Source organism: uncultured Mucilaginibacter sp., assembly GCF_913773635.1.
Taxonomy (GTDB): Bacteria; Bacteroidota; Bacteroidia; order Sphingobacteriales; family Sphingobacteriaceae; genus Mucilaginibacter.
Genome location: NZ_CAJYGQ010000008.1, coordinates 287683 through 343085, shown reverse-complemented (window position 1 = coordinate 343085; position 55403 = coordinate 287683). Strand labels below are relative to the sequence as shown.

At 42.3% G+C, this 55403-nt stretch carries 45 protein-coding genes, 1 tRNA gene and 1 pseudogene (1 of these 47 running past the window's edge); 21 read left to right on the top strand and 26 right to left on the bottom strand.

The genetic code is table 11. From position 1 onward, the window contains the following. The 4 genes and pseudogenes from QZ407_RS11175 to QZ407_RS11160 all read left to right on the top strand — a co-directional run. Positions 1–329: pseudogene (locus tag QZ407_RS11175) on the top strand (SDR family NAD-dependent epimerase/dehydratase); the annotation flags it as partial. 25 nt (positions 330–354) lie between these two features. Next, positions 355–1377, top strand: coding sequence for a UDP-glucose 4-epimerase GalE (gene galE, locus QZ407_RS11170; protein WP_295770940.1), 1023 nt, complete (start codon positions 355–357; stop codon positions 1375–1377). Between the two features lie 6 nt (positions 1378–1383). Further along, positions 1384–2436 carry a dTDP-glucose 4,6-dehydratase gene (rfbB, locus tag QZ407_RS11165; protein ID WP_295770938.1) on the top strand — a complete coding sequence of 351 codons (1053 nt, stop codon included), beginning with the start codon at positions 1384–1386 and terminating at the stop codon, positions 2434–2436. A gap of 101 nt (positions 2437–2537) precedes the next feature. Then, a complete protein-coding gene (locus QZ407_RS11160) occupies positions 2538–3335 on the top strand; it encodes a M90 family metallopeptidase (RefSeq protein WP_295770936.1) in 798 nt (265 codons plus the stop codon). 38 nt (positions 3336–3373) lie between these two features. Here the strand turns inward: QZ407_RS11160 and QZ407_RS11155 are convergent, their stop codons facing one another. Continuing rightward, a complete protein-coding gene (locus QZ407_RS11155) occupies positions 3374–5200 on the bottom strand; it encodes an FAD-dependent oxidoreductase (RefSeq protein ID WP_295770934.1) in 1827 nt (608 codons plus the stop codon). 147 nt (positions 5201–5347) lie between these two features. Here QZ407_RS11155 and QZ407_RS11150 point away from each other — a divergent pair, with 147 nt between their 5' ends. Beyond that, complete coding sequence (locus QZ407_RS11150) at positions 5348–5887, top strand: YfiT family bacillithiol transferase (protein ID WP_295770933.1); 540 nt, start codon at positions 5348–5350, stop codon at positions 5885–5887. 80 nt (positions 5888–5967) lie between these two features. On the opposite strand, the gene QZ407_RS11145 is transcribed toward QZ407_RS11150, so the two are convergent. From QZ407_RS11145 to QZ407_RS11110, 8 genes are all read right to left on the bottom strand, one after another. Then, positions 5968–6771 (bottom strand): hypothetical protein, encoded by an 804-nt coding sequence (locus QZ407_RS11145; RefSeq protein WP_295770931.1) that lies wholly within the window; start codon positions 6769–6771, stop codon positions 5968–5970. 13 nt (positions 6772–6784) lie between these two features. Next, positions 6785–7282 carry a heavy metal-associated domain-containing protein gene (locus QZ407_RS11140; RefSeq protein WP_295770929.1) on the bottom strand — a complete coding sequence of 166 codons (498 nt, stop codon included), beginning with the start codon at positions 7280–7282 and terminating at the stop codon, positions 6785–6787. Positions 7283–7372: 90 nt separating this feature from the next. Continuing rightward, complete coding sequence (locus QZ407_RS11135) at positions 7373–7780, bottom strand: hypothetical protein (RefSeq protein WP_295770927.1); 408 nt, start codon at positions 7778–7780, stop codon at positions 7373–7375. Positions 7781–7841: 61 nt separating this feature from the next. After that, positions 7842–8702: an N-acetylglucosamine kinase gene (locus QZ407_RS11130; protein ID WP_295770925.1), complete on the bottom strand. Its 861-nt coding sequence runs from the start codon at positions 8700–8702 to the stop codon at positions 7842–7844. Next, positions 8699–9082 (bottom strand): response regulator, encoded by a 384-nt coding sequence (locus QZ407_RS11125; protein ID WP_157542933.1) that lies wholly within the window; start codon positions 9080–9082, stop codon positions 8699–8701. Before QZ407_RS11125 ends, QZ407_RS11130 begins: the two co-directional genes overlap by 4 nt. 50 nt (positions 9083–9132) lie before the next feature. Beyond that, positions 9133–10467 carry a TolC family protein gene (locus QZ407_RS11120; RefSeq protein WP_295770922.1) on the bottom strand — a complete coding sequence of 445 codons (1335 nt, stop codon included), beginning with the start codon at positions 10465–10467 and terminating at the stop codon, positions 9133–9135. Between the two features lie 8 nt (positions 10468–10475). Then, complete coding sequence (locus tag QZ407_RS11115; RefSeq protein ID WP_295770920.1) at positions 10476–13595, bottom strand: efflux RND transporter permease subunit; 3120 nt, start codon at positions 13593–13595, stop codon at positions 10476–10478. A gap of 28 nt (positions 13596–13623) precedes the next feature. Continuing rightward, positions 13624–14721, bottom strand: coding sequence for an efflux RND transporter periplasmic adaptor subunit (locus QZ407_RS11110; RefSeq protein ID WP_295770918.1), 1098 nt, complete (start codon positions 14719–14721; stop codon positions 13624–13626). A 279-nt stretch (positions 14722–15000) separates the two neighbouring features. Between QZ407_RS11110 and QZ407_RS11105 the strand changes: the two genes are divergently transcribed. From QZ407_RS11105 to QZ407_RS11085, 5 genes are all read left to right on the top strand, one after another. Then, the gene (locus tag QZ407_RS11105) at positions 15001–16761 is read left to right on the top strand and encodes a PDZ domain-containing protein (RefSeq protein WP_295770915.1); all 1761 of its coding nucleotides are present in this window, start codon (positions 15001–15003) and stop codon (positions 16759–16761) included. Positions 16762–16833: 72 nt separating this feature from the next. Beyond that, positions 16834–17016, top strand: coding sequence for a hypothetical protein (locus QZ407_RS11100; protein ID WP_295770914.1), 183 nt, complete (start codon positions 16834–16836; stop codon positions 17014–17016). Positions 17017–17961: 945 nt separating this feature from the next. Beyond that, positions 17962–18396 (top strand): S24 family peptidase, encoded by a 435-nt coding sequence (locus tag QZ407_RS11095; RefSeq protein ID WP_295770912.1) that lies wholly within the window; start codon positions 17962–17964, stop codon positions 18394–18396. Beyond that, entirely contained in the window at positions 18380–19633 is a 1254-nt protein-coding gene (locus QZ407_RS11090; RefSeq protein WP_295770910.1) for a Y-family DNA polymerase, read from the top strand. Before QZ407_RS11095 ends, QZ407_RS11090 begins: the two co-directional genes overlap by 17 nt. Positions 19634–19722: 89 nt before the next feature. Then, positions 19723–20331, top strand: a complete 609-nt coding sequence (locus QZ407_RS11085; RefSeq protein ID WP_295770908.1) for an SOS response-associated peptidase family protein — start codon at positions 19723–19725, stop codon at positions 20329–20331. Between the two features lie 18 nt (positions 20332–20349). On the opposite strand, the gene QZ407_RS11080 is transcribed toward QZ407_RS11085, so the two are convergent. Together QZ407_RS11080 and QZ407_RS11075 are read right to left on the bottom strand one after the other, a co-directional pair. Next, positions 20350–20784: a DoxX family protein gene (locus QZ407_RS11080; protein WP_295770906.1), complete on the bottom strand. Its 435-nt coding sequence runs from the start codon at positions 20782–20784 to the stop codon at positions 20350–20352. A gap of 38 nt (positions 20785–20822) precedes the next feature. Further along, a complete protein-coding gene (locus QZ407_RS11075; protein ID WP_295770904.1) occupies positions 20823–21242 on the bottom strand; it encodes a VOC family protein in 420 nt (139 codons plus the stop codon). A gap of 169 nt (positions 21243–21411) precedes the next feature. On the opposite strand from QZ407_RS11075, the gene QZ407_RS11070 reads away from it, so the two are divergent. After that, positions 21412–22389, top strand: coding sequence for a helix-turn-helix domain-containing protein (locus tag QZ407_RS11070; RefSeq protein WP_295770902.1), 978 nt, complete (start codon positions 21412–21414; stop codon positions 22387–22389). Between the two features lie 27 nt (positions 22390–22416). On the opposite strand, the gene QZ407_RS11065 is transcribed toward QZ407_RS11070, so the two are convergent. From QZ407_RS11065 to QZ407_RS11055, 3 genes are all read right to left on the bottom strand, one after another. Beyond that, positions 22417–24414, bottom strand: coding sequence for an ATP-binding protein (locus QZ407_RS11065; RefSeq protein WP_295770899.1), 1998 nt, complete (start codon positions 24412–24414; stop codon positions 22417–22419). 104 nt (positions 24415–24518) lie between these two features. Continuing rightward, positions 24519–25340 carry a phosphatase PAP2 family protein gene (locus QZ407_RS11060; RefSeq protein WP_295770897.1) on the bottom strand — a complete coding sequence of 274 codons (822 nt, stop codon included), beginning with the start codon at positions 25338–25340 and terminating at the stop codon, positions 24519–24521. Between the two features lie 215 nt (positions 25341–25555). After that, entirely contained in the window at positions 25556–25792 is a 237-nt protein-coding gene (locus QZ407_RS11055) for a hypothetical protein (RefSeq protein WP_295770895.1), read from the bottom strand. 209 nt (positions 25793–26001) lie between these two features. On the opposite strand from QZ407_RS11055, the gene QZ407_RS11050 reads away from it, so the two are divergent. From QZ407_RS11050 to QZ407_RS11040, 3 genes are all read left to right on the top strand, one after another. After that, positions 26002–27285, top strand: a complete 1284-nt coding sequence (locus QZ407_RS11050) for a BamA/TamA family outer membrane protein (RefSeq protein ID WP_295770892.1) — start codon at positions 26002–26004, stop codon at positions 27283–27285. Positions 27286–27350: 65 nt separating this feature from the next. Then, positions 27351–27914: an alkylphosphonate utilization protein gene (locus QZ407_RS11045; protein ID WP_295770889.1), complete on the top strand. Its 564-nt coding sequence runs from the start codon at positions 27351–27353 to the stop codon at positions 27912–27914. A gap of 76 nt (positions 27915–27990) precedes the next feature. Further along, positions 27991–28878, top strand: coding sequence for a dienelactone hydrolase family protein (locus QZ407_RS11040; protein ID WP_295770886.1), 888 nt, complete (start codon positions 27991–27993; stop codon positions 28876–28878). Positions 28879–29101: 223 nt separating this feature from the next. On the opposite strand, the gene QZ407_RS11035 is transcribed toward QZ407_RS11040, so the two are convergent. After that, positions 29102–30196 (bottom strand): endo-1,4-beta-xylanase, encoded by a 1095-nt coding sequence (locus QZ407_RS11035; protein ID WP_295770884.1) that lies wholly within the window; start codon positions 30194–30196, stop codon positions 29102–29104. 235 nt (positions 30197–30431) lie between these two features. Here QZ407_RS11035 and QZ407_RS11030 point away from each other — a divergent pair, with 235 nt between their 5' ends. Then, positions 30432–31547, top strand: a complete 1116-nt coding sequence (locus QZ407_RS11030) for a glycoside hydrolase family 43 protein (RefSeq protein WP_295770882.1) — start codon at positions 30432–30434, stop codon at positions 31545–31547. A gap of 50 nt (positions 31548–31597) precedes the next feature. Here the strand turns inward: QZ407_RS11030 and QZ407_RS11025 are convergent, their stop codons facing one another. The 3 genes from QZ407_RS11025 to tsaD are packed head-to-tail and all read right to left on the bottom strand — an operon-like array spanning position 31598 to position 33674. Further along, positions 31598–32488: an alpha/beta hydrolase gene (locus QZ407_RS11025; protein ID WP_295770879.1), complete on the bottom strand. Its 891-nt coding sequence runs from the start codon at positions 32486–32488 to the stop codon at positions 31598–31600. A 3-nt stretch (positions 32489–32491) separates the two neighbouring features. Next, on the bottom strand, positions 32492–32662 hold the full coding sequence (locus QZ407_RS11020) for a hypothetical protein (protein ID WP_157542911.1): 171 nt from the start codon (positions 32660–32662) through the stop codon (positions 32492–32494). Positions 32663–32672: 10 nt separating this feature from the next. Next, positions 32673–33674 (bottom strand): tRNA (adenosine(37)-N6)-threonylcarbamoyltransferase complex transferase subunit TsaD, encoded by a 1002-nt coding sequence (gene tsaD, locus QZ407_RS11015; RefSeq protein WP_295770874.1) that lies wholly within the window; start codon positions 33672–33674, stop codon positions 32673–32675. Between the two features lie 72 nt (positions 33675–33746). On the opposite strand from tsaD, the gene QZ407_RS11010 reads away from it, so the two are divergent. Further along, positions 33747–38186, top strand: a complete 4440-nt coding sequence (locus QZ407_RS11010) for a translocation/assembly module TamB domain-containing protein (protein WP_295770871.1) — start codon at positions 33747–33749, stop codon at positions 38184–38186. Between the two features lie 67 nt (positions 38187–38253). On the opposite strand, the gene QZ407_RS11005 is transcribed toward QZ407_RS11010, so the two are convergent. The 3 genes from QZ407_RS11005 to QZ407_RS10995 all read right to left on the bottom strand — a co-directional run bounded on the left by QZ407_RS11005 (position 38254) and on the right by QZ407_RS10995 (position 41482). After that, a complete protein-coding gene (locus QZ407_RS11005; protein WP_295770869.1) occupies positions 38254–39459 on the bottom strand; it encodes a bifunctional 3,4-dihydroxy-2-butanone-4-phosphate synthase/GTP cyclohydrolase II in 1206 nt (401 codons plus the stop codon). Positions 39460–39571: 112 nt separating this feature from the next. Continuing rightward, on the bottom strand, positions 39572–40990 hold the full coding sequence (locus tag QZ407_RS11000) for an LptF/LptG family permease (RefSeq protein WP_295770866.1): 1419 nt from the start codon (positions 40988–40990) through the stop codon (positions 39572–39574). Positions 40991–41101: 111 nt separating this feature from the next. Next, positions 41102–41482, bottom strand: coding sequence for an START-like domain-containing protein (locus tag QZ407_RS10995; protein WP_295770864.1), 381 nt, complete (start codon positions 41480–41482; stop codon positions 41102–41104). 137 nt (positions 41483–41619) lie between these two features. Between QZ407_RS10995 and QZ407_RS10990 the strand changes: the two genes are divergently transcribed. Both QZ407_RS10990 and QZ407_RS10985 read left to right on the top strand, forming a co-directional pair. Next, positions 41620–41693, top strand: a tRNA-Met gene (locus QZ407_RS10990). Positions 41694–41836: 143 nt separating this feature from the next. Continuing rightward, a complete protein-coding gene (locus tag QZ407_RS10985) occupies positions 41837–42295 on the top strand; it encodes a hypothetical protein (protein WP_295770862.1) in 459 nt (152 codons plus the stop codon). Positions 42296–42574: 279 nt separating this feature from the next. On the opposite strand, the gene purD is transcribed toward QZ407_RS10985, so the two are convergent. Then, the gene (gene purD, locus QZ407_RS10980; protein WP_295770860.1) at positions 42575–43849 is read right to left on the bottom strand and encodes a phosphoribosylamine--glycine ligase; all 1275 of its coding nucleotides are present in this window, start codon (positions 43847–43849) and stop codon (positions 42575–42577) included. A gap of 295 nt (positions 43850–44144) precedes the next feature. Here purD and secA point away from each other — a divergent pair, with 295 nt between their 5' ends. From secA to QZ407_RS10965, 3 genes are all read left to right on the top strand, one after another. After that, the gene (gene secA / locus QZ407_RS10975; RefSeq protein ID WP_295770858.1) at positions 44145–47441 is read left to right on the top strand and encodes a preprotein translocase subunit SecA; all 3297 of its coding nucleotides are present in this window, start codon (positions 44145–44147) and stop codon (positions 47439–47441) included. Positions 47442–47560: 119 nt separating this feature from the next. Further along, positions 47561–48055, top strand: a complete 495-nt coding sequence (locus QZ407_RS10970) for an SPOR domain-containing protein (RefSeq protein ID WP_295770856.1) — start codon at positions 47561–47563, stop codon at positions 48053–48055. After that, entirely contained in the window at positions 48052–49236 is a 1185-nt protein-coding gene (locus QZ407_RS10965; protein ID WP_295770853.1) for a M20 family metallopeptidase, read from the top strand. Before QZ407_RS10970 ends, QZ407_RS10965 begins: the two co-directional genes overlap by 4 nt. Before the next feature lie 227 nt (positions 49237–49463). Here QZ407_RS10965 and QZ407_RS10960 read toward each other — a convergent pair whose 3' ends face one another. The 4 genes from QZ407_RS10960 to QZ407_RS10945 all read right to left on the bottom strand — a co-directional run. Continuing rightward, positions 49464–52724 (bottom strand): S41 family peptidase, encoded by a 3261-nt coding sequence (locus QZ407_RS10960; RefSeq protein ID WP_295770850.1) that lies wholly within the window; start codon positions 52722–52724, stop codon positions 49464–49466. A 135-nt stretch (positions 52725–52859) separates the two neighbouring features. Then, positions 52860–53612: a glucose 1-dehydrogenase gene (locus QZ407_RS10955; RefSeq protein WP_157542900.1), complete on the bottom strand. Its 753-nt coding sequence runs from the start codon at positions 53610–53612 to the stop codon at positions 52860–52862. 193 nt (positions 53613–53805) lie between these two features. Next, positions 53806–55242 carry an asparagine--tRNA ligase gene (gene asnS, locus QZ407_RS10950; protein ID WP_295770844.1) on the bottom strand — a complete coding sequence of 479 codons (1437 nt, stop codon included), beginning with the start codon at positions 55240–55242 and terminating at the stop codon, positions 53806–53808. A 98-nt stretch (positions 55243–55340) separates the two neighbouring features. After that, positions 55341–55403: the final stretch of a DUF6252 family protein gene (locus tag QZ407_RS10945; protein ID WP_295770842.1), read on the bottom strand. 417 nt of this gene lie beyond the right edge of the window; only the last 63 of its 480 coding nucleotides appear in the window; the start codon falls outside the window, past its right edge — the gene reads right to left on this strand; its stop codon occupies positions 55341–55343.

Sequence of the window (55403 nt, the reverse complement as noted above, 5' to 3'; positions counted from 1 at the left end):
ATGTAGATGATTTGGTAGAGGGCATTTACCGCTTGTTACTGAGCGACTATGTACAGCCAATGAACATAGGTAACCCGGATGAGATCACCATCAAAGAATTTGGTGAGGAGATCATTAAGCTAACCGGCACCGATCAGAAACTGGTAGGCAAACCATTACCAACTGATGACCCTAAGCAAAGAAGACCTGACATTACCAAGGCAAAAGCCATCTTGGGCTGGGAGCCAAAGGTAAGCCGCCAGGAAGGATTGAAAATTACTTACGAGTATTTCAAGTCGCTTCCTCAGCACGTTATCGAGCACAAGGAATTCTCTCAATACAATAAATAATATTATAATTGCGAAAAGTATTTCTATGAAAAAAATATTGGTAACCGGTGGCCTGGGCTTTATTGGCTCGCACACGGTTGTTGAACTGGTGCAGGCTGGTTACGAACCTGTTATCATTGATGATTTGTCTAACTCGCATATCAGCATATTAGATCAGTTGACTACAATTTTAGGGTTTAAACCTCAATTTCACCAGGTTGACCTGTGTGATGAGGCTGCCGTAAAAAACCTGGCAACATCAATAGCTGATGTAACCGGCATTATACATTTTGCAGCTTTTAAAGCTGTAGGAGAATCGGTTGCTCATCCTTTGAAATACTATCGTAACAACTTTTACTCGCTTATTAACCTGCTTAACGCGTACTACGGTAAACCACTAAACTTTGTGTTTTCGTCAAGCTGTACCGTTTACGGTCAGCCTGATAATTTGCCGGTTACTGAAGATGCGCCTGTGAAGGCTGCGCAATCACCGTATGGAAACACCAAGCAGATTGCCGAAGAAATTTTACAGGACATGATTGCGTCAGGCGCTAATTACAAGGTGGTATCATTACGTTACTTTAACCCTGTTGGTGCACATGAGTCGGCCCTGATTGGTGAGTTGCCAATTGGCGTGCCGCAAAACCTGGTTCCGTTTATAACGCAAACAGCTATTGGCAAACGCGAAAAAGTTACCGTTTTTGGTGATGATTACAACACGCCTGATGGTAGCTGCATACGTGATTATATTCATGTTGTTGATTTAGCTAAGGCACACGTAGCCGCTTTAAAATACATGGAAGAGGAGAGCTTTAAAGGCTATGACGTATTTAACATTGGTACTGGTAAAGGTACTTCGGTTTTAGAGGTTGTAAATGCTTTTGAACGCGCTACCGGTGTTAAGTTTGCCTGGAGCATTGGTCCGCGTCGTGATGGTGATGTGGAGCAGGTTTGGGGCGATGTAACCAAATCAACAGAAGTGTTAAAGTGGAAAGCCGAGCTTGATGTTGATACCATGATGGCATCGGCATGGGAGTGGGAGAAAGCTATTGCAAACAAACCATTATAAGGTTTTATGAAGAAAATAATCATTACCGGTGGTGCCGGTTTCATTGGTTCGCACGTGGTGCGCAGGTTTGTAAAGTCTCACCCTGAATATCAAATCATCAACCTTGATAAATTGACTTATGCGGGTAACCTGGCAAACTTAAAGGATATTGAAAACGAGCCTAATTATAAGTTTGTAAAAGGTGATATAGTTGATGCTCAGTTTATTGATGAGTTATTTGGTGCCGAACAACCTGATGCGGTTATTCATTTAGCAGCCGAGTCGCACGTTGACCGTTCAATTGCCAATCCGCTGGAGTTTGTAATGACCAATGTTGTTGGAACGGTAAATCTGCTCAACGCAGCCCGCTATCACTGGAAAGGCCGTTATGATGAAACGCGCTTTTATCATGTATCAACCGATGAAGTTTACGGAACTTTGGGTGAAGATGGTATGTTTACCGAAGAAACACCTTATGACCCGCATTCACCATATTCGGCTTCAAAAGCAAGCTCAGATCATATGGTGCGTGCTTACCAGGATACTTACGGTATGAACGCTGTTATTTCGAACTGCTCAAATAACTATGGCTCATATCATTTCCCTGAAAAGTTGATTCCATTGTCAATTCACAACATTAAGCAAAATAAGCCTATACCAATTTACGGTAAAGGCGAAAACGTACGCGACTGGTTATGGGTTGAAGATCATGCCCGCGCTATTGATGTTATTTTCCATAATGCTAAATCTGGAGATACTTATAACATTGGCGGACATAATGAGTGGCAGAACATTGAGCTTATTAAGCTGCTTTGTGAAATTATGGACAAAAAACTAGGCAAGGAAGCAGGTACATCGGCACAACTGATTACTTATGTAACTGATAGGGCAGGCCACGATTTACGCTACGCTATTGACGCTACCAAGCTTAAAAATGAGTTAGGCTGGACACCAAGCATCACCTTTGAAGAAGGTCTGGAAAAAACTGTAGATTGGTATCTTGCTAACGAAGAATGGCTGAATGATGTAACTTCAGGCCATTATCAGCAGTATTACGATGAGCAATACACTAACCGCTAATATTTAACAGATATAAATTAAATGCAGCTTTTGGGCTGCATTTTTTGTTTTGAGTAATTTTTAAAGGTAACCAAAAGGGAGTTGCGTTGTTAACAGCTCATATGAATACATTTATTTTAATTGCCGTTGCTATAGTTTTTTTGTTGTGGGTTTTAGGTTATTTCCTGTTCCTGCGCAAACCAAAGGCCGTTGCCAAAGCCGATAAAAATATTACAGAAAGCCTTAAGCAGCTATTGCTTGATAATGTGTCATTTTACGAAGCGCTGAATAGCGCAGATAAGCTGCGCTTCGAGCATAAAATTGCTGCCTTTTTAGAGGAAGTACATATAGAGGGGGTAGGCCTGAAAATAGAAGATTTAGACCGGGTGCTTGTTGCATCAAGCGCTGTAATACCGGTTTTTGGGTTTGATGAGTGGAAGTATAATAACCTTACCAACGTTATATTATATCCAGACACCTTTAACAATGACTTTCAGTTTGAAGGTGATGAAAACCGTAACATAATGGGTATGGTAGGTTCGGGTTACATGAACGGGCAAATGCTATTGTCAAGAGCGGCACTAATACGCGGGTTTTCAAAATCATCGGGTAAACATAACACGGGAATACATGAATTTGTACACCTGCTTGATGAAAGCGACGGTGCTAGTGATGGTGTACCCGAAAACTTTTTGCCTCATGAATATGCAACTCCATGGCTAAAAATGATGCACCAGGAAATTGACCGTATTGAACGCGGAAAATCAGATATTGATGCTTATGCCGCTACCAACGAGGCTGAGTTTTTAGCCGTGGTATCAGAATACTTTTTTGAAAAACCCGATCAGCTAAAAGATAAGCACCCTGAACTGTATGCACAGCTAAGCCGCATGTTTGCACAGAACCCGGCTGCAGAGTAAGATGGTTTGGTAGTTATCTGCAGCTTGCATTTATATATTTAATTTATCAGTTTGCCACTAAGGTCAACTGTACGTGCAAACGGATTAAGATACTTATTGGTTAACACGGCAAACTCTCGGCGCGTAAGCGTGCGGTTCATGTCAAACGGCAATGAAAATTTGAAGTTGTCTTTCCATTGCTTCTCCATATTAGCATTTAAAACTTTAGGGTCGGTAAGCGTTATTTCGCTTATGAAAGATAACAGATTACCTACGGTGAATTGCTTACCCGGCTTTTCTTTATTAAACCATATAAATGCCCTGGTGTAAATTTCTCTTATGGCCGGTTCAACCTCGGCAGTAGTTACCAGGCTATCGGCGTTAAACAATACCGCAGCTGTTTTTCCATTAACCTTTTGTATGCCTTTAAGCATACCGGTTGCACTTACCTGCTGTATGGCCCTAAAGTTAGGGTCGTTTATTGTCACATCTGAAAATGGCATAAGGTAGCCTTTATAATCGAGTAACTCGCCTTGTATGGTGCGCACATTAAGGTTTTTGGTAGTGGTTTTAAAAAAGGCACAGTAAGCAGCAATACAACCGGCACCTTGCCCCACCGCTACCTGTACCGATGGGTAAAACGTACTGGCATTTACCAGGTGAGTGGTTGACATGGCTTTTTCAGTAACCAGTAAATTATCAAGGTCTTTTACCACAACAACGCCTAAAGGTATGCTATAAGCCGGAAACGGTGGATAAGGGGTTTGTGGCCCGCGTTTATCTACGTAATGTTGCCCGGGCGATGCATCACCAACCGCTATAGATGTACGGTAAAGCTTTGACACACGGTCATAGGGTGTAAAAATATCATCTAACACCATGCGCATACGTCCCTTGGCCCGGCGGTACTCGCGCATGTAAGGTATAGGCGGAAGTCCATCAGGTGTGCCAAATTCATCTGTAGTACCAAAGTTCTTTAAACCACGTTCGGTTTGGATGTAATATATCAACCCTAAAACGTGTAAACGGCACTCCTTGTAAAACTTCAACCGGTTTTTGGGGTCAAGGTCTTCAACTGTTGACTTGAATGATATGCCCGGATCGCTCCATTTGAGCATGTATTTGTTGTTAGGCAAACGACCACTCTGTATCATTTTAAGCAGGTCTTTGTCTTTAAAATGTGCATATTTTGCGGCGTCATAACCCTCAGGGCGCGCAATGGTTTTGTTGGCAGTTGCACCAAAATCTTTCAAAATAGCACACCATGTAATATCTTGAATAACGGGTAGCGCTTCTTCGGGCGCAAGTTGTTCTCCGGTTTCCTTTTTGCTGTCAAAGCCTGTGTTAAATTGTGCTCCGGCAAGGGCGGCAACATCGCCTGTACCGGTTGCATCTATCAGTACCTGGGCTTTTATGGTATTCACCTTGCCCTTTTCAGTTATGGTGACTTCCCAACCTGTGCCGTTCTTTTTAACTGAGTTCCAGGGGGTGTTTAGCTTAACCGTAAGGTTTTTTACCGTATCAGTCATGCGCTTAAAGATAGCGGCACCTGTATAAGGCTCAAAGCGTAGTACAGCGTTGGCGGTAGTATCATAACCCGGCGTTTTTTTATAGAACTCGCGTACATGTTTCCTGAATTCTCCCCAAATACCCGTAGGTAAGTTACGGTTGGCATCAACTATGCACATTGCGCCGGAAGTAAGCTCGCCGCCAAGCCATGGGCCGGTTTCTACCAAAATGGTTTTTACCTTGCTACGCGCGCATTGCAGCGCAGCGGCTGTACCACTTGCACTGCCGCCGATTATCAGTACATCAGTTTTAATAGTATCGGCATAGGTATGTATGGAAGCCAGGCAAAGCAGGGCAATAAGTAACTTTTTCAACATGAGGAAAATACAGGTTTAAAATGCTAAAGTAGGGCAAAGCTTTTACTATCAATGAAATTTTGTGTAACAAAATAGCTTATTGCTTAAGCGTACAAGCAATTTCAATAAAAAGCATGTGCCTTTAAATTTTTAGTATTTAATTTGAATATGACAACCCAACCCGACGAACATCTGCGTTATCCAATAGGCCGTTTTGCCAAACCAAATGAGTACAATGCTGAATTGCTTGCTCAATCAATTGAAACTATAAAAACTCTTCCGGCTCGTTTGCGTGCCGAGGTAATTGAACTTACCGATGCGCAGCTAAACACACCGTACCGTGAGGGCGGCTGGACACTGAAACAGGTAGTACACCACCTGGCCGATAGCCATATGAACGCTTTAATGCGCATTAAGCTGGCCTTAACAGAAGACCATCCAACCATTAAGCCATACGATGAAGCTGGCTGGGCCATGCAAATTGATTACCGCCTGCCGGTTGAAAGCTCGCTTAAAATGCTGGAAGGCATTCACCAGCACATGGTAGCTTTATATGAAAGCCTTGATGAAACACAGTGGAACCGTAGCTTTTTACACCCTGAAAGAGGAGTGATTTATACCATAGCTTTGTCTGCTGCTATGTATGCGTGGCACAGCAATCATCACCTGGCACATATTACGCAAACCATGAAATTATGGAGTAAGTAAAAGAAAGCAAAATGTCATTCCAATCGTCAGCAATAATATTAAGCAGTTGCCTGACGATTAGAATGACATTTAACATTCTATCAATTAAATATATTAAAAAGATTATACTCAACGCGTACCAGGTACATGTTTTGCGTGTTGCGCAGCATGCGGTTGGTTAACGGTGTGCGGTATGATAAATCAACCCTTAATACGCTGTTGAAAATGAACTGAACAGCTGGAGCAATGTCAATATAGTACTGCGCTTTGCCCGGGTTACTTTTGCCAAGCAGTTCTGCGTAAAGGTTAATATTGGTTTGCTCGTAATTAGTATACTTTTTAGGAAATAGTAAATACCCTGCCGATAGGGCGTAAGCAATACTGTTGCGGTTTACCGGCTCGTAGCCGCCCTTGTTTTCAAAAGCCCGTAAATAACTTAATGAGCCCGACACCGCCAGTTTATGCACAAGCTGAGTGGCTACCAGGCCGCCTTGTAAGCCGGTGTTATCACCTTCAAGTGATATTTCCTGGTTGTATTGAACGTTACGTATGGAAGAAGCCTTTGCAAACGCTGCCATTCTGAAATGCCGTTGAACACTATCGGCCGAGTAAAAACGGTACTTGGCATAGGCGCTAACACCCTCAAACCGTTGTTTGTCTTGATAAAAGTCAGACATATAGGCCGTGCCATGTACCATTATATACTTATTAATGCCCAGCATGGCCTCAAGCGTAGTACGGTTACGATAGTCGGGTTTAAAGTAACCCTGGTTTTCAAGCCTTATTCCTAAAGATTTTGCAGCCATGTTGCTGGCGGGCTCCGAATTCACATAGAGCTCCTGTGCCGATACCTGAAACAGCGCGGTAAGCATACCCGCAAGGGTAAGCCAAATGTATTTGGTCATATCTGTTGGCAGCTTATATTACTACGTGATATGACTTGCCGTTGCCTGATTTACTCTCCATGGCCGGGCTGTATTTTTTAACGGTAGCAGCCGGAGCAAAGCCCTTGTTAACCACCGTAATGGCTACTTCGCCGTCAAGGCTTTTTGCAGGTGCATTAAGGATGTGAAAAGTATCGCCCGAATAGTTGAATTTGTTGTTGGTTACTTTCAGCTTATCAAAGTCAACAAAAGCTTTCAACTGGTTTATAGAGAAACCTGCTCCCTGTACTTTTTTGCTCATTTGTTCAAAATCAACAGGTGATGTGTTTTTGAATGTAACCGTAAAAAGGTTGCGGTTCAAATCAGTTTTAATGTCGCCGATGAAAGGAAGGGTACGTAATGATTTTTCTGTTGCTTTTGAACACATAGAGCAGGTAAGACCGCTTACCTGTAATTCAGCTTTAACAAATTGAGCTTTAGCAACGCTTATAGAGATAGCCAACAGGGCTACAAAAATTTTAATAGATTTCATGATGTATTAATTGGAAATAAAATAATTGAATAATAGAGCTTACAGCATGGGCATGCAGCCATACTGTAACAGGGTACAATTATTTACCAATCAAATACGGAAATTGCAGTTTTGAATAAAGGTGGCAACTTTGCTCTTGGGTTCATCCTCGGGCGGGCCACGGTCATAAAACTTTTCGAGCAAGGCTTTTTGTGCCGAGAAAATAAAATCTTCGAAAGGCAGTTTAGGCATTTCGAAGGCAAAGATTTTAGCTAAGAAAGAGGTTTGCTCAGCTTGTTGATGAGTATCTTTAACCTTAACATCAACTTTGTGGTTTTTGCAGCAATCCATTTTCATGCCGCAGTTCATATCAGCTTTTTTCTCGGTTACGGGAGCCGTAGCAGCTGATAATTTAACCTTGGCTACTTTGTTGCCGCAGTAATGTAAGTTCAGGGCAAAGCCTAACACCGTAATGGTGTACAGTATAGCTAAGCTAAATGCACCTGTTCTTTTAAACATAAGGCAAAAGTAAGGAGCTTTATAATTTAAAGCAAATTAAAGTTTTGATTATGCCCTGGTACTAAGCCTGTACCTGGTTACGGTTAACAATAAAATCAACCAGTTCATCAATTGGATGACGAATAATTTTACCCGCCGATATGTTGTTTTGCGAGCAAAGCTCTTTTAACTGATCCGAAAAAAACCAGGCAATCGAACCTACAAAATGGCAGGTATATTCCTGGTAATCGGCATATGATTTTACGTTTGTGTTTATAAATTCCTGTAATCCGCGTTTAATGAGTTCATTGCCGTATACGGTTTCTTTAATGGCCGACAGAAATTTAGTGAAAGAAGCCAGATAAGAATTTGCACCGCGCTTAAGGTAAACGTTGTTTATAATGTCATCTTTGGTAACATGAAACTCATCCTCAAACTGTTTATGTATCTCAGCAGGCATAATGCCATACATAAAATCAGTGATCAGTGCTTTTCCAAACCATGTACCAGAGCCCTCATCGCCCAAAACGTATCCTAAGCCGTGCTTGCCGGTGGTCACATCCTCCCCGTCAAAAAAAGAAATGTTTGAGCCCGTACCTAAAACGCATACCAGGCCTTTTCGGGCCCCGCACGTAGCATAGGCCGAACCCAGCAAATCACTATCTACACTAACAAATGCTCGTGGAAAAATGTGGGTTAAGGCATTAGATACAATTTCGCGCTTATCAGGACTTGAGCAGCCTGCTCCAAAAAAATATATTTCTTCAACCAAGGGGAAATGGTTAACCATTACAGGAGCCTGATCCTGTATCAATTTGATCATTTCTTTTTCAGACAGAAAAAAAGGGTTTAGTCCTCCGGTGGTAAATTTAACCGGGGCCTGCTTGTTTGCTGTAAGCACCCAGTCGGTTTTCGAAGATCCGCTATCGGCTACAATAATCATGCACTCAGTTCTTCCAGAATTTTTTGGGTAAGAGGTTTATGTATAAATTGCGTGATGTATTTATTCTGGCCTGAGCGCTTCACATCAACCGGGTCAAGTGATGATGACAGCATAAAAATTTTAGTGCCGTCTTTATCATGGCCGTCAAGTTTCTCGTACTCCTGTAAAAACTCAAAGCCATTCATCAGGGGCATTCGCAGGTCCAAAAAAATCACATCGGGTTTGATGCTGCCATCACGAATTTCTTCAATAGCTTCTGTGGCCGATTGCTTAACTACAATATTTTGTGCAAAGTTACTGCTTTCCAGTATCCTGCGCGTAACAAAGTTATCGATGTAATTATCGTCGATAAGCAAGCATGTTTTATAGCCACTATACATCACTTTCAAATTTAGGCTTTTAACTTCATAAAAAAAATAGAAGTAAGCATTTACTGTATGCTTATGTTGCCTGTAATTTGTTTTAGTGTGGTTTCTGCAGCTTTGGTTTGATATTCGGCATCGTAAAAAACAGCAGTGGCATTGAGGTAGTTACGTTGCGCTTCCCGTATTTCTAAAGGTGAAATTGAACCCAGCCTGTATTTTTCAAGAGATATTTCCAAACTCTTGCGGGCAAGTTCAACGTTGGCCTGCCCAACCTTTATAAGTTGCAATCCCGAAAGGTATGAGCTGTATAATTGCCCAATCTGTGCCTCGAGGTTTGTACGGGCACGGTCAATATTAATTTGTGAATTTTCAATTTGCAGCTTGGCGTTGCGTTCACGTCTCCATTGGTTAAAGCCATCAAATATGTTGATGCTGGCCGAAAGACCATAGTTGAAACCACGTGAGTTTTGCACGCGAGCAAAGCCTGCCGGGTTACGGCTGTTATTCCAAATATAGCCACTGCTAATAGCTACCTGCGGGTACCGCGTTGATTTCACCTGCCTTAAATTAATTTCAGATAAACGTTGCTCAATAGATGCCGAAAGGAGGGTAGGGTTTTGCGCCTGTGCCTCGTTTATAATATTGCCAAGCAATAGCTTCTCATCAACTATAATAGTATCGGCAACGTTAAATTCAGTTTGAGGGTTACGTGCCAAAATGCGGTTTAAATCAACCTTGCTGGCTTTAAAAAGCTGTTGTTGTGTTAACAGGGTTGCAGTATCGGTATTGAGTGCTACCTGTGCATTATAAACATCAAGGCGTGCTACCCGGCCCGCCTCAAAGCGGTCGGTTGCAAAGCGTATCTGTTTACGCGATACCTCTATTACCCCCTGCAATGCCTTAATTTGCTTTTGCTGGTTAACCAAATCAAAGTAGCTTATAATTACGTTGGCAGTAGTACGCTGTATGGTATCGCGAAGACGCATTTGCGCCAGTTTATCTTGCTGTTTAAACTGATCGTAATTGGCAAACATGTTAAAGCCGTCAAAAATGGTCCAGTTGAGGTTTACGCCGTAGTTGGTACCAGTATTGTTGGCGTTATTTATACGGTTAACGGTGTTATCGCTACGTGTTTGAGTGGTGGTTTGAATACTGTTACTTTGCGTAAAAGTGCCGGCAACATTGGGCAGTATACCTGCATTGCCAATGGTTACATTATTTTTAGCAATGGCCGATGAGTTTTTTGATAGCTTGATGTCGTAGTTGTTCTGCAAAGCTATTTCCAGCGCTTCTTTTAGGGTAAGTTGCGGAACATTTGGAACCTTTGTATCCTGCGCATGTAAAGCATTAGCCAGTGCAAGCAACCCAAATACAATACAGTTGAATTTAATTATCTTCATTGCTTAGCTTACAGGTTTTCAATTAATAAGGGTTCTTTCCTGGTTCCTTCGTCCTCAGGTTCTTCATCCGGGTTGCGGCGGGTTTTAGATGCCAGCAATACATACATCATTGGAATTACATACAGCGTAAGAACCAGTGAAAACATCATTCCACCCATAATTACAATACCTAATGATACCCGGCTTTTAGCACCCGCACCCAAGGCCAACGCAATAGGCACGGCACCTAACACTACAGCTAAACTTGTCATTAATATAGGGCGTAAGCGCGCAGTGGCAGCCTCAACAACAGCTTCATACTTGGGCAGGCCGTGTTCCATGCGCTGGTTAGCAAACTCAACAATCAAAATGCCGTTTTTGGTTACCAAACCTACAAGGGTAATCATACCAATCTGGCTGAAAATGTTTAGTGTTTGGTTAAAGAACCATAATGATACAAAAGCACCTGCAATTGCCAGCGGAACGGTAAGCATTACAATTACCGGATCCATAAAGCTTTCAAACTGTGCTGCCAGTACCAGGTAAATTAATAAAAGGGCAAAACCAAACGCAAACAATATGTTAGATGAGCTTTCGGCATAATCTCGTGAGGGGCCGCTAAGCGCAGTACTGAAACTTGGGTCGAGCATCTTATTAGAGATGCGCTGCATTTCATTAATACCATCGCCAATGGTGTAACCCTCGGCTAAGCCCGCCTGCACCGTGGCTGATTTGTATCGGTTAAAGTGGTAAATAGAGGGCGGTGCAGAGCTTTCTTCAACCTTAACTACGTTGTCTAACTGCACTAGGGTGCCTTTACTGCTGCGTACATAAACAGATTTAAGGTCTAGCGGCTGATCGCGGTTGGCGCGGTCTACCTGGGCTATTACCTGGTACTGCTTGCCGCTCATTAAAAAGTAATCTAAACGGCCGGCACTATAATACAGCTGAAGTGTTTGCGAAATATCGGCAACAGAAACTCCTAAGTCGCGTGCGCGGTCACGGTCGGTTGTTATGCGTAGCTCGGGCTTGGTAAATTTAAGGTTAACGTCAGAACTTGAGAAAATAGGACTTTTGCTTACCTCGCTAAAAAAGTCAGGCAATACCTTGCGAATTTTTTCAAAATCCTGGTTTTGAATAACAAACTGTACCGGCAAAGAGGTACGTGCACCGCTACCGCCGCCGCTTATGGTTTGCTCCTGCACAACCAGCGCCCGCGCATCAGGGAAGCGTTTAAGTTTTCCGTTAAGCCAGTCGGCAATTTGCGCTTGCGTGCGGGTACGTTCATTCGGCGGTACAAGCCCCAGCCTGCCAAAGCCCGAGTTGGTTGATGCACTACCAAAACCCGGAGAAACAATTTCAATATTAACCTTTGCTTCGGGGATGGAGTCTTCAACAAGTTGCGCAACACGGTCCATGTATTTGGTCATGAACTCATAATTGGCACCCTCCGAACCGGTTACGGTGTAACGCAGTAAGCTACGGTCATCTAACGGAGCAAGCTCTGATGGTATGACTTTAATTAAAATGCCTATCAGCAAAACCGAGACAGCCAGTATGACAACCGATACCCATTTCAATTTCATAAATGACACAAGGGTATCGGTATATGCCTTGTTCATGCGTACGAAGAACGGTTCGGTTTTTTCATAAAAAGCCGATTTTTTATGGTTTTTACGCACTAAAACCACGTTAAGCATAGGCGTTAACGATAGTGATACGAATGCTGATATTAACACCGCCCCGGCTACAACCACGGCAAATTCACGAAAAAGCCGGCCGGTAAAGCCCTGTAAGAAAACAATGGGTAAGAACACGGCTGCCAGCGTTACCGATGTAGATATTACGGCAAAGAAAATTTCGGCCGAGCCCTCAAACGCGGCCTTGCGGATAGGCATGCCTTCTTCAACCTTTTTATATATATTTTCAGTTACTACAATACCATCATCAACCACAAGGCCGGTTGCTAAAACTATTCCAAGCAGGGTTAAAATATTAATAGAGAAGCCGCATATGTACATAATAAAAAATGCACCAATAAGCGACACCGGAATATCAATTAGCGGGCGGAAAGCTATAAGCCAATCGCGGAAAAAAAGGTAGATAATAATTACAACCAGGATGAAGGAGATAATAAGCGTTTCTTCCACTTCTTCAATAGATTGATTGATGAAGCGTGTATTATCAAGCGCTACCTGGAGTTGTATATCGGGGGGTAAATCTTTTTGTACCTGAGCTAAACGAACGTAAAAGTCTTTAGCAATTTGAACATAATTGGCACCGGGCTGTGGCACAACAGCCAAACCCACCTGTGGCACCAGCGATTCTTTAAAGGCGGTCTCTTCATTGGCCGATCCTAAAACTGCATAACCAATATCGCTAAGGCGTATAACGCGGTTGCTATCTGCTCGGATAATAAGGTTGTTAAAGTCTTTTTCGGTAACCAGTTTGCCCAGTGCCCTTACGGTAACTTCGGTACTGTTACCAGATATTTTACCGGCGGGCAGTTCCACGTTTTCACGCGCAAGGGCAGCGCTAATATCTGTTGCTGCGAGGTTTAATGCCGAAAGCTTATTAGGGTCTATCCATAGGCGCATTGCATACTGGCGCTGGCCCTGCAGGTTTATCTGGCTTACACCCGGAATAGTTTGCAAAGCCTCCTGCAAAACGTTTTCGGCGTAATCATTTACCTGGGTAATGTTGCGGGTATTGCTGCTTACAGTAAGGGTTATAATATTATCGGCGTTGGCATCGGCCTTGCTCACTACCGGCGGTGCGTTTATATCTTGCGGTAACTGTCGTTGTGCTTGCGATACCTTGTCGCGAACATCGTTAGCTGCCGTTTCCAAATCAGCATCGAGGTTAAATTCAACCGTAATATTGCTTGAACCAACCGAACTTGTTGACGAAATATTTCGAATGCCCTGTACGCCGTTTATTGCTTTCTCTAACGGTTCGGTTATTTGTGATTCAATTACATCGGCGTTAGCGCCCGAGTAACTGGTGCTTACACTGATAATGGGCGGATCTACCGAGGGAAAATCGCGAATGCCTAAAAATTTGTAACCAATAACGCCGAAAACTACAATAATAACCGACATTACCGTGGCCAAAACAGGCCGCTTTATACTAACTGAGGATAAACTCATTTATGCTTTATTTGTAAGTGCCTGTTTATTACTTAATAACTTTCACAATTTTTAAAGGAACCTTTGGCCGCATTTGTATAATGCCCGATACAATTACACTGTCGCCCGGTTTAAGGCCTTCAATAATTTCAATCTGGGTATCGGTACGTACGTCGGTTTTTACAGGTTGTGCGTAGGCGGTATCATTACGGGCAATAAATACCTTGCTCGATTTTAAATCAGGCACCACGCACTGCGTAGGAACCATAATAGTACGCGGGTTTTGCTCAAGCACCAAGCTTATTTTTGCAAAGCCGCCTGCTGTAATTTCATTACTTGGGTTTGCAGCTCGGGCGCGTACCGTTACTGTACGTGATAAGGCATCAACTTCCGGATCAATAGCATACACGGTAGCACTAAAGTTTTTGCGCGAACTGGCAATATTGAAAGATATTTTAGTGCCTTGCTTAACCAATGAACGGTACCGTTCCGGAACAGAAAAGGTAACTTTCATAGGGTCGGTGTTTACCAAGGTAGCAATATTGGTTTGCGGTGTAAGGTATCCACCCGGGCTTATATTGCGCAAGCCAATTGTACCGCTAAACGGAGCGCGCACTACCGTACGTGCAATTTGGGCTCTTATACCATCGGCCTGAGCTTTAAGCGTGTTGTATGATGATAATGAGGTGTCATACTCCTGCTTGCTTACTGCTTCCTTTTGTAGTAAAACGCGGTTGCGGTATTCGTTCTCTTTAGCAAGTTGAATTTGATAGTCGGTTTGCTTGAGCGTTGCCTGCAAATCCTGATCGTAAACGCGTACCAGCACCTGGCCCTTTTTAACGCGGCTGCCTTCGGTAAAATAAATTCCGGTTATGTTGCCAGCGGTTTGGCTGGTAAGATTTACCCTTTCATTAGGGTCAATTGTTCCGGTAATATTTATGGTGTTGTTAAATACAGTGTCTTTTATAATCTGCACAGTAACCGGTATGGGCCCGCCTTTTCTTTTACCGTCTTTACCACCTTTTCCTCCGGCCTGTGCTCCGGCGGCAGGGCCGCCCTCCTTGTTTCCATCGCCACGAAGTTTGTTAAATATAAGGTAGCCGATAATCAATGCTATCGCTATAAAAACAATGTATCTTATCTTCATGGAATTTAAAAAGTGCGTTTGTTAAAGTGGTTTGTATGTAGATTGGCAGCGTAGGGGCAGCTATAAAATTAACACGTATGATGTTAAAATAAAGCAACGTTGTTACACTGTTAAACTAACAAGCAAAATAAGGGCTAATTATTCATGTCAAATCTATGTATCAACCATTTTACAACTATACATGGCTAATTAGCAGACGGGTTGCCCGGTAAAAAATTTTATTTTAGCCGGATGAAAAAGTGGCACTTAAATATTCTTGTTTTATCTTATTTTTTACTGATGAGTTTTACCAGTGAAGCAGCGGGTGCGCTGCAAATATCTTATACTGTTAGTTTTCCTGAGGCACAGGCCCACTACGCCGATATTGAAATGGACATTAAAGGCATTGCCCAAAGCAAACTTAATTTAAAGATGCCGGTATGGACCCCAGGTTCGTACCTGGTGCGTGAGTTTGCCAAGAATGTGGAGTCATTTTCGGCGCAAAGCAGCGGTAAAGCCGTTAGCGTAACTAAAGTTCGTAAAAACGTATGGCAGTTAAATACGCAGGGGGTAAGCTCTGTAAAAGTTAAGTACCGATTTTACGCTTTTGAAATTTCGGTGCGTACCGCGTTTATTGATGTTACTCACGCATTTTTATCAACTTCGGGTATGTTCTTTTACCCTGAAGGAGGCCTTAACCTGCCATCAACTATAAAAATTATACCTTACAAAAATTGGACTAAGGTTTCAACCAGTTTAGAAATGGTTGGCAATGATCCGTTTACTGTAAAATCACCAAACTATGATATTCTTTATGATTCGCCTATTGAAGTAGGCACACAGGATATTTTTGATTTCAAAGTTGGAAACACCAACTACGAAGTATGTATGTACGGCGGAGGTAATTACGATAAAGAACGCCTTAAAAAGGATATGGCCAAGGTGATTGAGGAAGAAGTGAAAATTTTTGGCGAAAACCCGAACAAGCGTTATGTATTTATTGTGCATAACTACGTAAAAGGTGGCGGTGGCCTTGAGCACCTGAGTTCTACCGTTTTGGGTGCAGCCCGCGATGGTTATACCAAGGAGTCGACCTACGAAGGATTTTTAAGCCTGGTAGCGCATGAGCATTTTCACTTGTGGAATGTAAAGCGTTTACGCCCTATTGCTTTAGGTCCGTTTGATTACGATAATGAAAACTATACTACCAATTTGTGGATAGCAGAAGGCTTTACGGCTTATTACGATAACTTAACCGTGCGTCGTACTAATCTGTTTCCTGTTGAGCATTACTTAACTGCGCTTGCGGCAGATTTTAATACTATTGATAACACACCCGGAACTAAAGTCCAGCCGGTATCTCAGTCAAGCTTTGATGCCTGGATTAAAAGCTACCGCCCTGATGAAAACACCATTAACACCGGCATTTCTTATTATAACAAAGGTGCTGTTGTAGGTATGATGCTTGATTTGGAAATTATTAATGCTACGCAAGGCAAGCAGTCGTTAGATGATGTTATGCGTTACATGTACAATGAGTACTACAAGGTAAAAAAACGTGGTTATACCGATGCCGAGTTCAAAGCTGCATTTGAAAAATTTGCCGGTAAAAAGCTTGATGATTTTTACGCCAAGTACATTAACGGTACCGACGATATGGACTATAATAAATACTTAGCTTATGCAGGATACCGTGCGTTTAACGAGTATGAAGGCCATAGCATTGCCGATTTAGGTATACGTATGCTTCCACCGGCAAACCCGGCAGGTCGTATTAAGGTAGCAGGTGTACTGCGCGGTACAGCCGCCTGGGTTGATGGCATAAACGTAAACGATGAACTGGTGAGCATAAACGGCGTTGCAGCAACCGACCCTAAAACGTTAATGAAAGACAAAAATGTAGGCGATAAGCTTGATATTGTTGTTATACGCGATGGTCGTGAGCTTACTATTCCGGTTACCTTAAAGCAAACCACGCAGAAGAAATACAGTATACAAAGCCGCACAGACCTTACACCTCAACAACAGGTTGTAAGAAAAAAATGGTTAAACCTTAATTAATCATTTGTGCCATAACTATTAAACAATTGTTTGCGTACAAGCACGTAAATGATTTAAAGAATAGGAGTTGGCATGATGAAAATATTATTTTTTTTAACCGCATTTATTTGTATAGCAGGTTGGGCAGTATGCGTGTTTGTATATAACGCAACCGACTTGATCCATTCGCTGCTGGCCTTTGCCGCCATATTTGTGGTAATGGGCATGATGGGTAGCGAGCAGCACGGCCCGGTATCAAAACCCGAGTTGTTTTAAGCGGAAATTTTTACACATAGAATAACGCCCGGTACAATATGCCGGGCGTTATTTGTTTTGTGGTAAACACAAGCCCGGATAATTACTTTAAAAGTGCCGTACAAAATTTAAATTAGCTATTTCTCAATGATGTTTAAGGAAAGTTTTAAGTGGTGTTACAGTTCAAATAACAAAAGTTAGCTTTAAGCTAATGAAAACCATATTTCTGCTCATTTCATTCAAGGTGCTAACGATTCTATCCAGAAAAAAATCAATACCCAATGCTGAAAAGGATGAAGAATAAAAGTGTTAGTAAAGGGCTACTGTTTTGTGTTACTATAACGCTGGCATTAGCAATACAGGTTAACGCAGGATTCGCTCAGAAGCAAAGCTTCGATTTTCAAAAGTCTTTCATCCGAAGCTTTAACCACCCTGATGAATTGAGACGTGCGTGTACACCAACATTTACTAACTTACTCATAAGTGTTTCATCAAAGGGACAGTTGGAGGATATGTTGATTTCAGATAGCGCGAGCGACAGCTTTAAAAACGCTTTCAAACTTATAAAAGGTAGCCTTGACACATCTGCGCTCAAGTCCATTATTGCGGTTAATAAACTAAAGAGCTGTAATATTATAATGCCCATCTTTTTATGTTTACGCATCTGATTATTGTACCAATACTTTTGAACCAATAGGGTATTTAAGCGAAAATTATCTGCTATTTAATGGTCATAGCATGCATAAGCTGTCTTGCAACTTAAAACCTGTAATGATTAGTTTGTACAAACCGGTGCATTGATGAAACTTAAATTGAAAAGGTGTCTACAATTTTTAAAAGATTGAAGTTTGAATTAATATTTATATAAATAACCCCAGTTACTTTAATTCCACAATGTTAATTACTTGTTCAAAAGTAAATGCTAAAAAATTTAGTATTTACTTTTGAACTTTTTATTTTTGGGCCATGCTAAAATTAAGGCAACATAGGGAGAAGCGGGATGTGCTTGGGTTTAGGTTGCCTATGCTAACACATGAGGAGCCTGAGCTTGACGTGTCGGAGATTATTGTAATAGACCCCGACAATACCTTTTACATGCGTATGGGCAGTGATGCCATGCGAACCTATCATATTCTTAAAGATCATGTATTGGTAATTGACCGAACGCTTAAACCCGTGCCGGGCAGTATTGTAGTATTTTTTTATAACGGTGATTTTTTCACGAGAGAATATGCACCCGAAGGTAACCAGCTGGTGTTAAAGGCTGATAGGCCATCTGATAGCATAACCATTGGCGCTGATGAACACTGGACTTGCTGGGGGGTTGTTACCGTAACATTAAACCCGGTTTTGCACCCGCGGCACAGAGTAGGGAGGTATAGTCGTGTTTGCGCATGTTGATATTAATAACTGTTACGTAAGTTGCGAAAGGCTGTTTAAACCCGAACTGGAAGGCCGTGTAGTTGTGGTATTAAGCAACAACGATGGTTGCGTAATTGCACGCAGCAATGAAGCCAAAGAGATTGGTATTAAAATGGCCGATGCTGAATTTATGGTAAGGCAAAACCTGCAAAAGAACGATGCCGTAATATTCAGCAGCAACTATCCGCTATATGCCGATATGAGCGCCCGCTTAATGAACAACCTTGCCCGCTATACCTACACGCTTATGGTATACAGCATTGACGAGGCGTTTATGGCCCTAGGAAATATACACAGCCTTGACCTTGAAAAGCACGCCGAAGCAATAAGTACTAACGTAATGCACGATACCGGCTTGCCAATTACCCTGGGCGTTGGACCAACACTATCACTAGCTAAGCTGGCAAATAAAGCAGCAAAGAAGCAAAAGAAAGCTTTTATGGTGCTTGATACGGAAGAGAAGATTAGCAAAGCCGTAAAAAATTTTCCTATTGAAGATGTATGGGGTGTTGGGTTGGCCTATTTTCAAAAGTTGCAGGAGCATAAGATAAATACGGCTCATGATTTCAGGCAGCTTAAGGCCGATTTTGTGCGCCAGCAAATGACAGTGCAAGGTTGGCGCCTTCACCAGGAGCTTTGGGGTATACCATGCAACGTTATAAGAGATGTTGCCGAAAGGTCAAAGGGTATTGAGAGCAGCCAAAGTTTTAACACCTATCAAACCCGGCTTGAACCTATTGAGGAAGCTATTGCCATGCACGCAGCAACAGTTGCTCTTAAACTCCGGCAGCAAAAAAGTATGGCCCTTACGCTTACCATCTACCTGCGTACCAACAAGCATAATGTAAAGCACGATCAGCATTACCCTAGCATTACTGTTAAAGTTCCGTTTGCTGCCAATAGTACGCACCAGTTTACCCGTGTAGCTGTACAGGCTATAAGGGCTATATGGCAACCAGGTTACAATTATTTAAAAACCGGCTTACGGGCTACAGGCATTATACCCGCCGGCGAGGTTCAGTATAATATGTTTGCAAATTATGAACACAGCCGCGAACAAAAGCTTGCCGGGTTAATGGACGACCTGAACAACCGTTACGGAAGAGGTACTTTAAAGCTGGCCATTGAGGGTTTTGACCGCAAGTGGATCATGAAACAGGAATCGTTAAGTAAGCAATACACTACCAAATGGCATGATATTGTTGTAACGCGCTGAAGATTTCATAGATAATACTATTCTTCAGGTAGTTAACGTTTGTAATATAATGCTAATATTATTAGCTTTGTAAATTAATATTTTGATGTATGTGCGGACATGTTGAGATAGGTGAACAAAAAGATATTAAAATCATTACCCGTGATGGCGGCTCTTACACACCCAAAAACAACGGTGGCGGCAACCCGGGTTCAATGCTTCCGGTGGTTACTGATGCTGTTCCTGACAAGGTGCAGCAATACCGTTGGGGCTTACTATCGCTTGATGACAACCGTGTGCACAGTAAACACAAACATGCTCGCATCGAATCGTTGTTTTTAGTACCCTTGTGGCGAGAGCTTGTAGGTAAAAAACATTGCGTGGTACGTATACAAGCTTTCTTTGAGTATAATAAAGAGCAGGAGCGCACGTATCGTGTTGAACGCACCGATGGGCAGCCGTTTTACATTGCCGGTTTGTGGGATGTATGGTTTGATATTAAAACCGGCATCTTGCTGCCAACCTTTACCATGATTACCATGGAGCCTAATGCTGCAATGGCGCAAATTCATGATCGTATGCCCGCCATTTTGGAACGTAACGATATTAAAACCTGGATAAATGGTAATTATACCGGCGAGCAGCGCGTTGCATTTTTACGCAGTAAGCCCTGCCCGCCTGAAAACCTTAAGATTACTATACATAAACAAACATTATAAGGCGTTAATAGCAACTCGCTACAGCATAGGTTGCAATGTATTGCCCGTTTTGTTATGACTTAGGTTGGCATTGAAAGTGTTTAGCTCCTTAGCTTTTTGCAATTTGTGATAGTAGTAGTATGAAGCAAAACCCAAGGCTACAAATAGTAACATAGGAGCCCAGTTTTCAATTGATTTGCCCGAGGCAGCCACAGAATACACCGCACCGATCAAATCAAAAATCAATCCGGCATAAGCCCATTCTTTAATACGCGGGTAGCCCGGAACCAAAATGGCTATAGTGCCTAATAGTTTAGCCACGCCTACAAACGGTAATAAATAAGCAGGCATTTGCATTTCTTTAAAACCTTGTACGGCCATTTCCATCACCAGTACATCGGGTATGGCGCTGCCTACCATTACAAACAAAAACAGCCCGGTAACTATCCAATAAATAATTCTGATTTTTTTCATAATTGATAAGTTTTAGTGTTAGTAAAGATAAAATTTTGTTACTGCTTTTGGGCCGAAAACGTTAGCATCCAGTTAAAGCCATACTTATCAGTAACCGAGCAAAAGTAGTCGCCCCAAAATTCTTCTTTAGGTGGCATTAGCGGCTGGCCGCCGGCGCTCAGCTTATCAAACAATAAGTTAACTTCTTCAGTACTTTCACAACTCAGGTGTAAGCTTACGTCTTTTCCTTTGGGCAAATCTCCTCCCATGCAATTGTCTGATGCCATAATGGTAATATTGCCAATTATTAAACCTGCATGTAGTACAGTATCGGCCATTGATTCAGGGAACTGATTTTTGGCAGGTGATTCGCCTATGGTCATTAAATTCAATTCGCCTCCAAAGGTGTCCTTGTAAAAGTTCATTGCCTCGCGGCAATTGCCGTCAAAAAAAAGGTAAGCGTCAAGTTTTTTCATCATCTCAAGTTATAGTGTAAAAAGTCTTCGTTGTTGCATTCAATATATTTACTATCCAGCAAATACTCAAAACGTAACATTGCAAAGTTATTTGGGTAACCATATAAAGATGAGTGTATTTACGCCAATTTGAGGGGTTGATTGCGACAATACTTTCCGTTAAATTTGATTTATGAAGCACATATCAATCTTAGTACCTAAGGGAGCAATTCTGGGTAGTTTGGAAGGCTCAAGACAATTGCTTACCCAGGTGAATTATTTTTTTGCAGCCAAAGGCGAGACTCCGGTATTTGACGTGCAATTGGTAGGGCTGTCGCCCCATACACCTGTTACGGGTGGCTTGTTTACCGTTAATACCGATGCTGTAATTGATAATGTGCATAAAACAGATCTTATTATTATACCCGCTCTTGATGGTGATTTAACCCAGGCCATTGAAAGTAACAGAGACTTTATACCCTGGATTATTAAGCAGCATAGTGCAGGTGCAGAAGTGGCAAGCCTGTGTTTGGGTGCATTTCTGTTGGCTTCAACAGGTTTGCTTAAGGGCCGTAAATGCGCCACACACTGGATGGCTGCAAATGCATTTCAGCAGATGTTTCCGGAAGTGGAGTTAGTAACTGAGAAGATTATAACCGATGAGCAGGGCATATATTCAAGCGGAGGTGCGTTTTCCTATTTAAACCTCATTTTATACCTCATTGAAAAGTTTACCGGCCGCGAAATGGCTATTCTTAGCTCCAAAGTTTTTGCTATCGAAATGGAGAGGAGCAGTCAGTCGCCGTTTATTATTTTTCAAGGGCAAAAAGATCATACCGATCATTCTGTAAAGAAAGCACAGGAGTACATTGAGAAAAATTACCAGGAAAAAATAACGGTTGAACAGCTTGCATCAATGTTTGCCCTGGGCAGGCGCAACCTGGAACGTCGCTTTAAAAAGGCAACGTCAAATACCGTGGTAGAATATATTCAGCGTGTGAAAATTGAAGCTGCAAAGATGAATCTTGAAAACACGCGAAACAGTGTGAACGAAGTGATGTATAACGTAGGTTACACCGATACCAAAGCATTCAGGAGTACGTTTAAGCGTATAACCGGCCTATCACCAGTTGAATATAAAAACAAGTATAAGCGCGAGCTTGTAAATTAATTAGTAATGTATGGATTTGTGTTGCTGCTATTCAGTTTGAGCAACCGGCAGTTCAAACCAAAAGGTGCTGCCGTAATCTAACTTGCTATTAACACCAATTTTACCGCCATGGCTTTCAATTATTTCTTTACAAATGTATAAGCCTATACCAAAGCCTTTCACAACTTTCATTTGTTCGCTTTCTACCCGGTAAAAGCGCTCAAAAACGTGTGCTTGATCTTCGGCTGGTATACCCATTCCCTCGTCAGTCACCGATATTTTGGCTACCTGCCCTGATGTTGTGCATGAAACTACAATGGTGCTGTTGAAGGGAGAATACTTAACTGCATTATTAATAAAGTTGGTTAATACTTGTCCTATTTTTTCAATATCGGCGTTTACAACAGTATCTTCAACGTTGGCAAAATTAACAACGTGTGTACTAACTGTAGCCAAAACTTCTTCCTCGGCATCTGTTAATAAACGGGCAATATTAAAGCGTTCGCAATTCAGCTTAATTTTTCCTTCACCCAAACGGGCCACATCCAAAAAGCCGCTTATTAAGCCCGACATACGGTCAACCTGGCGTTTAGCTTTCTCAGCAATATCGGTAATAGTAGGCTCGTTACTTTTAGTGGCTTTTAGTTTAAGCATTTGTATGTAGCCGCTTATTGAAGTGAGCGGTGAGCGCAATTCATGGCTTACCATGCCTATGAAATCATTTTTGCGCTGCTCATCTTGCTTGCGTTCGGTAATATCTAAAATAGTACCCGAAAAAAATGGTGCCTTACCTTGTTCAGCTGAGGCGTAAACCTTACCTGTAGCACGTACCCATCTTTGTACCTTATCATGATAACCAATAACAGGATATTCGATATCAAAGGCAGATCCTAACGTTAATGACGCATTTACTGCGCTGGCTACCTTATGGCGATGACTTTCGGCTATCTGCGCAAATGCGGCCTGCAAGGATACCTCTTCTTCGGGGTCAAATCCAAATAGTTCTTTTAAGCGTGGTGACGGCACAAACTCATGTGTTGCCGAATCAAGGTAGAATGTACCCAACTCTGCCGATTGCACTGCCAGGCGAAGCCTTTCTTCGGCAAGCTCAACGTTTTCCCTGCTTTTTACATTTTGAGTAACATCGTAAGCAGTATTCAGCAGCCCCCAAACGGTTCCATCTTCGAGCTTTAAAGGTGTAAAGCTGTAAGTGTAATAAAACTCTTTAATCTGCCCCTCATGCAGGTATGACATGTGCGCTTCCGACTGCTCATAAGGGATGCCCTTGCGATAAACCTGCCGCATGGTTTTTGGAAAATCAAGCGCAGCCAATTCGGGTAATGCAACATTAAAAGGCATTCCAAAAACGGTGCTGTCTTTACCCCACGCCTTAAGCATCATTTTGTTCGCAAAAATGATCTTCATGTCTTCGCCGGTATGCAACGCCATTGACATGGGCGTATGCTCAATAATCTGCATGGCCTCGCGCTCTTTAAGCGTAAGGAGTGTGTTTAACTTTTGTATTCGCTTGCCTGCGTTTTCAAGCTCTAATAACTTTTTGCGCAGCTTTAACTTTGATATAACCTGACCTGCTAAAATTTTAAGTGCCAGTTGCTGTTGTTCATTAAGCTGCCTGCGCTCATGGTCAATTACACATAACGAACCTAAGGCATAACCTTCTTCATCAACTAATGGCATGCCTGCGTAAAAAACAATATTTGGGTCGCCCGTTACTAAAGCATTGTCTTTGAAACGCTCGTCTGAGCGGGCGTCTTCAACTTCAAGCATGTCGTTTGGCTTATTAATAGCATGAGCACAAAATGATAGGGCTCTATCTGTTTCCGTAACATTAAAACCATGGCGCGATTTGAACCATTGGCGGTCTTTGTCAACCAGGCTTATAAGCGCTATGGGCGTGCCGCATATAGCCGATGCCAGTTGTGTAAGCTCATCAAAATCCTGTTCAGATGCAGTATCAAGTATATTGTATGCCTGCAATGCAGCAATACGTTTTTGCTCATTACGCGAAGTGGGAGCTTTTTGCATTAAATTTTATACAGCGGCTAATAATGTAATAAAGGTAGCCAATTTTATGAACATGCGTTACCTTTCAAATAACTAAAGCTACCAGCTTAGGAAGGAGCTATAAACTAAAATGTTTTTACGAACGAAAATCCGGCGTAGCCATTATTAAACGTAGGGATGAATAACGTGGCTTTTTTATCATCCTTATCTTTATCGTTCCTGAAAAATGTATTACGAATGTAAGGGTATAAAAGATAAGCCGCCTTTGTTGACAAGATGCCGAACCCTGCGCCGGCAATAATATCACTAAACCAATGATCGTTGTTATAAACCCTTAAAATAGCTGTTGCCGTTGCAAACGAGTAAGCATAAACACCAAACCATGGTGAAACCTCGCTATATTCCTGTGCCATAAATTCGGCTGCTGCAAAGGCCGTACTGGTATGGCCTGATGGGAACGATTGCCTGTCAAACTGATTTGGGCGAAGCCTGTCTGCCGTTTTTTTAATCAGCGTAACAGTTCCAAGCCTTATAGCTTCAGACATGGCATATAGTATGGTACGGTCAATAAATCTGTTTTTACCAGCCAGTCCAAAAGCATTTAAACCGTAAACGGTAATTACGGGTACAAACTGAAAATAATCGTCTATGGGTGTATGAAAATCAGCATGCTTTGTTTGTACATTGTTATAAACGTGATAGTCAACATCCCGTATTGGCTTTACACCTAATGATAAGAAACCATAAGTTATAAAAACAGCAGGAGGCAGTAATGAAGTGAATTTACTTTCCAGGTGCTTAACCGTATCAGGCACCTGTAAAATATGATCGGTTGAGTCCTTACGGGCGGTATCAAGGGTAATTTGCGCAAATGAATAATTAGTAATACATAATACTGCAAATGCAGTAAATATTAATTTATGTAGCGGTAAAATTTTGCGCATCATGTGCCTGTTAACTTAGTGTTAATACTTTTGTACCATATAATTTACAAAGCGGTTAATATGTTTTTGTAAAACAAAATTTTATGTACCGTTTTGCCTGTTTCTACGCCACATGCAGTTAACCGTAATGATTTTATCAAATCGTACTAAGTTGCTTTTGCTGAAGTTTCAGTTTAATCAACTTAAAATCAGTGTTAGTGCTGAGTATAAACCATGGGCTAAATTCCATAAGCTTCAATACGGTCGGCTAACAAGTGCAGCACTTTTTCGCTTATGTTGCCAGGGTTACTGCAAAGCCTGAGGTATTCATGATTGCATGGTTCAAAGCCTGCTACCAGCTTGCCTTCTTCGTATACATTTATCTTGCAACGTTCATGGCTGTGGTGCGGGTATTCTGCAATTTCAAAGCGATGTATTTGCTTGCCGGCTTTTATGTCAATTACTGTTTTCTCCATACTGCCAAAGGCTTTATTTATTATAAACGCGTAAACAATTTTATTGTTTATGGCCTGCATTGGTACAACATACGGCATTTGCAAGCGTTCAAATACTACTTCCCTAATTAAAACAAATGATGGTTTTCGCCGTCTTTTCAGTTACATCTATCTCTTATACAGTGCATCTCTTATCCAACAATATAAAAGGCTATTTTAATAGGTTACTGATGCTGGCATTGCTATGCATACCTGTCCTTTCTGTAGGGCAAACCGTGCCTGTTGACTCAGTTAAGGCCGATTCGTTGCGCATAAAGCAGCAGCAAGTTAAACCTCCTGCCGAAGATTTTTCCAGGCAGTTTGACGTAGGCGATCTTTTTAACCTGATATTCCATCCCAACGGCAGAAAGGATTCTGTAAAGAAAAAACCATCGGGCATTACTATTATACCTAATGTGGCATCAAACCCCAGTATAGGTTCACAAATCGGTATAAAGGCCGTAGCCGGTCGTAAGTTAGGGGCCGATCCTAAAACCTTAATGTCTGTTGCGGCTACGTCGGCCTCAATTACCACAAAGGGCATCATTTACTTTTACATAAACCACAACGTATTTACCAACGCCAACCACTGGAACCTGCAGGGCAGTTTGGTAGCTGCCAAAACCGTTACGCCTGATTTTGGCTATGGTATTGGCCAAGCTAATAATGGCAGTGCCGAAGACCAGGCGCTTGCTAATGCCGAACGTAAAGGGTATGTGTTCCATTCCATTTTCTTTAACTTTAGGGAGAAGGTTTACAAAGAAATTAAGCCAAACCTGTTTGTGGGTGCGGGCGTATCCTTTGATATACGACGGAGCATTGAAGACCGCATATCAACCACCGATTTAACGCCATATAACATTTATGCAGACCGCTACGGGTTTGACCGCGGTAACTACTCGGCCAATGGGTTGCTGTTTAATGTGCAGTACACCACGCGCGATAATTTAAACCGGGCATACAGGGGCTTTTATGTTGATGCCGGCGTGCGCCTGAATCAATCATGGATGGGAAGTTCAAAAAATGCCATGGTATTTACCACCGACCTGCGTAAATATTTCAGCCTTTCTAAACGTAACCCTGAGCATGTGGTAGCTCTATGGAACTGGGGCTCCTATCTTGCTACAGGTGCTTTACCATACCTTGAATTGCCGGGGTCGGGTAAAGATCCGGCCTTTCGTAGCGCGCGTGGATATACCGTTGGTTATTTCAAGGGTACGCAGTACAACTATTCAGAAGTTGAATATCGCTTTCCAATTTTGCGTAATAAATTTATTAGCGGCGTAACTTTCTTTAACCTGCAAACTGCCAACGATGCCGCCGGTACCAAACTATTTGAAAAATGGCAGCCGGGCTATGGCGGTGGCTTGCGTGTACTGTTTAACAAAGCAACGCGCACCAACTTATGTTTAGATTATGCCTGGGGGCGCTATGGCTCAAGGGGATTCTTTTTGGGTTTGAATGAAGCTTTTTAAAAACCATGGGTTGTGCGGTAAATACCTGCCAAAACTTTTAGCTTTGCGGCTTTTATACACCAAACATGGAATCATTATTGGCCAGAAGCGGCAATCGCTGCGAATTATGCAATGCAGAAAACAGTTTATCAATTTATACTGTGCCGCCGGCAGAGCATCCTAACAACCAAATCGTAGTATGCGAATCGTGCTTATTGCAGTTAAGCAGCGGCACAACCAGCCCTCAATACTGGTGCTTTTTGCCTGATGCTATGTGGAGCGAAGTGCCAGCCGTGCAGGTTTTAGCATGGCGCTTACTTTCCCGCCTTAAAAATGAAACCTGGGCTGCCGACAGTTTAGATATGCTTTACCTTGATGATGACACGCTGAAGTGGGCCAAACAGGCTGTGATTGAGGATGCAGCACCAGCCGAAGTGCATAAGGATAGCTTAGGCGCAGTGCTTGAAAACGGAGACACTGTAGTACTTACACGTTCGTTGGATGTAAAAGGCAGCCAGCTTAACGCCAAAATGGGTACTGTTGTTAAAAATATTCGGTTAGTGGCCGATAATACCGAGCAGATTGAAGGAAAAATTGATGGGCAGATGATAGTGGTACTTACTAAGTATCTGCGTAAGCAAAAAAGCTAAACGCATTGAGGGTTGTCGCTTATTTGTTGCGTTTGTGTTATAAGTCAATTTGTTACATTTGATAAAACACTAAACTATGAGCGATATAAAGAAAGAAGACATTAAACAGGAGGTGTATGATTTGTATGACGATTATGCACACAACCGTTTAGACAGGCGCGGCTTTATGCAAAAGCTGTCGTTATATGCCGTTGGCGGTTTAACCGTGCCTTCGTTAATGAGTTTCCTGATGCCTGATTACCAGAACAACATACAAGTAAAGGCCGATGACCCGCGTTTAAAATCAGAATACGTTAATTATTCATCACCCAAGGGTGGCGGTACTATCAAAGGGCTGTTATCAAAACCGGCCAATGCTAAAAAGAAATTGGGAGGCATTATTGTAGTACATGAAAATCGCGGGTTGAATCCTTACATTGAAGATGTTGGCAGGCGTGCGGCCGTGGCTGGATTTATATCGCTTGCGCCCGATGCGCTTACCCCACTGGGCGGCTACCCGGGTAATGATGACGAAGGCCGTGCCATGCAAGCCAAGCGCGATAAGGGCCAGATGGAAGAAGATTTTATCGCTGCGTACGAGTACCTGAAAAACCACAAAGATTGTAACGGCAAAGTAGGTGTAGTAGGTTTTTGTTATGGAGGAGGTATTGCCAACATGATGGCCGTACGTGTACCTGATCTGGCTGCTGCAGTCCCGTTTTACGGTGCACAGCCCGCACTTGCCGATGTGCCTAAGATAAAGGCACCGCTTATGCTGCACTATGCATCATTAGATACCCGTATTACCGCTGGCTGGCCGGCATACGAAGCTGCCTTGAAAGAGAATAACAAAAAATACCAGGGTTTTATTTACGAAGGCGCTAACCACGGTTTTCATAATGATACAACACCGCGCTATGATAAAACAGCTGCCGAGCTTGCCTGGAAACGTACTATTGATTTCTTTGGCGAGAGTTTAAAATAACCAGCTTAAGCAATTTTAAGTTGATCAAATGATGATGTAAAATATAACGCCCGGCCATAAAGCCGGGCGTTATATTTCCTACTCTGCTCTAACGGCATCAACCGATATACAAGTTTTTCTTCAAATCAGGTTCCAATTCGGCTATGGCTTTTAAGCGGCCAATGATTAAATTGCTTTGATAAACTTGCAATACCAGTGAATTGACAAAGTATTTACAAGTTAATTATTTAAAGTTAACCACTTCATAGAACGCTTTTTTGGGTTGCAGGTTAGCATCAAAAAGCAGCGGAAAGTTTTTACGGCCCCTAACGGGGTACTCGTCCAGCCATGTATAACGGTCAGACAGGTTCCAGAAGGTTACGCCGGTAATATACTTTTTATTGGCCCGCAGTACTTCGTATATTTCCTTGTACTTGGCTATGTGCTTTTGTTCAACTATTGGAGGGTATTCACCTTTTTCGCCGGGTCGCAAATTTCGGTGTTCTTTTTCCCACGGATATATTGAAACATCAAGTTCAGTAACCTGAACTTTTAAACCTAGCGAGGCAAATTTTTTAATGGCTTGATCAAGCTCTGCAGAGGATGGTTCATTAAGCGACCAATGCCCTTGCAATCCAACTGCATGCACCGGAACCTTTGCTTCAATCAGTTTTTTTAACAGCTTATATACACGCTCCGCTTTTTCGGGCCGCTCGGTGTTATAATCATTATAAAACAAAATTGCTTTAGGGTCTGCCTCGTGAGCGTACTCAAAAGCTTTTGCGATGAAGTCTTCTCCACATATTTGATACCATAAAGAGTTGCGCAAAAAGTTTTCTCGATTATCATCAATAGCTTCATTCACAACATCCCACGCATAAATTTTCCCTTTGTAGCGTTTTACTACCTCAAAAATATGATCGTGCAGGCGTTTTAATAACACCTGCTTACTTACCTTATTGCCGCTGCTATCTTTAAATAGCCAGTAGGGCACTTGTTCATGCCAGCAAAGATTATGTCCTCTTACTAGCAAATTATTCTTTTGAGCAAAGTTCACAATGGAGTCAGCATCTCTCCAGTAGTAAGTATTCTCCTTTGGATGTATAGGGCCCATTTTCATGGCATTCTCAGCGGTTATACTGCTGAATTGCCTGCGTATTAAATCGGCTTGTTCACCATTAATCTCTTTTAAACCTACTGCAACGCCTATAGGAAAATATTTTTTGTAGCTTTCTTTTAGAGTTTTGCTTTGCTTAGGTATTGTGTTGCTTACTTGTCCAAATGCTGACAGGACAGACATAAAACAGACGAAGCATATGTATGAAATTTTCATCTTCATAAAATTGTGTTTTTGGTTGCTAGGTGTGATTGATAGTTGAATTGATTGTATGGCCCCAGGCATCCCTAGCCTAAGTTTAAATCGGTTGATGTTGTAAATGTATATAAAGTTATTTATAATTACAATCGATTGCATGATGCCGATATTTTGATAAGTTAACTTATGTTGAGCTGATTTTCATTACATAACCCGATCATAAAACACAATTAATTTAACAACCATACATAACCAATATATGCTCAAAAGTAAACACTACCCCAAAATGGTCTGGCTTTCGGCAACCGTTATTGTTGCGGGGCTCACATCATGCCAGCAACAGGCAAAAAGTGATGATAAAAAGGTAGCTGCAAATGCTGATACAGCGGACGCAAAGCAATACCTTTCGCAACCAATAATCAGTAATATATACACTGCCGATCCGTCAGCTCACGTTTTTGAAGGGAAAATATACGTTTATCCGTCTCATGATGTAGAAGCCGGCGTAGCCGAAAATGATAATGGCGACCATTTCGACATGCGCGATTATCACATCTTATCAATGGATAGTGCTGGTGGCAAAGTTACCGACCATGGGGTGGCGCTTAGTTTAAAAGAAATACCATGGGCCGGGCGGCAACTATGGGCACCTGATGCTGCATTTAAAAACGGAACTTACTATTTATATTTTCCTTTAAAAGATAAAAATGATGTGTTTGCTATAGGCGTGGCTACATCCAAATCGCCTGCCGGTCCGTTCAAAGCTGAGCCAAAACCTATTGCAGGAAGTTTTAGTATAGATCCGGCTGTATTTACTGATGATGATGGCAGTACTTACATGTATTTTGGCGGTATTTGGGGCGGCCAGTTGCAACGCTGGAAAAATGGGAAGTATGATGCCAATGGGTCGAAAACCGATTTGCAGCAGGATGATTCACCGGCAATAAACTGTAAGGTAGCTAAGCTTAAAACGAATATGAAAGAGTTTGACGGTGAAGTAAAAGATGCAGTTATTATTGATAGCGGAGGCAAACCGTTGTTAGGTAAAGACCATAACCGTCGTTTTTTTGAAGGTTCGTGGATGCATAAATATAATGGCAAGTACTACCTCAGCTATTCAACCGGCGATACACACCTTTTAGCTTACGCACTTGGCAGCAAACCTACCGGTCCGTTTGTTTATGCAGGTACTTTTATGCAGCCTGTTGAAGGGTGGACAACTCATCATTCCATTGTTGAGTTTAAAGGCAAGTGGTATATTTTTTATCATGATACGCAGCTTTCTGGAAAAACACACTTGCGTAACGTGAAGGTAGCCCAACTGAAACACGAGCCCGATGGACGCATTGCAATGATAGATCCTAACAAAAAATAATCAGTTAGCTTTTTCAGATGCAATCTTGTTTAAAAAGCTGGTAATGTACTTTACTGTTGGTGTAAACCACGGCTCAAACAAGCAAAATGTATGCGGCGAATTTGGGAAGTATGTACCTCGCTGTAGATTTTGTATTTGTTCAGCGTATCAATATAATCTGTACGGCCGGCGTGCATACGGTCAACCGAGCTGTTGATAAAGAGCGTAGGTGGTGTTTGAGGGCCAACATGTGTTAACGCTGCGGCTTCCCTCCATAAGTCGGGCCTTTCAGTTTTGTTATAGCCAAACCAGTAGGTTGCTGCCGATATTGATTTGCTGTCATCGCCCTCGCCCGATTCGGGGTGTATAAAGGCCAACGTTCCGTCAATATCTACAATGGCCATAAGGTTTTTTTCAGTTGTTCCTAATAAGGTAGCCAGTTGCCCGCCCGCCGAAAAGCCCAGCACACTTAGTTTCTTAGTATCAACATTGTACTTTTTAGCATGAGATTTAACCCAGGCAATTGCTGCTTTTAAATCGTTAACAGCAGCAGGGTAAAGTGCATCGGTAGATAAACGGTACGCCGGTGTAAAACAAACAAAACCTTGCCTTGCCAACTGCTGGGCCAATGCATAATGCTGTATACGGTTGCCCGAACGCCAACCACCGCCATGTATAATTATAATTGCAGGTAAGCGCTTTTGCTGCCTCTTGGGCGCAAATACATCAAGCAAAAGTGATTGTTTGTTTGCATTAGAGTAGCTGATATTTTTGATAGCCTTTACATCTTCAGGCAAACTATCGGGCACCAGTTTTATGGCAGGATACTTTTTAATGGCATTGCGGTATGCACTGGTGTTTGAAAAAGAAGTATCGGGCATATGTGTAAGTCCGTCCGTAAACTGGGCAAAGCCAGCTTTAGCTATTAAAAGGAAGCAAACGGTTACTACGAGCCGGTTCATTAGTTACTTTCCGCCTGTACGTACATACATGTAAACAATGGCAATAATTACGGTTAAGGCCAAAACTATCAGTCCGGTAATGCCTTTCCGTTTATCTTGTTTCATTACCCAAAACAGTAATCCTACCAGCGGTAAAACAAATATCAGCCAAAAAATAAGCGAAGGTGCACTCATGGTGTTTATATTAAAAAGGCATACGGGCCAGTGGCGCCACATGCTGATCGGTAAAATCTTTTTGTAAAAATTTATAGTAGCCTGCTATGGCAATCATTGCGGCATTATCAGTGCAATACTCCATTTTAGGTACAAAAGTATTCCAGTTGTATTTGTTGCCTAATTCATGTAAGCCTTGCCTTAAACCTGTATTGGCCGACACGCCGCCGGCAAGCGCTACATCTTTTATACCGTAATCTAACGCAGCTTTAGTAAGTTTATTAAGCAAAATGGTAACAATGCGCTTTTCAACCGAAGCACATATATCAGCCATATTGTTTTGAACAAAGCCAGGTGCTGCAGCTTCGTTTTTTTGTATAAAGTATAGTATGGCAGTTTTTAGTCCGCTAAAGCTAAAGTTGTATCCCGGAATTTGAGGTTCGGGAAATTGGTAGGCATTGGGGTTGCCCTGTCTTGCATATTTATCAATAAGCGGTCCGCCGGGGTAGGGCAGGCCAAGTATCTTGCTGGTTTTATCCATGGCCTCGCCTGCAGCATCATCCTGTGTGTGGCCTATTACTTCCATGTCAAAATAATCCTTCACCAAAACTATTTGTGTATGCCCGCCCGAAACGGTCAAACATAAAAAGGGGAATGTTGGTTTAGGTTCATCAATAAAGTGAGCCAAAATGTGGGCTTGCATGTGGTTAACCTCAATGAGAGGCAGGTTTTGGGCCAGCGCAAATGCCTTCGCAAATGATACGCCTACCAATAGTGAGCCCAACAGGCCCGGACCACGTGTAAATGCTACCGCATCAATATCATTTTTGCTTACTTTTGCGTTAGATATTGCTTGTTGTACAGCAGGAATTATGTTTTGCTGATGAACCCTGGAAGCCAGCTCGGGAACAACACCCCCGTAGGCCTCGTGTATAGTTTGGTTGGCTATGATGTTGCTAAGCATCTTGCCATCGGCATATACCGCTGCAGAGGTTTCATCACATGATGATTCTATTGCTAATATAACGGGCATTTGGTTACAGGGGTTTAAAGCTGCAAAATTATCAAAAAAATACTCAAAATAACGCTTGTACTGGTACTCATTGTGCTGCTCATTGTCAGTGTAGTGTTATTACTGTTTCAATTAAAGCCGGTACAAACATGGGCAGCCAAAAAGGCTACCAAGTATTTATCAGAAGAACTACACACAAAGGTTGATGTTAAAAGCCTTTACGTTAAGCCGTTTTCATCAGTAGTGCTTGAGGGGTTTTACGTGCTCGACAAACAGCAGGACACCTTGCTTAAAACTCCGCGTTTAACGGTTGAGTTAACAGGTTTTTCGGTTTTTAACAGCATTAAGCGCCGTGAGCTTAATTTTGAGCATATTCAGCTTGATAATGGTTCGTTTAAACTTAAGCAGCTGAAAGATAGTACCACCAATCTCGATTTTGTTATCGATTATTTTAGTGGCAAGCCTGATACAGTTAAGAAAGTAAGTAAACCATGGACGCTTAACTTTGGCCGTATTGTTATCAACAATTTTCGGTTCAGATATAAAAACTACCTCGATACCATTATCACTCCGGGCGTAGTAAACTTTGAGGACTTGGCTGTGAACCGCTTCAGTACAGTGGTTACCGGAATGGATTTAAAAAACCACTTATTTAAAGGTAATGTACAAAACCTTACATTGCATGAAGAGCGCAGTGGCTTTGTATTAAAGAATCTTACGGTTAACGCCCGCGTAGACACTAACCAAATTTTATTGCAAAACCTGCAATTGGTTACACCCTACTCACACCTGAAAGATTACTTCAGAATGCGGTTTAAATCTTTTTCAGATTTCAGCGACTTTGTAAACAAAGTTCGCATGGATGCTGACATTAAAGATTCACATCTATCGTCAAAAGATATTGCATACTTTACACCTTCGCTCGATAAAACAAATTTTGAGCTGGGTTTAAGCGGGCGCGCCAGTGGTTTGGTGAACGATATAAAGGCACGTAATTTAACGGTAACTGCCGGCCAGGCTACCTATATAAGGGGCAACTTTAACTTAAAGGGACTGCCCGATTGGGAAAAAACCTACCTCGCGCTCAACTTTAATCAGTTGGCTTCTAATAAAAAAGATCTGGATTACCTTTATTCTCATTTTACAGGTAAGCCTAACCTGCGGGTGCCCGATATTTTCAGCAAATTCGGTAACATCAGCTATACCGGTAAGCTAACAGGTACTCAAAACAACCTTAATATTGCCGGCACGTTTAAAACCTTGCTTGGCCGGCTCGATCCAAACATCAACTTAAAATTTGATGCAAAGGGGACGCCTGCTTACAAAGGCACAATAGCTGCCACTAACTTTAATTTGCAAACCTTGCTTGATAACAAAAGCCTCGGCCGTACAACGCTTAGCGCAAAAGTTGATGGTAAGGGCGATGATATTAAAAACCTGAATACCATTTTAGATGCCCAAGTAAAGTACTTTGATTATGATGGCTATACTTACCGCAACATTGATATTGATGGTAGCTTTAAAAATCAGCTGGCTAAAGCAAAAATCAAAATTAACGACAGGAACATTAAGCTTAACCTTAACGGCAGCGTAAACCTGAATTCGCAAATGCCGCGCTACGCTTTTGCGGCTACCCTGCGCGATGCACACTTAAACAAACTGCGGTTTGTAAAAGATACCCTTACCGTTAGTGCCGATGTTAAAACTAACTTTTGGGGCGATAACATAAATAATTTGCAGGGCTTTGTGCAAATGAATCCTGTACGTATAACTACGCCAAATGATAATTATGTTATTGACACTTTAAGGCTTAATGCCGAAGGCCTGGGTGATAACAGGTTAATAAGCTTACGGTCTGACCTGGCCGATGGCAGTATAAAAGGACGCTATGACCTGGCTACACTTCCGTCTTATTTTAAATCAATAGCTAAAAAATACATACCGTCGTTAAAAACCAAGATATATACACCAGGCCCGCAAAATTTCGATTTCAGGCTTAATCTTAAAAATCTTGATCCGTTGCTGTTAATTTTTATGCCCGACTTAAAAATTCCGGACGGTGGCACCTTCGTTGGGCGCTTTAATTCGGCCGATAGGACCGCTACGCTCAGCGGGCTTATAAAAACTGTTAAGTACGGCAAAATGGTGTTTCATGATTTCATTGTGGATGAAAGCACCGCTGATAGTTTACTTACACTCAACCTTTCATTAAGTAAGGTTGATATTACCGACAGTCTTTACATTAAGGACATAAACATCACAAACTTCCTGCAGCGCGATAGTCTAAATTTTAACGTAAAGCTATCTGATAAAAATGCTACAAACCAATTAGACTTGTACGGCCTGGTTGAATTTGGCCGAGACACCACGGCTAAGCTCAAGTTGCTGCCATCGGAAGTTATCTTAGAGCGGCAGTCATGGAAGTTAACCGAACAGGTGCGTATAAGACTCCTGAATGGTAAAACCGATATTGAAGATTTTGAACTCACCAACGGCGAGCAGCACGTACGCATTGACGGATTTATATCAGACAAGCCGGAGGATAAGCTAAAGGTTGCCTTTGACAAATTCAGTATGGCAACGCTCAACCAGCTTACCAAATCGGCCGGGGTGGTTTTACATGGGGCTTTAAACGGTGAGGTAAATCTGAGCTCAATTTTAAAGCAACCAGGCGTTGATGCTAATTTACGGGTTGACTCATTAACAATGAACCAAACCTATGTAGGTGACGTTAAAATTGCTTCTGACCTTGATAATGATCAAAAACGAGCCAATGCTAAACTGAATATATTAAACCGTGGCTTAGAGACCTTAAATATTGCAGGTGCCTATTACTTTGATAAAGGCGAGGGAGATAACCTCGACTTTGATGTACGCATGGATCAAACCGAGGCTATCATTTTTGCTCCGTTTATTAAAAACTTGGTATCAAACGTAAAGGGAACAATATCTGCCAATATGAAACTTACAGGGCGGTCATCAAACCCTAAACTAAACGGATCAATTACCCTAGCCAATACCGGTGTAACCGTTGATTACTTAAAAGTACCTTATACCATAAATGATAAGTTAACGGTTGAGAACAGCATCATCAAAATTGATGATATGCGAATAACCGATCCGCGTGGTGGTAAGGGTATTGCCAACGGTAAAATAGATTTGTCTGACTTTGCCAATCCGTTGCTTGATATTAAGGTAAGTGCCAATAACCTTATGGCGCTGAACACCACCTTCCGCGATAACAGGCTTTATTACGGTACAGCTTTTGGTAGCGGCGATTTCAGCTTTTCGGGCCCTATTGATAATATGAGGATTGACATTAAGGCCAAAACAGGTGATGGTACCGTGTTTAATATTCCGCTTAATACATCGGCCACTGCCAACGAATATGATTTTATACGTTTTGTAAGTCATAAAGACTCCACTAAGGTAATAAGTACAGCTAATGCATTTAAGGGTGTAACTTTGAACTTTGATCTTTCGGCTGATGAAAAAACGGTGGTACGCATAACCACCGACCTGGGCTTACTTGAGGGGCGCGGTGTGGCTAACGGACTAAAGCTTAACATAAACAGCCTGGGCGATTTTGAAATGCGTGGTGACTTCTTAATATCATCAGGTAAGTTTGAATTTACAGCTAAAAACTTTATCAGTAAAAATTTCCAGGTAAACCAGGGAGGTACGCTGCGCTGGACGGGTAATCCATCAAACGCCGAAATTAACCTTAAGGCCACCTATGAGCTGCGTACTAACATTGCTAACCTTTATGCAGCAGCGGGGCTCCAATCTCCGCAGGGTACACGTCAGGAACTTGTGCAGGCACAGCTCATTTTATCAAGAACGCTGTTACAGCCCACTATCGATTTTGACTTTACCTTCCCGCTTAATGCATCAATAAAGGATGACATGGCAACCTACCTGTCTGATGTAAATAACCGTAACCAGCAGGCGCTAAGCTTAATTGTAAGGCGGCAGTTTGCGCCGGGCACGGGCTCAAATATTAATCAGCAGGTGTTAACCACTGCAAGTACTGCTGCAAGTGAGTTCTTTTTTAATAAGCTGAACAGCTACATAGCGCAGTCTACCAACTTCCGTAGCCTTGATTTAAATATACGGTCGCAAAATGATGCAAGTGCCTCATTACGGCTATTTAAAGATCGGGTGTTGCTCAACGGAAGTATTTATAACGTTAACGGAAGTAATGATTTATTCAGCAATAACTCATCTAACCTGTTTAATTCAAGAAACCTCACCGCCGATTTTAACGCGGAGTATCTGATACGTCCGGATGGGCAATTGCGTGCCCGCTTTTCATATCGTACGTTAAACACTACCACGCTTAACACATTAACAACCGAGTATCGCCCTCAATATGTAAATGGTTTAGGTTTAATTTACCAGCGCGATTTTGATACGTTTGGTGAGTTTTTCAGAAACCTTTTCAGGCGGGGGAGGAGAACCACTTCTCAACCGGCAGATAATAGTTCTTTTACGCCGGTAATTATAGATGAACAGGACGAGGATAAAGAGTAAGTATAGATATAAAGTAAACAAAAAAAGTCATCCGCTACCGGATGACTTTTTTTATGATGTCTTATTATCAATGATTTTTCAGAATGGAGTGCTCCATTTTATCGCGTTTAGTAAGCAGGTACGCTTCATTATGCGGATTAGGCGTAATTTCAATCGGAACCGTTTCCACAACTTCAAGCCCGTAGCCCATTAAGCCTGTACGCTTCTTAGGGTTATTGCTCATTAAGCGCATTTTAGTAATACCTAAATCACGTATTATTTGTGCACCTATACCATAATCACGCTGATCCATTTTGAAGCCTAATTGTATGTTGGCTTCAACGGTATCCAAGCCGCTTTCCTGCAATTGATAGGCTTTTAATTTGTTGATAAGGCCAATTCCACGGCCTTCCTGGTTCATGTAAACAATAACGCCTTTGCCTTCCTCGCTAACAATCTCCATTGCTTTATGCAACTGCGGGCCACAATCACAACGGCATGAACCAAAAATATCGCCGGTTACGCATGAGCTGTGTACACGTACAAGCACAGGCTCCTCTGGCTCCCAATTGCCCTTAATTAAAGCCAGGTGATGTTCGCCGGTGTCCTTTTGCGTGTAGGCAATCATTTCAAAATCGCCCCATTGTGTTGGCATTTTCACCGCTACTTCGCGCTCAATTAAGCTTTCGGTGTGTAAACGGTAGGCAATAAGGTCTTTAATTGAGATGATAACCAAATTATGCTCTTTCGCCATTATAAGTAAATCAGGAAGGCGAGCCATTTCGCCATCATCCTTCATTACCTCGCAAATAACGCCTGCAGGTTCAAGGCCGGCCATTACCGGTAAATCAATAGCAGCTTCGGTATGTCCGGCTCTGCGTAATACGCCGCCATCTTTGGCAATTAACGGAAACACGTGTCCGGGTCTGCCCAAATCAGCAGGCTTGGTAGCAGGATCAATTAGCGCTAAGCTGGTTTTTGAACGGTCAGACGCCGATATGCCTGTTGTGCAGCCATGCCCAAGCAAGTCAACCGAAACGGTAAAGCTGGTTTCGAGGGTGGCCGTATTGTGATGAACCATTGGTTCAAGTTCAAGTTCTTTAGCGCGCTGCTGAGTGATAGGGGCACAAATTAAGCCCCTGCCGTGTTTAGCCATAAAGTTTATGGCTTCGGGGGTAGCGTGGCGGGTGGCAATTAAAAAGTCACCTTCGTTTTCACGGTCGTCATCGTCTACAACAATGATCATTTTACCGGCTCTTATAGCTTCAATAGCTTCAGGTATCGTATTTAGCATGGTTGGTTGTTGGTTAGCGGCCGGTAAATAGCATCGGCCGTTAACTCTTATGTAAACAAAGTTACATTATATGTTAGGGCAAACAAGTCGGCGTTGTGTAAAATCAACACAATTAAGCTTGTACTGCCTTGCGTTTAAATAACTTATTGAAAAACCTCTTGTAAGCCTCGGTGTCAAAAAGTACCGAATCATTAGCAGCTTTATATGATAAAAACAGGCCTATTGGTGTAAGAATGATGATGGCTGCCCACATACCCATTGCTGGTGAGATGCTACCTTCTTTGGCCGATTTTTCGCCTATGGTTGCTATGATGTAATACAACAGAAAGAATATTACTGATACCACAACAGGTAAACCCAAGCCACCCTTACGTATAATGGCGCCAAGCGGCGCACCTATTAAAAATAATGCAAGGCACGCTGCCGATAGCGTAAACTTCTTTTGATACTCAATAGAGTATTTGCGTACGGTTTTTGACTCCTCGGCATAACGCTCGGCCATAGGTCGCAGCATTTCCCTTAATGACTGTGCCTCGCTCTGCGCTTGTGGAAGCGCACTTTCAAGCTCTTTGCCCTTCAGCTCAACCGCAGGCATAGGCTTTAAGTTTCCGTCTTTGGGTGCCTTATGCAGCATGGTGAAGTACTTTAGGTAAGGCGCCATCATACTCATGTTGCTGCTGGTTGATTTGGCAAGCGTTTTCACCACCGAATCCTGCGACAGGGTAAGCTGCTTCAAATTCATCATTTGTATGGTAGAGCGCCATTCACTGGCATCAGTACGCTTCATTTTGAAACCCGAAAGGTCAAACTTTTGCTCGGTAGATGCAAAGCGTCGGCGAGTAAATTGCTGCCTTGGATTAAAGCTGTTTTTACCTTTTTCTTCAATATACTGTACACCGTTTTTGAACTTTACCACCAAGAATAAATCATCAGGTGTACGGTACATAACACCTTCCTTTGCAAAAAGTACACTGAGGTTATCTGAGTTCTCCTCCTTTTTGTACATCATAACATCGTGCAGGGTTTGCCCGTCGGCATCTTTCTTTTTTACACGTATAGAGTAGCCCGGGAAGCTGTTATTAAATACACCCTCAGATATCAAGAACGCAGTTTTTTGCTGACGCACATCATACAACAGCGAGTAGTATTTAAAATTGGCAATAGGCAGCATGTAGTCAGAAAACAAAAATGCGCCTATGCTTAGCATGGTCACTACTATCATCATAGGGTACATGGCACGGCCCAACGATATACCTGCTGATTTAATAGCCACCAGCTCATAGTTTTCGCCGAGGCTGCCATACGTCATAATAGAAGATAGCAGGATAGATAAAGGCAGGGCCATGGCCACGTTGGTCATGGACGCATACATCATCAGCTCTAAAATGATGTACCATTGAAAGCCTTTCCCAATGAGGTCGTCAATGTATTTAAACAAAAACAACATCAGCAACACAAACATCACAATGAAAAAGGTAACAACAAACGGCCTTATAAACGACTTTAAAATTAAGAGGTGTATCTTTTTCACTAAGCAAAGTTACGTAAATACGTTATTGAACCCAACAGCGCTGCTGAGAACCTTAAACGGTTACGTTGCATGAATATTATATGGGTTATTGGCTGTTGTTGAATGATAGCTTTACGCTCCAATTACGCCAAACAGATAATCAATTTGATTATCCCAAATCAGCTTGCGCTCGGTAATTGTATCTTCAGTAGCAAAATCGGTAATATTCAGGGCAACATCATTGGTGAGTTCGTCCTGCACAATCTCCATCTCAAAATAATATTGCGGCTCATCATCAAGCCACCTAAAGCGTACAAACTTATTTTCTTTTGATGCCAGTAGCTTGGCCTTTTGCTCTTCATCATCCCATGTGAAGGTATAAGTTTGATCGCGGTATACAACTTTATCGGCAAACCATTGATTAAGCCCATTGGCTTCACTTATAAAACTATATAAAATGCGCGGAGATGATTTAATCTCATACTCCAGGTTGAACTTTTTTTTATCGGACATATATCAGGTTTACAGAGGGTTTTGCCGGCTGTTGTGTAAATGTTAAACATTTTTTCTAAAGAAAAGTAAATTATCCTATATTTGCAAACCTTTTTAGGGAACGCTGTTACAGCGGATACTTAAACAGGAACTTATACGGCGGGGTAGCTCAGATGGTTAGAGCGTAGGATTCATAACCCTAAGGTCGGCAGTTCGATCCTGCTCCCCGCTACTATTTAGGGCAAATCAAATAACAATTGATTTGCCTTTTTTTTTGCCTCAAAACATACATCGTCATCTGTGCTGTATAATCCTTGTTCAGTCACCTTATTTAAAACAAATAGATTACCGAATTGATAACTTGTAAACTTAAAGATGCAAGTAAGAAATAGCCTTTTAATTGCTTCAGCCTTATTGATAGTTGGTTGCGAGAATAAAACACCTCATTCAAATAAAAAAACTATCGGGCAAGGTAGTACAGAGATGAAGCAAAAAAAGGCTGTAGATAAACCGGTGGCCAATGTAAGGCAATCTATTGTCATAAGTTGCGGATCTGGCTGCGCTATGAGTTACTCATCTAAAGCGGTTAACAGGCAAAGTGGAAGCATCAAAGTTGATTTTGAAGTTAAAATGTACGAGGATGAAGCTATAACCGATACCTATGATGAAACGTATGTGTTTTACTATACAGATGCTAACAAAATAGATAAGATTATAAAAGAAGGCGAAAAAGATGACGTTTTGAAGAACTTGATGCCTGCTTCCCAAAGAGTATTTATTGAATTTGGCGAAAGTTTAGTTGATGCAAATGATTCTCCAAATACCCATATGTAGTGAACAGGTTTATTGTATTGAAAAGAGCTGAATTTTCCTGGAAAAAATTAGGGTGCCGAAGCTTGTAAATGTTCGTTATACGTTGTAATATATCAACATCACTAGGGAGAACTTGGTCAGTGCTGTTATGTGCCTGAAACCAGCTAACATGCTTGGTGTAACACATTACCAAATACGGGTTTAAAGCTATATAAATTGTTGAGATGTTACAGCAACAATTCTGAAATAAAAATGCCACATACATTCAGTTATGTGGCATTTTTATTTTTGGCGCTAATATTATATTAAGTCAAAGCCTATGTCTTTTCTAAAGTATTTACCATCATAGTAAATGCGGCTGGCGTCAAGGGTTGCTTGTTGCAGGGCCGTAAACATATCGTCCTGTAATGAGGTTACGGCAATAACACGGCCACCTGTGGTAATAACGTCATCGCCCTGCATACCGGTACCGGCATGAAAAGCAATGGAGCCACGGATGTTTTCAAGGCCGCTCATTACTTTGTTTTTAAGGTACTCACCGGGGTAGCCGCCTGCTACGCACATTACGGTAGCTGCTACCTTAGATGATATTGTAAATTGTTTTTCAATCAGGTTTTCTTCGGCAACGCCTAAAAGTAAATCAACCAAGTCTGATTCAATGCGCGGTAATACGCTTTCGGTTTCAGGGTCGCCCATGCGGCAGTTGTATTCAATAGTATAAGGCTCACCATCGCAGTTCATCAGGCCTATAAAAATAAAGCCTTTGTATGGAATGCCTTCAGCTTTTAAACCTTCAACGGTTGGTATTACAATGCGCTGCTCTACTTTGCTTAAAAAATCCTCATCGGCAAATGGTACTGGTGATACCGACCCCATACCTCCGGTGTTTAAGCCCGTGTCGCCTTCGCCAATACGTTTATAGTCTTTGGCAGAGGGTAATATTTTGTAGCTGTTGCCATCAGTTAAAACAAATACCGAAAGCTCGATCCCTTGCAAAAATTGTTCTATCACTACTTTCGAACTGGCATCACCAAATTTAGCTTCGTTAAGCATTTCAACCAGTTCCTGTTGTGCTTCCTGTAAGGTGGTGCAAATGAGCACGCCTTTTCCGGCAGCTAAACCATCAGCCTTCAAAACAATGGGCAAACCCTGGGTAGCCAGGTATTCCAGGCCGTCTTGCAATGTATCGCGCGTAAAAGTGCGCGATGCAGCTGTTGGAATGTTATGGCGTTGCATAAACTGCTTTGAAAAATCTTTGCTGCCTTCTAGTTGAGCGCCTTCTTGCTGCGGACCAATTACAGGTACATTCATCAATTGTTCATCGGCCAAAAAGAAATCGTGAATACCTTTTACCAATGGCTCTTCCGGTCCAACCAAAACCATATTTATACCTTTTTCGAGCACAAGAGCTTTGATGCCTTCAAAGTCGGTAACTTTTAAATTAACGTTGATGCCGTATTGGCCGGTACCAGCATTGCCCGGAGCTATGTAAAGCTGCTCACACAATGTACTTTGTGATAGTTTCCAGGCAAAAGCGCTCTCGCGGCCGCCCGAACCAATGATCAGGATATTCATGCCCGCAAAGATAGGGTTTAAGCGTTGAGTTAGATGATTGCTGATATTAGTTTTTGAGTTTAGCTGTCAAAAAGCCACATCAATGGAAGATATGTCATAGTAATATCATCGGAATTTAATGGTTGTGCAAATTAGGGTTGTTTGCCAATTATCAGCCCTCATTGCATTCAACTTAACTATCCTGTTGCAAACTATGAAGTAAAACTTTTAAAACGTAACTTCGCGCCTGTCATAATGCCACTATTGGGCGGGTTGGCGTAATTGTTGGGTTGAAGAGACGAATTATATCAAAATTATGTTAGGATTTATCAGTAAGCTTTTTGGAAGCAAATCAGAACGCGATGTTAAAAGCATTCAGCCACTGGTTGAGAAAATAAAAAGCGAATTTACCAAGCTCGAAAACCTGAGCAACGATGAGTTGCGGGGTAAAACCATATACTTTAAAGAAAAAATTGCTGAAGGTTTAGCTTCAATTGACGAGCAGATAAAAGCTATTAAAGCTGATATTGACGCTAACCCCGACATGGATGTAAACGCTAAAGTTGAGCTTTACAGCCAGGTTGATAAATTAGAAAAAGACCGTAACAAGGAGCTTGAAGTTATCTTGTTAAATATACTACCTGAGGCATTTGCAGTTGTTAAAGAAACCGCACGCCGCTGGGCTGGTAACCCCCACATTGAGGTTACTGCTACTGAATTTGACCGCCAATTGGCTGCCCGCAAAGGCAACGTGGTTATTCAGGGAGATAAAGCTTTACATGCCAGCAGCTGGATAGCTGCCGGTAACGAGGTTAAATGGAACATGGTGCATTATGATGTACAGCTTATAGGTGGTACCGTATTGCACAGCGGTAAAATTGCTGAGATGGCTACTGGCGAGGGTAAAACCCTGGTGGCTACCTTACCTGCTTACCTTAATGCATTGGCCGGACAGGGCGTACACATTGTAACCGTAAACGATTACCTTGCCCGTCGTGACTCGGAGTGGATGGGTCCACTGTATGAGTTCCACGGTCTTTCGGTTGATTGTATTGATAAGCACGAGCCTAACTCAGAAGCCCGCCGCAACGCCTATCTTGCTGACATTACTTTTGGTACCAACAACGAATTTGGTTTTGACTACCTGCGTGATAACATGACCCGCACACCTGAAGAGCTGGTACAACGCAAGCTGCACTTTGCCATGGTGGATGAGGTTGACTCGGTATTGGTTGATGATGCCCGTACGCCATTAATTATATCAGGCCCAATACCACGCGGCGATGAGCATGAGTTTTATATGCTTAAACCACGTATTGAGCGTTTGGTAAATGCACAGAAAGATTTTGTTAACAAAGCTTTAAACGAAGCTAAAAAGCAAATAAACGAAGGTAAAACCGGTAGCGACGAAGGCGGTATGGCCTTGATACGGGCACACCGTGGTTTACCTAAAAGCAAAGCCTTAATTAAATTTTTGAGCGAGGGCGGTAACCGCACCGTGCTTCAAAAAACAGAGAATTATTACATGCAGGACCAAGGCAAGGAAATGCCTAAGGTTGATGCTGAATTATTTTTTGTTATTGACGAGAAAAACAACTCGGTTGAGCTGACTGAAAAAGGTATCGAATTGATTACAGCATCGGGCGAAGACGCTAAATTTTTCGTTATGCCTGACGTTGGTACCGAGATTGCTAAAATTGAAAAGTCGGACTTAAGCGCTGAAGAAAAAGTTGCGCAAAAAGATGAGCTAATGCGCGATTTCTCCATCAAATCAGAGCGTATTCACTCCATAAATCAATTACTTAAGGCTTATACCTTATTTGAAAAAGATACTGAATACATTGTTGACGAAGGCAAGGTTAAAATTGTAGACGAGCAAACCGGCCGTATTTTAGATGGCCGCCGTTACTCTGACGGTTTACACCAGGCTATTGAGGCTAAGGAGAACGTTAAGGTAGAGGATGCTACCCAAACCTTTGCTACCATTACGCTGCAAAACTACTTCCGTATGTATCACAAGCTTTGTGGTATGACAGGTACTGCCGTAACCGAAGCTGGTGAGTTGTGGGAGATTTACAAGCTTGATGTGGTGGAAATACCAACCAACGTTGTTGCTAAGCGCGATGACCGTCAAGATTTGGTTTACCGCACCATGCGCGAAAAATACAATGCCGTGGCCGAAGAAATTGTACAGCTAACACAAGCCGGTCGTCCGGTATTGGTGGGTACCACTTCGGTTGAAATATCAGAATTACTGAGCCGTATGCTTAAGCTGCGTGGCATTAAGCATAACGTACTTAACGCCAAAATGCACCAAAAGGAGGCCGATATTGTGGCCGAGGCTGGTAAAGCTGGTACGGTAACCATTGCCACCAACATGGCTGGCCGTGGTACGGATATTAAATTAGGCCCTGGCGTTAAAGAAGCCGGAGGTTTAGCCATTGTAGGTACCGAGCGCCATGAGTCGCGCCGTGTCGATCGCCAGTTGCGTGGTCGTGCAGGTCGTCAGGGCGACCCGGGTTCGTCACAGTTCTTCGTATCGTTAGAGGATAACCTGATGCGTTTATTTGGCTCAGAGCGTATCTCTAACCTGATGGTACGTATGGGTATTGAAGAGGGTGAGGTTATCCAGCACTCTATGATTACCAAGTCAATAGAACGTGCGCAGAAGAAAGTAGAAGAGAACAACTTTGGTATACGTAAGCGCTTGCTGGAGTATGACGACGTAATGAATTCTCAGCGTACCGTTATTTACACTAAGCGTAAAAATGCCTTGTTTGGCGAGCGTTTGGATGTTGACATCAACAACACCATTTATGATGTGGTTGAAGATGTAGTAACTGAGTACAAGGACTCTAACAACTACGAAGGCTTCCAACTGGAAATTATCCGTTTATTCTCGGTTGATCCGGAAGTTACACAGGAAGAGTTTACCGGTGGTAACGCTATTAAAATTACCGAAGCGGTATTTGCAACAGTAACTGCATTCTACCACCGTAAAATGGAAAGCATTGCCGAGCAGGCTAACCCTGTTTTGCAAGACGTTTATAAAACCCGCGGCGAATACATTGAAAACATTGTAGTGCCGTTTACTGATGGCGTACATGGTATACAGGTAGCCGTGCCGTTGAAAAAGGCAGTTGAAAATAATGGTTTGGAAGTGTTTAAATCGTTTGAGAAAAACGTAACGCTATACCTTATTGATGATGCCTGGAAAGAGCATCTTCGCGAAATGGATGAGTTAAAGCAATCGGTACAAAATGCTGTTTATGAGCAAAAGGACCCATTGTTGGTTTACAAATTCGAAGCGTTTGAATTGTTCCGCCAAATGCTGGCTAACGTAAATAAGGAACTGGTTAGCTTCTTGTTCAGAGGTGGTATTCCGGTTCAGCAGGCTCCTGAAGAGGTGCACGAGGCGCAGCCAATACCACGTACTGATATGCGCCAGTTACGCATGAGTAAGCCCGAATTAGTACACGAAACCAATGGTGTGCCTGATGAAGAGCTTGTGCAGGAAAAACAGCAGCCGGTACGTGCCGAACAAAAAATAGGTAGAAATGACCCTTGTCCTTGCGGCAGTGGTAAAAAATTCAAGAACTGTCACGGGGCTTAAGTACCGTACCGTAGCATAAAACACAAGTACGTCATTGCGAGGTACGAAGCAATCTCTGCTGTAATAAAGAAATCATCAGAGCGTTTCGTACTTTGCAATGGCGTTTTTATTTAATAGGGATGTTTTTAAAAAGAGTAAAAGGAGTTTTTACTTCAGTACATAATAAATTTGGAGTTGCATTAGTTGCCTGTATTATCGCTTGCTTATTTGCCTTTTCGGCACAAGCTCAAAATCAGCAAGGTGAGCGTGGCAAGCTTGAAGTAATTAAAGATTCACGCATTGATTCGCTTATTGCTCATCGTGGCAACCTTTCAAAAGGCATGGTGCGCGGAGCCGGTCTTTCATCGTCATATGGTTACCGTGTGCAATTTTTTATTGGTCCCAATCGCAAAAGTGCATTTGATGCGCAAAACAGAATGCAGCAAATGCACCCTGAATTACGTACTTACATAAATTACGCCGAGCCTAACTTTAAAGTAAAGGCAGGCGACTTCCGCACGCGGCTCGAAGCATCAAAACTCATGCAAGAGCTACGGGGTACATTTACTTCGTTATTTATTATATCCGAAAAAATTAATCCGCCCAAACTGGACGCTAATCCTAATATGCAATGATTAAAGAAAAGATACAGGAACTATCCAAAAGTATATTCAGCAATATTGTTGGTTACCGACGTCACCTGCACGCCAACCCCGAGCTGTCATTTGATGAGGTGCAAACTTCTGCTTATGTAGAGGCACGTTTAGACGAACTGGGTATTCCGCATAGCCGCCTGGCTAATAATGGCGTTGTGGGTTTGTTGAAAGGCAATAAGCCATCTGAAAACGTTATTGCCTTACGCGCCGATATGGACGCGCTGCCCATTACAGAGGCTAACGATGTTCCATACAAATCAAAAAACGTAGGCGTAATGCATGCTTGCGGTCATGATGTGCATACGTCATCGTTATTGGGTACTGCCACAATTTTAAGCAACCTTAAAGATGAGTTTGGCGGAACCATTAAACTGATATTTCAACCTGCCGAAGAGAAACTGCCCGGTGGCGCCAACCTCATGATACAGGAAGGTGTGCTGGAAAACCCTAAACCACAAGCTGTTTTAGGGCAGCACGTAATGCCTTTAATTGATGCCGGTAAAGTAGGTTTCAGGGCAGGTAAATACATGGCCAGCACTGATGAAATTTATGTTACTGTGCACGGTAAAGGTGGACATGGTGCACAACCCCAGCAAAACATTGATCCTGTTATTATAACTGCACACATACTTACTGCGCTGCAGCAAGTGGTTAGCCGCTTTGCCGATCCTAAAAGTCCGTCGGTACTATCGTTTGGTAAAGTAATTGCCAACGGTGCTACCAACATTATTCCTAACGAAGTTTACCTTGAGGGTACTTTTCGTACAATGGATGAGCAGTGGCGCAAAGAGGCACACATCAAAATGAAGAAGATGGCCGAAGGCATTGCCGAAAGCATGGGTGGGAGCTGCGATTTTGAGATTAGGAATGGTTATCCTTTTCTTATCAACGAAGAGAAATTAACCGCTTATGTACGTGCTTATGCCGAAGATTATTTAGGAAAAGAAAATGTGCTCGACCTTGACATATGGATGGCCGCCGAAGACTTTGCTTATTTTTCACAAGCCTCTGATGCATGTTTTTACCGTTTGGGTACCCGCAACGAAAGCCGTGGCATAACCTCAGCCGTACATACGCCAACATTTGATGTAGATGAAGATGCGCTGGCTATAAGCACCGGTTTAATGGCATACATAGCTGTTAAGCAATTAGGGAATTGATTGGTTTGTGAATAATTTGGTTTAATAGCCATAATTCTTTGAAATAACTCTTTACAACTTGTCATCTCGAACGATAGTGAGAGATCCTGTTCAGCCTACAAAGCTTGTCCGCATTAACAAGATTTCTCACTATCGTTCGAAATGACAAGAAAACATATGTTGTTAAAAACAATAAACGCAGAAAGCCGCTCAATTGAGCGGCTTTCTGCGTTTATTAGTGAATTATTTTACTTCACTACGCTTAACATCTCCTTAACTGCGGTTTCCATTTGCTGGTCTTCGCCGTTCAGGAATTTGCTGTATTCGTTCAGTACTTTAATATCAGGTTCTACCTGCGCATTTTCGGTAGGATGAGTGTCGCCTATGCCCCAGGTTGATACCATTGGTATACCAAACACTAAGGTGCCGTCAATCTGTCTTTCCCACCAAACAGCAGTGCCTGTACCGGCAACCGGCATACCTATAAGCTTACCCAGTTTAAGCGTTTTATAGGCCCAAGGGAAGATGAATGCATCCGAGTAGTTGCCTTCGCTCATCACCACACAACTTGGCTTGTTCCATTTACTCAATGATTCGCCGCCTTCGGTAGGGTGCCCTTGCGGACGCAGCTCCATGTATTTTTTACCACCCAGGAAAGTCACCAACTCATCGTGCAGCCAGCCACCGCCGTTAAAACGGGTATCAACAATCAGTGCTTTTTTACTGAAGTTTTTACCCAGCACTTTATCAAACGTAACGCGGTAGCTTGGGTCGTTCATGCCTTGTACGTGTACATAGCCAACCTGGCCTTTTGAAAGGCTATCAACCAAGTGTTCCATCATTCGCGTCCAGCGGTTGTAAAGCAACACGCTACGCTCGTAGCCAGGGGCTACTGGTTTTACATTCTCCTCATAACGCACATTGGTTTTAGGGTCATGGAAACTAACAAGCGTGTATTTATCTACCTTACGGTTTAATAATTTAGTCCAATCCTCAGCAGCAGTAATGGCTTCGCCGTCAATTTTATCAATAATGTAGCCTTTTCTCATTTTGGTACGTGCCACATCAAACGGTCCACCGGTAATTATATCGGCTACTACTAAGCCATCGCCGCCTTTGGTTTGGTCGTACAGTAAGCCCAGGGCAGCAGTAACATCAGCATTAGGAAATTGCGGTGAATAGCGGCCGCCGGTGTGCGAGCCGTTAAGCTCACCCAAAAATTCGCTTAACAATACCTGGAAGTCATAGTTGTTGTTAATATGTGGCAGGAACTTACCGTAAGTATTATGGTAATAATTCCAATCAACGCCCTGTAATTTAGGATCGAAGAACTTTTTAGTTACCTGTTTCCATGAATGGTCAAAAATGTAGGCACGCTCGGCAGCAGCATCCAAATCCATATTGCTGTTTATTTTTACAGGCGTAACCTTACCATCATCAACATTTACTTTCATAACGTTGCCTCCGGCCATCACAAACAAACTCTTACCATCAGGAGTTAATTCCAGCGAACCTCCGCCTGAATTTAGAGCGGCAAGCACTTTGGTCTCTTTAGTGCGTGGAGAGGTTACCCACAAATCATAACCTTTATCATAACGGGCAAGATAAAACAGTTTTTCACCGTCTTTTGACATAATGTCGTCTGCAATATCGGCCGAACCAACGGTTAGGCGTACTGTACGGTCTTCCAGGTTTTTGAAGTTTGGCTCGTAAGCATATGGTGCAATCCCTGCAGGAGTTTTGGCATTTTTAGGGGTAGATTTGGTTGTTTTATCGGCAGCTTTGTTGGTTGAGTCACGCTTCTCTTCTTGCTTACGAATATCCAGGTCTTCCTTGCTCAAGCGGAATCTATCCCATGCGGTTTGATCAAAAAACATGGCGTAAACATCAGTTTGAGAGCCACGGGATAAGTTTTTCATACCCAGTCTGTCGCTTTGCCAATACATCATCTTGCCGTTCATGCCCCAGCGTGGTCTGCCGTCATCAAAACCGCTTTCGGTTAAGTTAAGGCGCTTGCCGGTACCGTCGGCCTTAACAAAGGCAATTTCACTGCGGCCAAAAGCTCCTTCTTCTGATTGTATTAACAAATACTTGCTATCAGGCGACCATGAAAAGAATTGGTCTCCGTCTGAATAAGAGAAATTAATTCCCTGGGGCAATACAGTAACCGTTTTTTTGGTGGTTAAATCATATACCTTAACTATATTTCTTTCTTCCAGATAGGCAATTTTCTTGCCGTCGGGTGAGTATACAGGTTGAAATTCCTCTTTGTCAGTGTTAATTACAGGCTCGGTTTTGAGCGTGGTTGATGCAAAGAAATAAGGCTCTGTTGCGCTTGCCAAAGTGGTTTTATAAATATCCCATGAACCTGCATTTTCTACTGAATAAAGCAATGAGCGCCCATCAGGACTAAACTGTATCATACGCTCCTGGTAAGGCGTATTGGTAATACGTTTAGTAATGTTACCATCAACAGATGTTACAAATATTTCGCCACGGTATACCAAGGCAACTTCTTTACCGTTTGGTGATACCGCAATTTCGGTAGCATCGCCTCGTACGGGCATGTTTTGCACCTGGCTGCCATTAAAATCGGCACTTAGGCTGATGTTTACTTTTTGAGGCTGACCACCATCTTTTAAAGTGTACAATTCGCCACATTGTGTAAAGGCAAGAGTACCGTCTTCAGCGCGCGATAAGTTGCGCACCGGATCTTTAGTAAAATTAGTTAACTGTGATGGAGCGTTTGCTGCTGCCAAACTTGCCTTAAATAAATTTTGATTACCGTTACGTTCGCTTAAGTAATAGAAGGAGTCGCCACTGCCCCAAACCGGTTCACGGTCTTCGCCCACAAAAGGAGATACTTTGGTATAAGCTTTGGTAGCGGTATCATAAACCCATATATCGCGCGTAACGGCTGATGTGTGGTGCTTGCGCCAGGGATCTTCATAACCCTTTCGATCCTGGAAAATCATTTTATCGCCGGCCTTATTCAGGTGCATGTTATCCATACCTGCGGCGTTTACCATAATACTGCGACCGCCTTTTGCAGGTACGCTATATAACTTCATAAACAGCGCGTTGCTCGGAAAACGTACTGATGATGCCAGGTCATTACGATCGGTACCAAAGTATACTTTTTGGTTATCTGTTGAAAATTCGTAAGGAATATCGCGGTCTGATGCAAAGGTTAACCTTGTGGCCGAACCGCCGCTGGCCGCCATAATGTAAACATCAAAATTGCCATAACGGTCAGATGCAAAAGCGATGGATTGCCCATCATGGCTCCAAACCGGGTAGCCGTTATATGAGCTGTTAATAGTTAACGGAACGGCTGTGCCGCCTGTAGATGGAACTTTAAACAAATTGCCCTTGTATTCAAAGGCTATCCACTTACCATCGGGAGATATGGACGGCTGTTGCATCCATAATAAATGCTCCTGTTGTTGAGCAAAGGTTGGTTTTTGCGTAAACACAAAAGCAGTGAGCAGAAGTAGTAGTTTTTTCATGAAAAACGCTTTGTGAGAGTTAATGGTGTAATTTACGCAATTGTCATTAAAATTGGCAAGTCAATTAAAATCATAAAAAAAGGCCGGTTATTATAACCGGCCTCCTGCTTGTATATAAAAAGAAGTAGTAGTAAACTATACGGCAGTGTAACCACCATCAATAAGGTAGTAAGCCCCGGTAATAAATGAAGCTTTATCTGAACTCAAAAAAACTACCAATTCAGCAACTTCCTCTGCTTTGCCTAAGCGGCCTATAGGATGTTTTTGTTTAAGTGCTTCTAGCTGTTCAGGCTTCAGATTTTTTTCAAGCAAAGGGGTATCAATATAACCCGGCCCTACGGCATTACAGCGAATGTTCTTTTGTGCATATTCGGCACCAATATTTTTTGTTAAACCAACAACTGCGTGCTTAGTGGTTGTATAAGCGCTTGACATAGGTGCAGCCACCGTACCGTGTATTGACGCCATATTAATGATTGCACCACCGCCGTTCTGTTCCATAGCGGTTAACTGGTACTTACAGCCGTAAAATACACCGTTAAGGTTTATATCTAATACTTTTTTCCAGGCTTCGAGTGAGTAATTGCCTGTTTCAGCAGCTTCACCACCAATACCTGCGTTATTACAGGCAATATCAAGTTTTCCAAACGTTTCGAGCGTAGTGTTTACCAACGCTTCGTTGCCTTCCGGTGTCGACGTATCGGCTTTAAAGAAAGATGCCTTGCCGCCACTCTTCTCAATTAATTCAACTGTTTGTTTGCCGGCCTCTTCGTTAATATCAGATACCATTACCGCTGCCCCTTCACGAGCATACGCAATAGCAACAGCTTTCCCAATTCCCGAACCTGCTCCTGTTACCAGAGCTACTTTACTTTCCAAGCTTTTCATCTTAATAATGTTTAATTTAACAATTGCATCAGCATGTATATATAACAAGTGAATGTTGTAACATGTATTAATTGAACATCCGTTATCAATTTTTGTTAGGTCATTTTTAGGTCAGGGTTTGCAGCGCTATATAAATAAAAAATGCCGCAAGCTAAACGTTAGCTTACGGCATTTCTAAAATGGTATTTAAAAATTAAAACTCTGCGTTTTTAGGGAAACGCGGGAATGGAATTACGTCACGTATATTGCCCATGCCGGTAACAAACAACACCAGGCGCTCAAAACCTAAACCAAAGCCGGCGTGCGGGCAACCTCCAAAGCGGCGGGTATCAAGGTACCACCAAAGCTCATCTTTAGGAATGCCAATCTCGTCCATGCGTTGTTCCAGTTTTTCCAAACGTTCTTCGCGCTGCGAACCGCCTACAATTTCACCAATGCCGGGGAACAGGATGTCCATAGCAGCAACAGTTTTGCCATCGTCATTTTGGCGCATGTAGAAAGATTTGATCTCTTTGGGGTAATCGGTCAGTATAACCGGTTTTTTAAAGTGTTTCTCAACCAAATAACGCTCATGTTCTGATTGCAAATCGGCACCCCAACCTTCAATTAAATATTGGAATTTTTTCTTTTTGTTAGGTGTTGAATCTTTCAGAATGTCTATAGCTTGGGTATAGGTTAAACGTTCAAAATTGTTATTTAAACAAAACTGAAGTTTTTCTAAAAGACTCATTTCTGAACGTTCTTGCTGAGGCTTGCTTTTCTCCTCATCAAGTAAACGCTGGGTTAAAAACTCTATATCTTCGCGGTTATGCTCAAGCGCATAGTTAATAACATATTTTAATAAACCTTCAGCCAGGTCCATGTTATCGGCCAGATCATAAAACGCCATTTCTGGCTCAATCATCCAAAACTCGGCCAGGTGGCGTGTAGTGTTCGAATTTTCGGCACGGAAAGTAGGGCCAAAAGTATAAATATCACTCAGGGCCATAGCACCCAACTCACCTTCTAACTGGCCAGACACGGTCAAATTGGTAGCACGACCAAAAAAGTCTTGCTTATAATCAATTTCGCCGTTTTCGGTACGGGGTAGGTTATTCAAATCAAGGTTGGTTACTTTAAATGCTTCGCCGGCGCCTTCAGCGTCTGATGCTGTAATTACCGGGGTATGCAGGTAAACAAAGCCTTGCTCCTGGAAAAAACGATGTACTGCAAATGCCAGGCTGTTACGCACCCTAAAGATGGCACCAAAAGTATTGGTACGGAAGCGCAGGTGGGCAATCTCCCGCAAAAATTCTAAACTGTGTTTCTTTGGTTGTAAGGGGTATTTTTCCGGGTCGCTGTCTCCTAATATTTCAATGTTGGTGGCTTTAACATCAACCGCCTGGCCTTTGCCTAGGCTTGCTACCAAAATACCGGTAACGCTAAGCGCAGCACCGGTAGTAATACGCTTCAAAAGGGCCTCATCAGTATTTTGAAAATCAACAACAATTTGAATGTTGCTATTAGTTGAGCCATCATTTAAAGCAATAAACTGATTATTACGAAAGGTGCGTACCCATCCTTTAACATTCACCTCTTGTTCTGCCGGTGTAGTTTGCAGCAGTGCTTTAATTTTAATTCGCTGACTCATATATCTTTTAAAATTGAGCGGTAAAAATACAATTTAGATACAACAAACAAGAGGCAGCGGGCAAGTTGTGTAAAGCAGTTATTAAGGCTTAACAAATATTAATCATAAGCCTTAGTTAGCTTAAAGTTACCGCTCGAAAAATTAATGGTTGCAGGGTAAGT

Coding starts and splice junctions, on each gene's coding strand:
- QZ407_RS11080 (WP_295770906.1), bottom strand. CDS start 20,784: ATGAAAAAAATCAGAATTATTTATTGGATAGTTACCGGGCTGTTTTTG.
- rfbB (WP_295770938.1), top strand. CDS start 1,384: ATGAAGAAAATAATCATTACCGGTGGTGCCGGTTTCATTGGTTCGCAC.
- asnS (WP_295770844.1), bottom strand. CDS start 55,242: ATGAGTCAGCGAATTAAAATTAAAGCACTGCTGCAAACTACACCGGCA.
- QZ407_RS10985 (WP_295770862.1), top strand. CDS start 41,837: ATGCAAGTAAGAAATAGCCTTTTAATTGCTTCAGCCTTATTGATAGTT.
- QZ407_RS11035 (WP_295770884.1), bottom strand. CDS start 30,196: ATGAAGATGAAAATTTCATACATATGCTTCGTCTGTTTTATGTCTGTC.
- QZ407_RS11040 (WP_295770886.1), top strand. CDS start 27,991: ATGAGCGATATAAAGAAAGAAGACATTAAACAGGAGGTGTATGATTTG.
- QZ407_RS10960 (WP_295770850.1), bottom strand. CDS start 52,724: ATGAAAAAACTACTACTTCTGCTCACTGCTTTTGTGTTTACGCAAAAA.
- QZ407_RS11045 (WP_295770889.1), top strand. CDS start 27,351: ATGGAATCATTATTGGCCAGAAGCGGCAATCGCTGCGAATTATGCAAT.
- QZ407_RS11050 (WP_295770892.1), top strand. CDS start 26,002: ATGCTGGCATTGCTATGCATACCTGTCCTTTCTGTAGGGCAAACCGTG.
- QZ407_RS11085 (WP_295770908.1), top strand. CDS start 19,723: ATGTGCGGACATGTTGAGATAGGTGAACAAAAAGATATTAAAATCATT.
- secA (WP_295770858.1), top strand. CDS start 44,145: ATGTTAGGATTTATCAGTAAGCTTTTTGGAAGCAAATCAGAACGCGAT.
- tsaD (WP_295770874.1), bottom strand. CDS start 33,674: ATGCCCGTTATATTAGCAATAGAATCATCATGTGATGAAACCTCTGCA.
- QZ407_RS11120 (WP_295770922.1), bottom strand. CDS start 10,467: ATGAAGATAATTAAATTCAACTGTATTGTATTTGGGTTGCTTGCACTG.
- QZ407_RS11070 (WP_295770902.1), top strand. CDS start 21,412: ATGAAGCACATATCAATCTTAGTACCTAAGGGAGCAATTCTGGGTAGT.
- QZ407_RS11030 (WP_295770882.1), top strand. CDS start 30,432: ATGCTCAAAAGTAAACACTACCCCAAAATGGTCTGGCTTTCGGCAACC.
- QZ407_RS11100 (WP_295770914.1), top strand. CDS start 16,834: ATGATGAAAATATTATTTTTTTTAACCGCATTTATTTGTATAGCAGGT.
- QZ407_RS11055 (WP_295770895.1), bottom strand. CDS start 25,792: ATGGAGAAAACAGTAATTGACATAAAAGCCGGCAAGCAAATACATCGC.
- QZ407_RS11095 (WP_295770912.1), top strand. CDS start 17,962: ATGCTAAAATTAAGGCAACATAGGGAGAAGCGGGATGTGCTTGGGTTT.
- QZ407_RS10955 (WP_157542900.1), bottom strand. CDS start 53,612: ATGAAAAGCTTGGAAAGTAAAGTAGCTCTGGTAACAGGAGCAGGTTCG.
- QZ407_RS11130 (WP_295770925.1), bottom strand. CDS start 8,702: ATGATTATTGTAGCCGATAGCGGATCTTCGAAAACCGACTGGGTGCTT.
- QZ407_RS11005 (WP_295770869.1), bottom strand. CDS start 39,459: ATGCTAAATACGATACCTGAAGCTATTGAAGCTATAAGAGCCGGTAAA.
- QZ407_RS11115 (WP_295770920.1), bottom strand. CDS start 13,595: ATGAGTTTATCCTCAGTTAGTATAAAGCGGCCTGTTTTGGCCACGGTA.
- QZ407_RS11020 (WP_157542911.1), bottom strand. CDS start 32,662: ATGAGTGCACCTTCGCTTATTTTTTGGCTGATATTTGTTTTACCGCTG.
- QZ407_RS11065 (WP_295770899.1), bottom strand. CDS start 24,414: ATGCAAAAAGCTCCCACTTCGCGTAATGAGCAAAAACGTATTGCTGCA.
- QZ407_RS10995 (WP_295770864.1), bottom strand. CDS start 41,482: ATGTCCGATAAAAAAAAGTTCAACCTGGAGTATGAGATTAAATCATCT.
- QZ407_RS11060 (WP_295770897.1), bottom strand. CDS start 25,340: ATGATGCGCAAAATTTTACCGCTACATAAATTAATATTTACTGCATTT.
- QZ407_RS11075 (WP_295770904.1), bottom strand. CDS start 21,242: ATGATGAAAAAACTTGACGCTTACCTTTTTTTTGACGGCAATTGCCGC.
- QZ407_RS11150 (WP_295770933.1), top strand. CDS start 5,348: ATGACAACCCAACCCGACGAACATCTGCGTTATCCAATAGGCCGTTTT.
- QZ407_RS10970 (WP_295770856.1), top strand. CDS start 47,561: ATGTTTTTAAAAAGAGTAAAAGGAGTTTTTACTTCAGTACATAATAAA.
- QZ407_RS11155 (WP_295770934.1), bottom strand. CDS start 5,200: ATGTTGAAAAAGTTACTTATTGCCCTGCTTTGCCTGGCTTCCATACAT.
- QZ407_RS11110 (WP_295770918.1), bottom strand. CDS start 14,721: ATGAAGATAAGATACATTGTTTTTATAGCGATAGCATTGATTATCGGC.
- QZ407_RS11140 (WP_295770929.1), bottom strand. CDS start 7,282: ATGAAATCTATTAAAATTTTTGTAGCCCTGTTGGCTATCTCTATAAGC.
- QZ407_RS11160 (WP_295770936.1), top strand. CDS start 2,538: ATGAATACATTTATTTTAATTGCCGTTGCTATAGTTTTTTTGTTGTGG.
- purD (WP_295770860.1), bottom strand. CDS start 43,849: ATGAATATCCTGATCATTGGTTCGGGCGGCCGCGAGAGCGCTTTTGCC.
- QZ407_RS11125 (WP_157542933.1), bottom strand. CDS start 9,082: ATGTATAGTGGCTATAAAACATGCTTGCTTATCGACGATAATTACATC.
- QZ407_RS11135 (WP_295770927.1), bottom strand. CDS start 7,780: ATGTTTAAAAGAACAGGTGCATTTAGCTTAGCTATACTGTACACCATT.
- QZ407_RS11145 (WP_295770931.1), bottom strand. CDS start 6,771: ATGACCAAATACATTTGGCTTACCCTTGCGGGTATGCTTACCGCGCTG.
- QZ407_RS11025 (WP_295770879.1), bottom strand. CDS start 32,488: ATGAACCGGCTCGTAGTAACCGTTTGCTTCCTTTTAATAGCTAAAGCT.
- galE (WP_295770940.1), top strand. CDS start 355: ATGAAAAAAATATTGGTAACCGGTGGCCTGGGCTTTATTGGCTCGCAC.
- QZ407_RS11105 (WP_295770915.1), top strand. CDS start 15,001: ATGAGTTTTACCAGTGAAGCAGCGGGTGCGCTGCAAATATCTTATACT.
- QZ407_RS10965 (WP_295770853.1), top strand. CDS start 48,052: ATGATTAAAGAAAAGATACAGGAACTATCCAAAAGTATATTCAGCAAT.